Annotated in this window: 61 protein-coding genes, 1 tRNA gene and 4 pseudogenes (2 of these 66 running past the window's edge); 28 read left to right on the top strand and 38 right to left on the bottom strand. The window is 66.5% G+C overall.

Features of this window, described 5'->3' with window-relative positions:
• On the bottom strand, nucleotides 1-242 hold the 5' portion of the coding sequence (locus tag B8W69_RS16180; RefSeq protein WP_172826330.1) for a TadE family type IV pilus minor pilin. It extends 61 nt beyond the left edge of the window; only the first 242 of its 303 coding nucleotides appear in the window; its start codon is at nucleotides 240-242; its stop codon lies beyond the left edge, outside the window.
• Nucleotides 243-265: 23 nt separating this feature from the next.
• Nucleotides 266-391, bottom strand: a pseudogene (locus B8W69_RS16175) (DUF4244 domain-containing protein); the annotation flags it as partial.
• A 19-nt stretch (nucleotides 392-410) separates the two neighbouring features.
• On the opposite strand from B8W69_RS16175, the gene B8W69_RS16170 reads away from it, so the two are divergent.
• Both B8W69_RS16170 and B8W69_RS16165 read left to right on the top strand, forming a co-directional pair.
• Entirely contained in the window at nucleotides 411-1,976 is a 1,566-nt protein-coding gene (locus B8W69_RS16170; RefSeq protein ID WP_085290797.1) for a recombinase family protein, read from the top strand.
• A 3-nt stretch (nucleotides 1,977-1,979) separates the two neighbouring features.
• Nucleotides 1,980-2,228: a hypothetical protein gene (locus B8W69_RS16165; protein ID WP_085290795.1), complete on the top strand. Its 249-nt coding sequence runs from the start codon at nucleotides 1,980-1,982 to the stop codon at nucleotides 2,226-2,228.
• 584 nt (nucleotides 2,229-2,812) lie between these two features.
• Here B8W69_RS16165 and B8W69_RS30655 read toward each other — a convergent pair.
• On the bottom strand, nucleotides 2,813-2,956 hold the full coding sequence (locus B8W69_RS30655) for a hypothetical protein (protein ID WP_165762625.1): 144 nt from the start codon (nucleotides 2,954-2,956) through the stop codon (nucleotides 2,813-2,815).
• Between the two features lie 78 nt (nucleotides 2,957-3,034).
• Entirely contained in the window at nucleotides 3,035-3,493 is a 459-nt protein-coding gene (locus tag B8W69_RS16160; protein WP_085290793.1) for a hypothetical protein, read from the bottom strand.
• A 105-nt stretch (nucleotides 3,494-3,598) separates the two neighbouring features.
• On the opposite strand from B8W69_RS16160, the gene B8W69_RS16155 reads away from it, so the two are divergent.
• The 6 genes from B8W69_RS16155 to B8W69_RS16130 all read left to right on the top strand — a co-directional run bounded on the left by B8W69_RS16155 (nucleotide 3,599) and on the right by B8W69_RS16130 (nucleotide 8,401).
• The gene (locus tag B8W69_RS16155; RefSeq protein WP_085290791.1) at nucleotides 3,599-4,480 is read left to right on the top strand and encodes a restriction endonuclease; all 882 of its coding nucleotides are present in this window, start codon (nucleotides 3,599-3,601) and stop codon (nucleotides 4,478-4,480) included.
• Between the two features lie 305 nt (nucleotides 4,481-4,785).
• Nucleotides 4,786-5,202: a hypothetical protein gene (locus B8W69_RS16150; protein ID WP_133058006.1), complete on the top strand. Its 417-nt coding sequence runs from the start codon at nucleotides 4,786-4,788 to the stop codon at nucleotides 5,200-5,202.
• Nucleotides 5,203-5,990: 788 nt separating this feature from the next.
• Complete coding sequence (locus B8W69_RS30650; protein WP_165762624.1) at nucleotides 5,991-6,149, top strand: hypothetical protein; 159 nt, start codon at nucleotides 5,991-5,993, stop codon at nucleotides 6,147-6,149.
• Entirely contained in the window at nucleotides 6,142-6,882 is a 741-nt protein-coding gene (locus B8W69_RS16140; RefSeq protein ID WP_133058005.1) for a helix-turn-helix domain-containing protein, read from the top strand. Before B8W69_RS30650 ends, B8W69_RS16140 begins: the two co-directional genes overlap by 8 nt.
• A 282-nt stretch (nucleotides 6,883-7,164) precedes the next feature.
• Nucleotides 7,165-7,413, top strand: a complete 249-nt coding sequence (locus B8W69_RS31445) for a hypothetical protein (RefSeq protein ID WP_245843272.1) — start codon at nucleotides 7,165-7,167, stop codon at nucleotides 7,411-7,413.
• Between the two features lie 169 nt (nucleotides 7,414-7,582).
• The gene (locus tag B8W69_RS16130; protein ID WP_245843271.1) at nucleotides 7,583-8,401 is read left to right on the top strand and encodes a phage major capsid protein; all 819 of its coding nucleotides are present in this window, start codon (nucleotides 7,583-7,585) and stop codon (nucleotides 8,399-8,401) included.
• 71 nt (nucleotides 8,402-8,472) lie between these two features.
• Here the strand turns inward: B8W69_RS16130 and B8W69_RS16125 are convergent, their stop codons facing one another.
• A complete protein-coding gene (locus B8W69_RS16125) occupies nucleotides 8,473-9,489 on the bottom strand; it encodes a hypothetical protein (protein ID WP_133058004.1) in 1,017 nt (338 codons plus the stop codon).
• A gap of 386 nt (nucleotides 9,490-9,875) precedes the next feature.
• Between B8W69_RS16125 and B8W69_RS16120 the strand changes: the two genes are divergently transcribed.
• Nucleotides 9,876-10,229 (top strand): hypothetical protein, encoded by a 354-nt coding sequence (locus tag B8W69_RS16120; RefSeq protein ID WP_245843270.1) that lies wholly within the window; start codon nucleotides 9,876-9,878, stop codon nucleotides 10,227-10,229.
• Between the two features lie 272 nt (nucleotides 10,230-10,501).
• On the opposite strand, the gene B8W69_RS16115 is transcribed toward B8W69_RS16120, so the two are convergent.
• On the bottom strand, nucleotides 10,502-11,014 hold the full coding sequence (locus B8W69_RS16115) for a hypothetical protein (RefSeq protein WP_085290780.1): 513 nt from the start codon (nucleotides 11,012-11,014) through the stop codon (nucleotides 10,502-10,504).
• Nucleotides 11,015-11,364: 350 nt separating this feature from the next.
• Here B8W69_RS16115 and B8W69_RS30645 point away from each other — a divergent pair, with 350 nt between their 5' ends.
• The gene (locus tag B8W69_RS30645; protein WP_165762622.1) at nucleotides 11,365-11,796 is read left to right on the top strand and encodes a hypothetical protein; all 432 of its coding nucleotides are present in this window, start codon (nucleotides 11,365-11,367) and stop codon (nucleotides 11,794-11,796) included.
• A gap of 22 nt (nucleotides 11,797-11,818) precedes the next feature.
• Here the strand turns inward: B8W69_RS30645 and B8W69_RS31440 are convergent.
• From B8W69_RS31440 to ssd, 5 genes and pseudogenes are all read right to left on the bottom strand, one after another.
• Nucleotides 11,819-11,902 (bottom strand): annotated as a pseudogene (locus tag B8W69_RS31440) (DUF4244 domain-containing protein); the annotation flags it as partial.
• Nucleotides 11,903-11,920: 18 nt separating this feature from the next.
• Entirely contained in the window at nucleotides 11,921-12,514 is a 594-nt protein-coding gene (locus tag B8W69_RS16105; RefSeq protein WP_181447418.1) for a type II secretion system F family protein, read from the bottom strand.
• 112 nt (nucleotides 12,515-12,626) lie between these two features.
• Nucleotides 12,627-13,424 carry a type II secretion system F family protein gene (locus B8W69_RS16100; RefSeq protein WP_085290778.1) on the bottom strand — a complete coding sequence of 266 codons (798 nt, stop codon included), beginning with the start codon at nucleotides 13,422-13,424 and terminating at the stop codon, nucleotides 12,627-12,629.
• Complete coding sequence (locus tag B8W69_RS16095; protein ID WP_085290776.1) at nucleotides 13,421-14,584, bottom strand: TadA family conjugal transfer-associated ATPase; 1,164 nt, start codon at nucleotides 14,582-14,584, stop codon at nucleotides 13,421-13,423. Before B8W69_RS16095 ends, B8W69_RS16100 begins: the two co-directional genes overlap by 4 nt.
• Nucleotides 14,581-15,632: pseudogene (gene ssd / locus B8W69_RS16090) on the bottom strand (septum site-determining protein Ssd). Before ssd ends, B8W69_RS16095 begins: the two are co-directional and overlap by 4 nt.
• 492 nt (nucleotides 15,633-16,124) lie before the next feature.
• Between ssd and B8W69_RS16080 the strand changes: the two are divergent.
• Nucleotides 16,125-16,982 carry an HAD-IB family hydrolase gene (locus tag B8W69_RS16080; protein ID WP_085290773.1) on the top strand — a complete coding sequence of 286 codons (858 nt, stop codon included), beginning with the start codon at nucleotides 16,125-16,127 and terminating at the stop codon, nucleotides 16,980-16,982.
• A 462-nt stretch (nucleotides 16,983-17,444) separates the two neighbouring features.
• Here B8W69_RS16080 and B8W69_RS16070 read toward each other — a convergent pair whose 3' ends face one another.
• Genes B8W69_RS16070 through B8W69_RS16050 form a run of 5 tightly spaced genes read right to left on the bottom strand, consistent with a single transcriptional unit; the run spans nucleotide 17,445 to nucleotide 23,288 of the window.
• Nucleotides 17,445-18,203 carry a Fic family protein gene (locus tag B8W69_RS16070; RefSeq protein WP_085290771.1) on the bottom strand — a complete coding sequence of 253 codons (759 nt, stop codon included), beginning with the start codon at nucleotides 18,201-18,203 and terminating at the stop codon, nucleotides 17,445-17,447.
• 4 nt (nucleotides 18,204-18,207) lie between these two features.
• Nucleotides 18,208-19,827 carry a dipeptide ABC transporter ATP-binding protein gene (locus B8W69_RS16065; RefSeq protein ID WP_085290862.1) on the bottom strand — a complete coding sequence of 540 codons (1,620 nt, stop codon included), beginning with the start codon at nucleotides 19,825-19,827 and terminating at the stop codon, nucleotides 18,208-18,210.
• A gap of 47 nt (nucleotides 19,828-19,874) precedes the next feature.
• The gene (locus B8W69_RS16060; RefSeq protein WP_085290770.1) at nucleotides 19,875-20,738 is read right to left on the bottom strand and encodes an ABC transporter permease; all 864 of its coding nucleotides are present in this window, start codon (nucleotides 20,736-20,738) and stop codon (nucleotides 19,875-19,877) included.
• Nucleotides 20,731-21,657: an ABC transporter permease gene (locus B8W69_RS16055; RefSeq protein WP_085290769.1), complete on the bottom strand. Its 927-nt coding sequence runs from the start codon at nucleotides 21,655-21,657 to the stop codon at nucleotides 20,731-20,733. The genes B8W69_RS16060 and B8W69_RS16055 overlap by 8 nt, the downstream gene beginning before the upstream one ends.
• Before the next feature lie 2 nt (nucleotides 21,658-21,659).
• On the bottom strand, nucleotides 21,660-23,288 hold the full coding sequence (locus B8W69_RS16050) for a peptide ABC transporter substrate-binding protein (protein ID WP_181447416.1): 1,629 nt from the start codon (nucleotides 23,286-23,288) through the stop codon (nucleotides 21,660-21,662).
• A 293-nt stretch (nucleotides 23,289-23,581) separates the two neighbouring features.
• On the opposite strand from B8W69_RS16050, the gene acs reads away from it, so the two are divergent.
• Nucleotides 23,582-25,534 (top strand): acetate--CoA ligase, encoded by a 1,953-nt coding sequence (gene acs, locus B8W69_RS16045; protein ID WP_085290766.1) that lies wholly within the window; start codon nucleotides 23,582-23,584, stop codon nucleotides 25,532-25,534.
• A 10-nt stretch (nucleotides 25,535-25,544) separates the two neighbouring features.
• On the opposite strand, the gene B8W69_RS16040 is transcribed toward acs, so the two are convergent.
• Nucleotides 25,545-26,186: a chymotrypsin family serine protease gene (locus tag B8W69_RS16040; protein ID WP_439330619.1), complete on the bottom strand. Its 642-nt coding sequence runs from the start codon at nucleotides 26,184-26,186 to the stop codon at nucleotides 25,545-25,547.
• Between the two features lie 318 nt (nucleotides 26,187-26,504).
• On the opposite strand from B8W69_RS16040, the gene B8W69_RS16035 reads away from it, so the two are divergent.
• Both B8W69_RS16035 and B8W69_RS16030 read left to right on the top strand, forming a co-directional pair.
• Nucleotides 26,505-27,047 (top strand): phage holin family protein, encoded by a 543-nt coding sequence (locus tag B8W69_RS16035; RefSeq protein ID WP_085290861.1) that lies wholly within the window; start codon nucleotides 26,505-26,507, stop codon nucleotides 27,045-27,047.
• Nucleotides 27,048-28,007, top strand: a complete 960-nt coding sequence (locus B8W69_RS16030; protein WP_085290764.1) for an alpha/beta fold hydrolase — start codon at nucleotides 27,048-27,050, stop codon at nucleotides 28,005-28,007. It abuts the gene before it with no gap.
• Nucleotides 28,008-28,017: 10 nt separating this feature from the next.
• On the opposite strand, the gene marP is transcribed toward B8W69_RS16030, so the two are convergent.
• From marP to nth, 4 genes are read right to left on the bottom strand one after another with little or no spacing between them, the layout of a single operon-like run.
• Nucleotides 28,018-29,211 carry an acid resistance serine protease MarP gene (gene marP, locus B8W69_RS16025; RefSeq protein WP_110881962.1) on the bottom strand — a complete coding sequence of 398 codons (1,194 nt, stop codon included), beginning with the start codon at nucleotides 29,209-29,211 and terminating at the stop codon, nucleotides 28,018-28,020.
• 5 nt (nucleotides 29,212-29,216) lie between these two features.
• Nucleotides 29,217-30,032 (bottom strand): NUDIX hydrolase, encoded by an 816-nt coding sequence (locus B8W69_RS16020; protein ID WP_085290762.1) that lies wholly within the window; start codon nucleotides 30,030-30,032, stop codon nucleotides 29,217-29,219.
• 29 nt (nucleotides 30,033-30,061) lie between these two features.
• Nucleotides 30,062-30,718, bottom strand: coding sequence for a TlpA family protein disulfide reductase (locus B8W69_RS16015; protein ID WP_085290760.1), 657 nt, complete (start codon nucleotides 30,716-30,718; stop codon nucleotides 30,062-30,064).
• 31 nt (nucleotides 30,719-30,749) lie between these two features.
• A complete protein-coding gene (nth, locus tag B8W69_RS16010) occupies nucleotides 30,750-31,547 on the bottom strand; it encodes an endonuclease III (RefSeq protein ID WP_281255232.1) in 798 nt (265 codons plus the stop codon).
• 56 nt (nucleotides 31,548-31,603) lie between these two features.
• On the opposite strand from nth, the gene B8W69_RS16005 reads away from it, so the two are divergent.
• Complete coding sequence (locus B8W69_RS16005) at nucleotides 31,604-31,999, top strand: hypothetical protein (protein WP_245843269.1); 396 nt, start codon at nucleotides 31,604-31,606, stop codon at nucleotides 31,997-31,999.
• A gap of 104 nt (nucleotides 32,000-32,103) precedes the next feature.
• A complete protein-coding gene (gene crp, locus B8W69_RS16000; protein ID WP_036465140.1) occupies nucleotides 32,104-32,778 on the top strand; it encodes a cAMP-activated global transcriptional regulator CRP in 675 nt (224 codons plus the stop codon).
• A gap of 129 nt (nucleotides 32,779-32,907) precedes the next feature.
• On the opposite strand, the gene B8W69_RS15995 is transcribed toward crp, so the two are convergent.
• Genes B8W69_RS15995 through sp36 form a run of 3 tightly spaced genes read right to left on the bottom strand, consistent with a single transcriptional unit; the run spans nucleotide 32,908 to nucleotide 34,358 of the window.
• A complete protein-coding gene (locus tag B8W69_RS15995) occupies nucleotides 32,908-33,711 on the bottom strand; it encodes an MBL fold metallo-hydrolase (protein WP_085290757.1) in 804 nt (267 codons plus the stop codon).
• Nucleotides 33,712-33,715: 4 nt separating this feature from the next.
• Nucleotides 33,716-34,183 carry a RidA family protein gene (locus B8W69_RS15990; protein WP_085290756.1) on the bottom strand — a complete coding sequence of 156 codons (468 nt, stop codon included), beginning with the start codon at nucleotides 34,181-34,183 and terminating at the stop codon, nucleotides 33,716-33,718.
• Nucleotides 34,184-34,196: 13 nt separating this feature from the next.
• On the bottom strand, nucleotides 34,197-34,358 hold the full coding sequence (gene sp36, locus B8W69_RS29940) for a Sp36 family protein (RefSeq protein ID WP_007772224.1): 162 nt from the start codon (nucleotides 34,356-34,358) through the stop codon (nucleotides 34,197-34,199).
• A 70-nt stretch (nucleotides 34,359-34,428) separates the two neighbouring features.
• On the opposite strand from sp36, the gene bagA reads away from it, so the two are divergent.
• Complete coding sequence (bagA, locus tag B8W69_RS15985; RefSeq protein WP_085290755.1) at nucleotides 34,429-35,448, top strand: ATPase BagA; 1,020 nt, start codon at nucleotides 34,429-34,431, stop codon at nucleotides 35,446-35,448.
• The gene (gene bagB / locus B8W69_RS15980; RefSeq protein WP_085290754.1) at nucleotides 35,445-36,596 is read left to right on the top strand and encodes an ATPase BagB; all 1,152 of its coding nucleotides are present in this window, start codon (nucleotides 35,445-35,447) and stop codon (nucleotides 36,594-36,596) included. Before bagA ends, bagB begins: the two co-directional genes overlap by 4 nt.
• Before the next feature lie 115 nt (nucleotides 36,597-36,711).
• On the opposite strand, the gene B8W69_RS15975 is transcribed toward bagB, so the two are convergent.
• Entirely contained in the window at nucleotides 36,712-37,062 is a 351-nt protein-coding gene (locus B8W69_RS15975; protein ID WP_085290753.1) for a WhiB family transcriptional regulator, read from the bottom strand.
• Nucleotides 37,063-37,415: 353 nt separating this feature from the next.
• On the opposite strand from B8W69_RS15975, the gene ponA2 reads away from it, so the two are divergent.
• The 4 genes from ponA2 (at nucleotide 37,416) to B8W69_RS15955 (ending at nucleotide 42,330) form a co-directional block, all read left to right on the top strand.
• A complete protein-coding gene (gene ponA2 / locus B8W69_RS15970) occupies nucleotides 37,416-39,845 on the top strand; it encodes a transglycosylase/D,D-transpeptidase PonA2 (protein WP_085290752.1) in 2,430 nt (809 codons plus the stop codon).
• Nucleotides 39,846-40,132: 287 nt separating this feature from the next.
• Nucleotides 40,133-41,092, top strand: a complete 960-nt coding sequence (locus tag B8W69_RS15965) for a metallophosphoesterase (protein ID WP_085290751.1) — start codon at nucleotides 40,133-40,135, stop codon at nucleotides 41,090-41,092.
• The gene (cds1, locus tag B8W69_RS15960; RefSeq protein ID WP_085290750.1) at nucleotides 41,089-42,195 is read left to right on the top strand and encodes an L-cysteine desulfhydrase Cds1; all 1,107 of its coding nucleotides are present in this window, start codon (nucleotides 41,089-41,091) and stop codon (nucleotides 42,193-42,195) included. The genes B8W69_RS15965 and cds1 overlap by 4 nt, the downstream gene beginning before the upstream one ends.
• 61 nt (nucleotides 42,196-42,256) lie before the next feature.
• Nucleotides 42,257-42,330 (top strand) — tRNA-Pro (locus tag B8W69_RS15955).
• A gap of 34 nt (nucleotides 42,331-42,364) precedes the next feature.
• Here the strand turns inward: B8W69_RS15955 and B8W69_RS15950 are convergent.
• From B8W69_RS15950 to B8W69_RS15935, 5 genes are all read right to left on the bottom strand, one after another.
• Entirely contained in the window at nucleotides 42,365-42,670 is a 306-nt protein-coding gene (locus B8W69_RS15950) for a site-specific integrase (RefSeq protein WP_165762623.1), read from the bottom strand.
• On the bottom strand, nucleotides 42,654-42,956 hold the full coding sequence (locus tag B8W69_RS30325) for a site-specific integrase (RefSeq protein ID WP_133058003.1): 303 nt from the start codon (nucleotides 42,954-42,956) through the stop codon (nucleotides 42,654-42,656). The genes B8W69_RS15950 and B8W69_RS30325 overlap by 17 nt, the downstream gene beginning before the upstream one ends.
• The gene (locus B8W69_RS15945; RefSeq protein WP_133058002.1) at nucleotides 42,916-43,350 is read right to left on the bottom strand and encodes a hypothetical protein; all 435 of its coding nucleotides are present in this window, start codon (nucleotides 43,348-43,350) and stop codon (nucleotides 42,916-42,918) included. Before B8W69_RS15945 ends, B8W69_RS30325 begins: the two co-directional genes overlap by 41 nt.
• A 143-nt stretch (nucleotides 43,351-43,493) precedes the next feature.
• Complete coding sequence (locus tag B8W69_RS15940) at nucleotides 43,494-44,276, bottom strand: cation efflux transmembrane domain-containing protein (protein ID WP_085290860.1); 783 nt, start codon at nucleotides 44,274-44,276, stop codon at nucleotides 43,494-43,496.
• The gene (locus tag B8W69_RS15935; RefSeq protein WP_085290746.1) at nucleotides 44,276-44,602 is read right to left on the bottom strand and encodes an ArsR/SmtB family transcription factor; all 327 of its coding nucleotides are present in this window, start codon (nucleotides 44,600-44,602) and stop codon (nucleotides 44,276-44,278) included. Before B8W69_RS15935 ends, B8W69_RS15940 begins: the two co-directional genes overlap by 1 nt.
• A 375-nt stretch (nucleotides 44,603-44,977) precedes the next feature.
• On the opposite strand from B8W69_RS15935, the gene B8W69_RS30950 reads away from it, so the two are divergent.
• The 3 genes from B8W69_RS30950 to B8W69_RS31800 all read left to right on the top strand — a co-directional run bounded on the left by B8W69_RS30950 (nucleotide 44,978) and on the right by B8W69_RS31800 (nucleotide 46,428).
• Complete coding sequence (locus B8W69_RS30950; RefSeq protein ID WP_110881951.1) at nucleotides 44,978-45,439, top strand: hypothetical protein; 462 nt, start codon at nucleotides 44,978-44,980, stop codon at nucleotides 45,437-45,439.
• Between the two features lie 97 nt (nucleotides 45,440-45,536).
• Entirely contained in the window at nucleotides 45,537-46,151 is a 615-nt protein-coding gene (gene sodC, locus B8W69_RS15925) for a superoxide dismutase[Cu-Zn] (protein WP_085290744.1), read from the top strand.
• Nucleotides 46,152-46,305: 154 nt separating this feature from the next.
• Nucleotides 46,306-46,428 carry a hypothetical protein gene (locus tag B8W69_RS31800; protein WP_281255231.1) on the top strand — a complete coding sequence of 41 codons (123 nt, stop codon included), beginning with the start codon at nucleotides 46,306-46,308 and terminating at the stop codon, nucleotides 46,426-46,428.
• A 22-nt stretch (nucleotides 46,429-46,450) separates the two neighbouring features.
• On the opposite strand, the gene B8W69_RS15920 is transcribed toward B8W69_RS31800, so the two are convergent.
• Genes B8W69_RS15920 through B8W69_RS15910 form a run of 3 tightly spaced genes read right to left on the bottom strand, consistent with a single transcriptional unit; the run spans nucleotide 46,451 to nucleotide 49,376 of the window.
• On the bottom strand, nucleotides 46,451-47,464 hold the full coding sequence (locus B8W69_RS15920; RefSeq protein WP_085290743.1) for a hypothetical protein: 1,014 nt from the start codon (nucleotides 47,462-47,464) through the stop codon (nucleotides 46,451-46,453).
• A gap of 15 nt (nucleotides 47,465-47,479) precedes the next feature.
• Complete coding sequence (locus B8W69_RS15915) at nucleotides 47,480-48,796, bottom strand: Dyp-type peroxidase (protein WP_085290858.1); 1,317 nt, start codon at nucleotides 48,794-48,796, stop codon at nucleotides 47,480-47,482.
• Between the two features lie 19 nt (nucleotides 48,797-48,815).
• A complete protein-coding gene (locus tag B8W69_RS15910) occupies nucleotides 48,816-49,376 on the bottom strand; it encodes a hypothetical protein (protein ID WP_085290742.1) in 561 nt (186 codons plus the stop codon).
• A 291-nt stretch (nucleotides 49,377-49,667) separates the two neighbouring features.
• On the opposite strand from B8W69_RS15910, the gene B8W69_RS15905 reads away from it, so the two are divergent.
• Nucleotides 49,668-50,357, top strand: a complete 690-nt coding sequence (locus B8W69_RS15905) for a GAF and ANTAR domain-containing protein (RefSeq protein ID WP_085290740.1) — start codon at nucleotides 49,668-49,670, stop codon at nucleotides 50,355-50,357.
• Nucleotides 50,358-50,410: 53 nt separating this feature from the next.
• On the opposite strand, the gene B8W69_RS15900 is transcribed toward B8W69_RS15905, so the two are convergent.
• The 3 genes from B8W69_RS15900 to B8W69_RS31435 all read right to left on the bottom strand — a co-directional run bounded on the left by B8W69_RS15900 (nucleotide 50,411) and on the right by B8W69_RS31435 (nucleotide 51,833).
• Nucleotides 50,411-51,058: a restriction endonuclease gene (locus B8W69_RS15900; RefSeq protein ID WP_085290739.1), complete on the bottom strand. Its 648-nt coding sequence runs from the start codon at nucleotides 51,056-51,058 to the stop codon at nucleotides 50,411-50,413.
• A gap of 107 nt (nucleotides 51,059-51,165) precedes the next feature.
• Complete coding sequence (locus B8W69_RS15895; RefSeq protein ID WP_085290738.1) at nucleotides 51,166-51,468, bottom strand: DUF4193 domain-containing protein; 303 nt, start codon at nucleotides 51,466-51,468, stop codon at nucleotides 51,166-51,168.
• Nucleotides 51,469-51,650: 182 nt separating this feature from the next.
• Nucleotides 51,651-51,833, bottom strand: a complete 183-nt coding sequence (locus tag B8W69_RS31435; protein WP_245843268.1) for a hypothetical protein — start codon at nucleotides 51,831-51,833, stop codon at nucleotides 51,651-51,653.
• Nucleotides 51,834-52,214: 381 nt separating this feature from the next.
• On the opposite strand from B8W69_RS31435, the gene B8W69_RS15885 reads away from it, so the two are divergent.
• On the top strand, nucleotides 52,215-52,898 hold the full coding sequence (locus tag B8W69_RS15885) for an HAD family hydrolase (protein ID WP_085290737.1): 684 nt from the start codon (nucleotides 52,215-52,217) through the stop codon (nucleotides 52,896-52,898).
• Between the two features lie 15 nt (nucleotides 52,899-52,913).
• Here the strand turns inward: B8W69_RS15885 and B8W69_RS15880 are convergent, their stop codons facing one another.
• Nucleotides 52,914-53,414, bottom strand: coding sequence for a DUF6328 family protein (locus tag B8W69_RS15880; protein WP_085290736.1), 501 nt, complete (start codon nucleotides 53,412-53,414; stop codon nucleotides 52,914-52,916).
• A 270-nt stretch (nucleotides 53,415-53,684) separates the two neighbouring features.
• A complete protein-coding gene (locus B8W69_RS15875) occupies nucleotides 53,685-54,053 on the bottom strand; it encodes an STAS domain-containing protein (protein ID WP_245843267.1) in 369 nt (122 codons plus the stop codon).
• A 160-nt stretch (nucleotides 54,054-54,213) separates the two neighbouring features.
• Between B8W69_RS15875 and B8W69_RS15870 the strand changes: the two are divergent.
• Nucleotides 54,214-54,663 (top strand): annotated as a pseudogene (locus B8W69_RS15870) (STAS domain-containing protein) (it continues 451 nt past the right edge of the window).

Genomic DNA, 54,663 nt, shown 5'->3' with positions numbered 1-54,663 from the left:
TTCGAATGCGCGACGACGGTGGCCACGAGGAAGTCGCCGTCGCGGCGCAGGTCGACTCTCGCACCACCGGGAGCCAGCCGGCGCGCGGCGGCCACCGCGGAGCGTTCGTCGCCGCGGGCCGCCAGCCGGGCGGCTTCGCGGGCGGCGTCGACGCAGCGCACCTGCATCGACACCGCGCTGACACCGGCCAGGCACAGCACCAGCACCACCACGAGCGCGGCGATGCCCAGTGCCGCCTCCACGGTGGAGGCACCGGCATCGCCGGCTACACCTTGGTGTTGAGCGCACGGCCGATGATGTTGGTCAGCGCCGAGACGATGGAATCGCCGGTGACGACGGTGTAGAGCACCGCGCCGAAGGCGGCCGCCGCGATGGTGCCGATGGCGTATTCGAAAGGGTAGCTTTACACCGTGCCTCAGCGAGCTCTGATCGTCATCCGACTCTCCCGAGTTACGGACGCTACTACCTCTCCCAAGCGGCAGCTCGAAACATGCCGTGACCTGTGCCGGCGCCGTGAATACGAAGTGGTCGGCATAGCGGAAGATCTAGACGTGTCGGCGGGGAAAACCTCCCCGTTCGACCGTTCCCAGCTCGGGGACTGGATCAAGAACCGTCCCCACGAGTTCGATGTTCTGGTTTTCTTCCGAGCGGACAGGATCGTCCGTCGACTGTTCGATCTAGCGGACCTGATCCGTTGGGCTCGTGAGTATTCCGTCACGCTCGTGTCTGCCACCGAGTCCCACTTCGATCTGTCCACCGAGTGGGGCGACATAATCGCCTTGCTCGTGGCCAAGGTCGCCGAGATGGAGCTAGCAGCCATCCGCGAGCGCAACGCCTCGGCTGCCCGGTTCAACATCAGAGCGGGGAAGTATCGCGGCGGCGTGCCGCCGTGGGGGTACCTCCCGGACAACGCCACCGGAGAGTGGCGACTAGTCCAAGATCCCGAACAGGTCCGGGTGATCCACGAAGTAGTGGAGCGGGTCCTTTCCGGTGAGCCGCTCCGGTCTGTAGCCCACGATCTGACCGCCCGAAAGATCCTCACACCACGAGACCGGTTCGCACAGCACCAAGGCCGAGAGGTGAAGAACTACGAGTGGCATTCGGTGGGACTCAAACGCTCTCTAACGAGTGAAACACTCCTCGGGTATGCGGTATCAGGGGGCAAGCCAGTACGAGCCGACGACGGCTCGCCCGTGATAAGGGCCGATCCGATCCTCACCCGCGAGGTGTTCGATCGGTTGGCGGTCGAGCTGACCGAGCGAGAGAACCGCAAAGAACCGACCAAGCGAAGCACAGGGCTCCTGCTCAAAGTCATTCACTGCGGCGTCTGCGGAAGGCCCGCATACCGGCTCAAGGGTGGCCCTGGGCGCTCTCCCCGATACCGTTGTGCTTCAGCACAATACAAAGAACCGTGCGGTAATGCGTCGATACCGATGGAATATGCCGATCAGTGCGTAGAGCGAATCCTTCTCGGGATGCTCGGGAAGTCTGAACGCCTAGAGCGTGTTTGGGAGTCGGGCTCGGACCACTCGGCAGACCTGGCCGAGATTGACGCTCGGTTGGTAGACCTCACGGGTCTAATCGGCTCCGAGGACTTCCGGCAAGGCACACCGCAGCGGATCGCGCTCAACCAGCAGATCTCCCAGCTTGCGGCTCGGCAAGCTGAGCTGTCCTCCCTGGCTGTCAAGCCTGCGGGCTGGACCTGGGAGCCCACCGGGGAGTTGTTCGGCTCGTGGTGGGCACGCCAGGGCATAACAGAGCGCAACGTGTGGCTCCGTTCGATGAACATCCGGCTTGAGTTCCGGCAGGGGGATTTCTCCCTAGACCTCGGAGACCTGTTCGCACTGACCGAACACCTGAAAGCCAGCGGCCCTGTGGCCGAATGGCAGCAACTGCTAACCGCTATGCGAGACAACGACATTGCCGGTATCGAGATAGACGGCGATGACATCCAGCTCACCCCGAAGGGGGCCTGACTCATGCCCGCTGTTAATACCGCCGAATGGCTGATGGCAATTGACGCCCACCCGGACACGATCGACACCGATCTGGTGGTGGCCACAACCCTAGCCAACGGGGACGCCGAGGTCCAAGGCGTCGACCCGGCGATCGTGACGGATTCCGTGGAGGAGCTGATCGCGCTGGGCTTCCTGGAGTCGGTCCTGGCGGCCGATCACCCGAACGGTGAAGAGCACTTGCTGGCGCTGTGTTTCCCTCGCATTCACTAGTTCGCCAGACAGGCGAACGGCAGGTATTCTGACATCACCTTTCTTCGGCATCGGGAACACCGGCCACCCCGCGGGGGGCCGTCGAACCCGACAAAGAAGAAAGGAGAGGGACGATGACGACCGAGACTGACGACGAGCAGCGCCAGTCGAGGGACCGAATCGCCAAGTGGGGCCCGTTGGTTCTCACTGCGACCCGGTTGATCTTCGACCTCGTCCACCGGCTCCACGGTTAGCTACCACGGAGGCGGTCGGACAAGACCAGCAGCGGAAGTAGCTACTCCGGCCTGGTTTTCGGGGAAGGTCCCCGACCGTCTTCTGGCCAGAAGACGCGAGAACGGTGCGGTCGGTTTGCACCGAAATGTACGAAAGCCGTCCCGATGGCGGTGAAGGCAAGACCCGAACCGGGACGAAACGTTGACTGGTTCGCCGCCGGCAGCCCCGCGGAAAGTTGGGCGGGCCCGGCCACACGCGCAACACGCACACGCCCACGTACAAGCGTATTTGATTCGAATCAAGAAAGACGCCCGGCAGGTCGACACCGGGCGTCCTTTCTTTTGGCAGCCAGGGCGACACGCCCCAAGCTCTCAAAGGCGGTCGCATTGCGGCACTTCGCTGCTGGGCTGCTGCAACTCCAGCTCCCAGCGCACGAGATGCAGCGCCGTTTGCAGAGCCGGGTCGTCGGGGTCGAACCCATCGCCGCGGATCGCTTCGCGTTCGTAGTCGTCCATGCCGGGTTAGACGCCGGTTGGCCAAGTTTGGTTCCCAGCTTCAACCCAGGTTCGGCGCTGCCTTCGGGAGGATTGGCCCTAGTGGAGAGGGTGGACAAGCAACGTGACCAGAACGGTGACCGCACTGCCGAAGACGAATGTCAGCACGCTGATACCGACAGTCCACCAAATTGAACGCCTCCCCTCGGCTGAGACCTCGGCCCGCAGTACTGCCGCCACGGCGTCTTTCTGCGGTTGGGTGAGAAGTGCGAGCTGCTCGCCCCGTTCGACCTCTTCTGCGAGTTGCTTCGCCTTCGCCGCGCGAGCCTGAATCTCGGTTTGCACCAAAACCAGTAGTTCGGAAGCGCGAGCCATGCTGGCAGCCACTGTCTTTAGGCGCGACTCCAACGAAGTATCGGTGATCGCATCCCGTACCCGCCTGTAGTTTCTTGCCGCGACGACGGCGCCATACAAGCTAACGATCACAGCGACGCCCGAAACAACGGTAGCTCCCCCCGATACCCACAGCGACAGGCTATGGGTCCAAAACTGCTGCATGAGGGCATCTTAGGGCGATGACACTCGCGCACCGCCCAGTTAGACGCCCGGCGGGTCACCCGCGTTCCGCATCGGGCCAACCGTGGAATCTGACATGCTCGGACCGTGATTGCGACCGTGCCCCCACACAGAGACCTCCTGTGGCCAACCCTCCAAGCTGCCACTGCGCTCGGCGGATCGGCGTCCATCGCTGAGTTGGACGCCGCCGTTATAGACCGCGAGGGATTCTCCAGTGAGCAACAAAACGTCCTGCACGGCGATGGACCGCAGACCGAGATCCGATACCGCCTGGCCTGGGCGCGGACCTATCTCAAGGGACTGGGCCTTCTGACCAATAGCCAGCGCGGTGTCTGGACGGTGACCGAGGCTGGCCAGGGCGTTAACGGTAAGGACCAAGTCCGCAGACTCTTGGCGGAGTACGACGCCGCCTACGCCGAAAGGAAGGACAAGCGTAAGAACGGCGCACAATCCGCTGTTTCGACCGAAGTCGAACAAGTCGAGGCCGAAGCCGAGGTTGAGTGGAAAGAAGAGCTGCTTGAGACCCTTCTTGCGATGTCGCCGGCTGCCTTCGAGCGATTAGCTCAGCGCCTCCTGCGTGAATCAGGATTTTCCAGCGCTGTTGTGACGGGGCGTTCGGGTGATGGCGGCATCGACGGCTTGGGCGTCTACCAGCTCAACCTGTTGAGCTTCCCTGTGTTCTTCCAGTGCAAGAGGTATAGGGGAAGCGTCACCCCGTCCGCCGTACGTGACTTCCGGGGCGCGATGGCAGGCCGGGGCGATAAGGGTCTGCTCATCACGACAGGCACTTTCACCAGCGATGCCCGTAAGGAAGCTACCCGTGACGGTGCGCCGCCTATAGATCTTATCGACGGCGACCGCCTCTGCGACCTTCTGAAGGAGTTATCGCTGGGCGTGACCACCACCGAACGAGTGGTCGAGGACGTGAAGATTGAGGGTGACTACTTCGCGTCGCTTGAGCCCAAATAGTGCTTAGTGACGGCTACCTATGAATGGCGTATGAGAATCCGTGAAATCCACCTGTACCCCTATCGCGAGGGCCTGGTGGGCTGGTAGACATACGTCTAAGCCCCGCTTGCACCGGGGTTAGAGGCGTCTAAGGCGCCGAGGCCGCTGTCGACCTTGGCAAGGCAGAATTGGTCTAGCCCACCAGTGCGTGCTCGGAACACGACGACGGGCCAACGAACGACAACACCAGACGGACAGGTCAGACCCAAACCGGGTCTGGCCTTTTTGCGCTCCAGGTGAGCGCCTGACATCCCGGAGGGAAAAACATGAGTGATTCCGTACCAGACCGAGTCGACCAGTGGCGGCGTGAGAACCCCGCCAAGGCAGCGATGCCGGTCGTGAGGTTTTACCAGCGGGCAGACGGCAGACCCGCTATCTGGGTAGTTCACAACGGCGAGTACACGTTCTACGTGGACTGCGCCCGGTGCGGCAAGCCGTTGCCGCCCCAGGTCCGCCGTGAGAATCCGTATAGGCGTCGGATGGGCCTCGGCGATCAGCAGCGGTGGAAAGACCTGCACCCAGAGTGCCGGGTATCCGACGACGAGGCGTACTTCCGGGACATGAAAGCCAAGAAAGCCCGCAGAAAGCGAGAAGCTGATCACCGCCGCAAGCACGGCGGAATATCGGACTACCGGATGGCGAAGTACTATGCCGACGAAGCGGAGTTAGATGCGTTAGTTTAAGGCAGCTTCCAACGTCTGCCAGCTGGGCTTTTGGTCGGTGTTACGTACCAAAGGGTAGAGGGGTAGGGCACTGGCCCCTCGCCAAGACTTGGCGAGCGACCGGGCTTCGGCCTAGCGAGCGCCGTCAAGAGGCAGCCCCCACCTTCCGGCTGCCACAGAGCGGGCCTGTTGTACCCCGCTCCGAGTAGCGGCAGGCTGACACCTCTCTCCGGTCTGCCGCTCAGCTTCCCGCTGGGACTTATCTCCCCCAGCGCGGAAACGTCGGGTGATGGGGCTCCCCGACACAGATGCCCTCCGAGCCTCGACCGGCTATGGGGGAGCGTCGAGCACGCCTGTTGGGAGTGGCAGGCGATTCGGCCTCGGTGCGCTGTTTCCTAACTTCCAGCGCGCCGGGGTCTGCTTTCTTTTTGACCTAACTCAGTAGATCGGCCTGTCAGCGGCGGGCCTTCCAACGATGAGCGTCAGTGGCGCTCGGGAACCAGAGAAACGCCATGCCAGGACCCGCCAGATGCAGCAAGCACCCGCAGCACGGCCCCGACGATCGGGACCGCTGGTCCGGTTGTATCCACTGCCGACGCGAGCGGCAGCGGGAGTACGCGGCAGGCATACGCCGCGATGCCCGGAAGATGCGTCAGCTCCAAGAGCTGCTGCAGATCGCCTGAGATCCACACCATCTTGCCGTCCCAGACGGACGGAGAGGGACGAACGCAACTACCCGAAGATGGTTGTGCCCCAATAAAAATGCCGATGCCCCGGAGGCTGCCGGCGACCCTACGAAAGGAAACACCATGCAGTTCACCATCGACCTACCCGATCCCGTAGACCGTGAGATTCGCAGCCTGCGCCGAGAGTGCGCCAAGTTTCGGACGCAGCGCAACGCTGCCCGCGCCGAAGCTGATGCCCTTCGCGCCGAACTGGACGCTCTCCGGGCTCGGGCCGATGCCTGAGAAGCTCCCGATCATCGCCTGGGACCAGGCATACAACCGGAACGGTGACCCGGCGCTCCCGCGTGCGGTCGTCAACGCGATCCGCACCCACATGGACAACCGCTCCCTGACGGGATGGATCAAGCAAGAGACCCTGGCCGAGTACACGGGGCTCAGCGTCCGACAGGTTCGGCGGCACATCGCCGCCAACGTGGAGGCAGGTTGGCTCGAGGTCACGAGCCTCGGGAACTCGTCCGGTCTCGCCTCAAGCTATCGGCTCACCTTCCCAAAGGCGGACACTGATGCCCTCCTTAAAGCGGACATCCGTGACCAGAAGGCGGACATGGATGTCCTCCCTACTACTCCTGTAACTACTCCTGGCAACTACTCAAGAACTTCTCCAGAGAAGGCGGACATAGATGTCCGCATTCCCGACCCCTTCGGGGGGTCGGATATATATCTTCCAGCGAACACAACTTCTGAGTTCAAGGCGGACATGGATGTCCGCATTGCCAAGAAGGACACAGGTGTACGGTTTGGTGCCCGAGATGTCCGCATCGCACCGGACACCCCCGAGCAGAGGCTCTTGAATGCGATCCGCGCTGAAGGCGGCTCAGTCCCAGCCAAGTGCCTTGTCGTAGCGGACGCGGTAGGTCAAGACGCCAACGTGATCATCCCGCAGATGATCCGGGACGGGCTGATCATTCACGACGTATCGACCGAACCAGCCAGGCTGGCGCTAGCCCACAACTAAATGCCGTCACCACCATTCGGCCCGTCTGCACCTCAGCAGGCGGGCTTTGTCATTTCCACAGGAAGGTAACTGATGACTGACACACAGACCCCCGCTGCTGGAGCGGAGAGCACCGCTGACGGACAGACGGTACCGGGGCAGGGTATTGATACCGGAGACCCCCGGAGCGGCCCTGAGGGCCAAAAGGGTAACCGGGAGGCTCGCTACCGTGTTGAGCGGAACGAGGCCCGCGAAGCTCTTGCCCAGGCGCAGGCCAAGATCGAGCAATTCCAGCTTCGCGAGGTGGAGCGGTTCGCTGCAGACCTCGCCCAACCGTCGGATCTGTTGGAGATAGGCGGGAACTCCCTCGCTGACTTCATCGGGCAGGACGGGGAAGTAGACGCCGAGCTGGTAGCCGAGGCGGTTGCTGCTCTGGTCGAGGCCCGTCCGGGCCTGGCGAAGAATCCCCGGCAGCGTGCCGTGGACCCCTCGCAGGGTCTCGGCAGTAATCCCGGTAAGCCATCCCCGACGTGGGGAGACTTGCTCAAGTAGCAGCTTTGGTTGTGACGTTATCCGTCTGTGGCGGTAGCTGCAACCGCAGTTAAAGGGGCTGTGCCCCAACTGATCTAGGCCCGCGGCCTAGTGACTGTCAATCAATCATCTTGGCCCCAAGGTTCAATTGCCTTGGGGCTGAACTGTTTCTAAAGGAGAAACTATGTCCATGAAGCGCGCAGACCAAGCACAGTCATGGTTGCCCGAAGACTTCGGCAAGATGCTGGATCTGGTCGTTCAGGCCAAGTCCGTCGCGGCTCGGGCGTCTACCCTGTTCCCGACCACCAAGCAGAAGGTTGCCTTCCCCCTGTGGGTCGCGGACCCGGCTGTCGGTTGGTACAACGAGCTGGATGAGATCACCGCTGCTGACGGTGACACCGACGAGGTTGTCGTTACCCCGAGCAAGACCGCGGGTCTGACTCTGGTTTCCAACGAGTTGGCCGATGACTCGGACCCGGCGATTGCGAACCAGATCGCCTCGGCTCTGGGTAACCAGATCGCCCACGCGATCGACACCGCCTACTTCGGCAACACCACGGCCAAGGGGCCGAATGGCCTGCTGTCGCTGGCCTCGACTGCGGTGGACCCCGGTACCTCGGTGGCCAACCTGGACGCTTTCGTCAGCGCCCGGTATGCGGCAGAGGCCCACGGGGCCAAGCTGTCTCACTGGCTGCTGAGCCCGACCGTTGCGGAGACGCTGTCCAAGCTGAAGATTGCGAGCGGCTCGAACCAGTCGCTGATTCAGTTCGTCGAGGACGGGATCACCGTCGCGGGTCTGCCTGTCATCACATCGATTCATGTCGATGCGGACACCGTCGCTTGGGGCGTCGACAAGACCCAGCAACGCTATGTGCTCCGCAGTGGCACGACCGTGGAGCGGTTCGACTCGGTCACCAATGACGGGCTCTACATCCGTGCGATCAGCCGTATCGGTATCGGGTTCCTCAACCCGGCTGGTGTGGTCCGCATCTGGCATGACGCAGCTTGATCCCCTTACGGGACAACCAAAGTGAATAGCTAGCGCGGGAGGCCCCCGGCGTTTATGTCGAGGGCTTCCAACTACCAGGGGCGTGGTCCTGCCTTCGCGCCCCACGCGGTGCGTTTCGCTATCCACTGCGCTTGCTGCCCTCGTAGGGTCACTCTGCGCCACCGCACAGCCCACGGTCGATCAGCGGGATCCAGGAATAAGCCCGCTGGGGCCTCATTGGCGAGCTTGCGGGCTATGTCGTGCCCAAAGTGAAGGCAGCCCCGAACGAAATCAAAGTAGCTGTGGAGATGCGCCCCGATAACTATCGGTTGGGATTCCGAGTATCGCCGTATCTCGGCAAGACCAACTTTCGTCTCACGCGTTGGGTCGTAGTATGCGCCCCTGTGCGGGGGAATTTGGTCAATGAAGTCGAATCCGCAGGTATCGCCCCAGTCCTCCGCCATGAGGGCGCCTGTGACGGACCACGGCATCTGGTAGTGGCGATCTGCCTGCTGGACGAGTTTGGACACCAGGCTGAACATGGGCACCGTCAGCGGGTGCATGTTGCGGACTATGGTGTAAGGCCCGACAGTCCCTGTCGCTTCAAGCGATTGTCCTGCCGACATCCATTGCCCAAGAGTGCGGCGCAGCGCTGCCGCTAGTTTCGTGAAATCTGGTTCCTCCCAATGTGATTGACGTGCCGGCTCCGGGCCCTCGTAACCAAGCACGGCAAAGGCCGGGTCGGCGGTCTCGAACACACTACACAGCATCTCGTTGACCGCTCTTAAGAGCGGCTCGACGCTCGTTCGCGCTCTTGCGTCCTGGAGTTTCTTGACGACGATGTTCGAGAAGAACAGCGCGGGTCCGACCAGCGCCAGGGCCGCAGCGACGTTCAGCATGAACCCGTCGAATCCGGCGAACCAGCCGTAGACCCACCAACACAGGCTCATTGCACCACCGAGAATCGTCACGGTGCGCGGTATCGGATCGCCGGGATTCGCGGTTATGTAGCGCCACAACTGTTCCAGCCGTTTCCACATGGCCCGCATGGTGACATATCTCAGGCTGACGCTTGGGGAAATTGCCAGCGCGTGCTGTGGATCGAGCACGCCACCTAGACCCGCTGGACCCAATTGAGTTTGCCGTCCTGCCCCTGGGCAGGGCGTGTGGGGTGCTGCAGGGGTCGCGTGTGCTACTCCGCTCTGGCCGGGGGCTAGGCGTGGGGTGCAGGTAGCAGAGGCAGGCACCCCTGCCTAGAGGCAGGCACAGGCACGCTGCACAACAGGGCACAGCACACAAGGGCAGACCCAGGGCACAGCGTGCAGCAGGGGCAGCCAGGCTCCCGCCTGCCCCAGGGGGCTACCCCCCACCCGTACGACTTTGACCGGACGGTAATGCGCCTGGCCGATCCGCTGAGCAAAACCATTCCCCATTTTTTGGAGTCAGTAAGTTTCCACGCCCCGCGAGGGGCACTGCATGATCAAAAGGAGAAATCTTGCGTACACCAGTAGGTTTGGGCACCGCCGGCACCCGGCTGTGGAAGGCGACGGTAGAGGTCTTTGACTTCACCGACGAGCCGCACAAGGTGCAGATACTCAGGCAGGCGTGCCGCGTTGCCGATGTCATCGCAGAATTAGACGAGGCTGCCGACGAGGCCCCGCTGACCGTCAAAGGCAGCATGGGCCAACAGGTGATTAGCCCATTCATCGCAGAGGCTCGAGTCCAGCGGGGTCTACTGGCTCAGTTGCTCGGGAAGCTGGACCTTCCCGACACCGAGGAGGAGGCAGAGGCCAAGGCCGAGAAGCTCTCCCGCACACGGCGGAGAGCCGCCAGGGAAAACCGCTCGTGACCATCCGACGTAGTCGTGGCGGCCCTGGGGACCAGAGCCTCACGCTCCCAGACGAACTCAGCTCGTTTGACGACTGGTACTACCCAGGCGGTTTGAACGACTACATACGGGCTCTGAGCGCATTTCTCGTTGACGGACAACGGCTTACGCCTGTGATGAACGCAGCGGGGTTATCCGCTGCCGATTGGTTCCATCAGATGCTTTCCAAGGGCGCGCCTGAAGTGGGGGACGGCACCACCGAAGAAGATGATGCCGCCCCCCGAGCCCGGAGGTCAGGCTGAATCGCGGGGAGGCATCCGCAGCAGGAAGTACGCCGTCAGGTCGTCCAACGCCTTGGCGATCTCCTTGCGGCGGGTGACCGTCCGCGTGCCGAGCCCGAACAGCTCGCCGATCAGGGACATGACCGTCGCGAACGAGGTCGCGTTGGCCATGCGCGGGATGATGTTCCCGATCTCGGCGCGCTCATCCGTAGCCCGGATCACCACCGCGTCGACAGGATTCACGATGTTGGGATCGTCGGTCAGCGCCTTGATCTCGCGTCCCACCGAGATGATCTGCTCGAGACGCTGCGCGACCTCCGGCTGGGCACCGACCAACGCCTCACGGCAGCGTTGGATGTGCCGCTTGAACTCTTGCCAGTTCTGCATGAGATCCTGGATCGGGTTCCCGGTGTTGTGCTTCGACGGCGGATCGACGTCCCGCTTCATCGCGATGAACTCGTTCACCGCGGTGACGAACCGGGCGATCGGATCGTCCAGCGGATCTTTCGGTTGTGGTGCTGGCATGGCTTCTTCCCGCTGAGAGAGGGGAAACACGAACCCACCGAACTGGCCCCTTAATAGGCCAGAACTCGCCTGCGGTGTAACGTCGCCCTAGCACGGCCAAATGCAGAGAGGCGCTAACCCTCGACTGGTGGACTCACCCCAGTCGGGGGTTTCGTCATCTCAGCTCGCTTCGAAACACTACCCCTGGGGTATGACAAGACCGGGTAACACAAGATGTTCGGAGCGATATTCTTGAAATCCGTTGGCTACCGGGCGTGTTGATGTCGATCACCGGCGTGTCGCAGGGCCATACTGAGCGGTTCCCCAGAAAGCGGTGCCCAGGTTCGCGGCGTGTTGATAACCTCACCGCCATGGCGCTAACCGAGCAGCAGATACAAGACCTCGCCGATAACCAATTCAGTTTTCGCGGTGCTGCCGCCGGCGCCGTCTTCGTAGACCACCTTCCATGTGACACCGGCATCTATCTCGGGGAGGACCCGCGGGACATTGACGCGGCGTTGGCCCACCTCCCCGAATGTTCGAACCCGAACGGCCCAGCCGATACCTTCCATGGGCAACGTCCTTGGCCCAAAGGGACGCCTGGCCAAGAGGCGAAGAAAGAAGCCTGGCTGGCACGAATCGCTGCTCACCCCCAGACCACCGACGAAGATTACGATGCCGCTGTGTCCTTACTTGTGGACCCGACGATGCCAATTGACGAGCTGAGCGCGGCTCGGCTCGAAAGCCTGGGATTCGTCGTCGTCAACCCTGACGGAACCTGCGCGGCGGTGGACGCCTGGTAGTCGGGATGTAATTCTCGACATTCGAGTACTCGACCGTCGACATGCCCGACTCGTCGGCCATCAGCACGGCCACGCGTGCCGAGAATCCGCGAAACATCTTGACCATCAATAGTTTCCTTTCGTTTCACAGCAGGCCCGACTGCAAGACATCGCCGGCCAGACCGGCCACCACCGGGACGATGCCCAGGCAGACGAACGCCGGCAGGAAGCACAGGCCCAACGGTCCGGCGATCAGCACGCCGGCCCGCTCGGCCGCGGCGGTCGCCGCGTGCGCGGCCGCGTGGCGGGACTCCTCGGCCAGCTCGGTGACACCGCCGGCCAGCGCCGCGCCCGAGGACGCCGAACGCCTGGCCAACCGCAACAGCGCATCTATCTTCGGATCGGCCTCGTTCTGCGGACCGGGTGGAATAGACCATGCGACAGCGGGATCGGCGCCGAGCGCGAGCAGGTCGGCGGCGCGGCGCAACACCCTGGCCAGCTTTGGCGGCGCCGCCGGGGCCGCCGCCGCGGCGGCCGTCGACACGGCCATTCCCGCCCCCAGGCACACGGCCAGCACGTCCAGACAGGAGGCGACCGCCAGCGGATCCGGCCCGCGCGACGGTGCCCGGCCCCGCACCCGTCGCCCGCCACGCCTCGGCGTCCCGGCGCGGGTGCGCACCAGCCAGGGACCGGGGCCGACCCACAGCGCCACGGCCAGCAGCACCGCCACCAGGTTCATGCGCCCCTCCTCCTCATCGCTTCGCTCTGCATCGTCGCCGGCGCGGTTCATGCGCCGCCCCTCCTCATCGCTTCGGTCTGCATCGTCGCCGGCGCGGTTCATGCGCCGCCCCTCACGACGCCACCCGATCGGCGATGCGATCCGCCCACAACAGCCCGACGCAGGCCAGCGTCGAGCCGACGAGCAGCAGCCACCCGCCCGCGTGCCCACCGAGCAAGAAGCCCAGTGGCCGGGCCCCGATCAACTGGCCCAGCAGCACGCCGAGCACCGGCAGCGCGGCCAAAATCGTGGCGGTTGCCCGCGCGCCGGCCATGCTCGCCGAGACGCGGGCCGAGAACCGTTGCCGCTCAGCGATGTCGCGCTGGGCGGCGCGCATCAAGGTGGCTATTCCCAGCCCGTTGTCGCTGGCCAGCCGCCAGCACAGCGCGAGCCGCTCCCAGTGCACGGGCAGCGCCGAGCCGCGGGCCGCGGCGGCCAGGCCGGCCGCGACGTCGGCGCCCAGCCGGGCCCGCGCCGCAACCGAACGCAGCGCCGCCGCAACCGCGCCGGCCGTGTCGTCGGCGGCAATGCCGAAGGCGCGCACCGGGTGCGAACCGGCCCGCAATTCACCGACGAGCACCTCGAGCGCGGAGTGCAGCGCGTCGCCCCCAGCCGTGGCGCGCCGGATGCTCCGGCGGCGCCGATATCGCAGACCTGCGGTCGCGCCCACGACCACGAGGCAGAGGACGGTGGTCAGCGGCAGGATGACAGCGGCGAAGCAGCCGATACCCGCGGCGGCGCAGCCCGCCTCACGAAGCCCGACCCTCGGGAGCCGCCGGCGTCGTGAGGCCGACAGGCGTCGTCGCGGTGAGGGACGAACGACGATGAGCGCCAGCGACAACGGCAGCGCGCCGGCCAGCGGGCCGCTCATGCCGGCATCCGGCTGCGCAGCAGGCGTTGCAGATGCGGCGCGGTATCCGTCATTCCCCGATCCGCATGCCATACGGTGACCGCACGCACGCGGCCTTGGTGGTTTTGCAGGGCGGCGATTTCGTTTAGCCGCCGCCGGCCGGCGCGGTCGCGCTCGACGTGCAGCAGCACCTGCACGGCGGCAGCGAGTTGGCTGTGCAACGCGGCCCGGTCGAGGCCACCGAGGGCGCCCAATGCCTCCAGGCGGGCGGGCACCTCCCCGGGGCTGTTCGCGTGCACGGTGCCCGCGCCGCCGTCGTGGCCGGTGTTCAGCGCGGCCAGCAGGTCCACGACTTCGGCGCCGCTGACCTCGCCGACCACGATGCGGTCGGGCCGCATGCGCAGCGATTGCCGGACCAGTTCGCGTACCGGAACCTCGCCGACGCCTTCGACGTTGGCGCGCCGCGCGACCAGCTTCACCAGGTGCGGGTGCCGCGGCGCCAGCTCCGCGGCATCCTCGACGCAGACGATCCGTTCGCCCGGCGGCACGGCGCCCAGCATCGCGGCGAGCAGTGTCGTTTTGCCGGCGCCGGTGCCACCGCTGACCAGAAACGCCAGCCGGGCCCCGATGATGTCCCTGACCAGCGCGGCGGCCGCGGGTTCGATCGCACCAGCGACGGTCAGGGCCGCCAGGTCTTGGCTGGCGGGCCGCAGGACGCGCAGCGACAGGCAGGTGCCCGCGGCCGCGACCGGCGGCAGCACCGCGTGCAGCCGCACCGCGAACCCGCCGGCGCCGATGCCGCTCAGCTCGCCGTCCACCCAGGGCTGCGCGTCGTCCAGACGCCGGCCGGCGGCCAGCGCCAGCCGCTGCGCCAACCGCCGCACCGCCGCCTCGTCGGGGAAGCGAATTTCGGTGCGCCGCAGGGCGTTGCCGTCGTCGACCCACACCGCATCCGGTGCGGTGACCAACACGTCGGTCGTGCCGTCGGCGCAGAGAAGCGGATCGAGAATGCCGGCACCGGTGAGCTCCGTCTGCAGGACCCGCAGGTTGGCCAGCACCTCGGTGTCGCCGAGCATCCCGCCGGACTCGGCCCTGATCGCGGCGGCCACCACGGCCGGGCCCAGCGGGCCGGTCTCGCCGGCCAACCGCTCGCGGACCCGTTCGATCAACGAACCGCTCACGCCGCCTTGCCGTTCCGCCGCGCCCCAGCGGACGGGAGCACGCCGAGCACTCGTTGGGCCGCCAGCGCGAGTGTCGAGCGCCGCCCCAACCGCAGGCCGCCGCGATCGACCTGCTCGGCGAGTTGCGGCTGCGCCTTGATCGAGGCCAACAGCGGCAGGCCGGCGATATCGGCGATCTCGGACGGCCGCAATCCGGCGGGCGACGGCCCCGCACCACCAGCCCGATGTTGGGATTGAGGGACGCCAGGACCGGCGCCAGCGCCCCGGTCGCCGCGCAGGCCCGCACGTCACAGCGGCTGACGACGACGACCAGATCGGCCGCGCTCAGCGCGGCCTGAGTGGCGTCGGTGAGACGACGGGGAAGGTCGCAGATGACGCTGACCGCGCCGCGCCTGCCGGCGTCGATGATGGCGTGCACCGGCCCGGCGTCCAGCTCGTAACCGCGCCGGGTGCCGGACAGCACGCTGACCCCGCGGTGCCGTGGCAGCGCATCGCGGACGGCCGACCAGTTCAGCCGCCCGCCCTGCAACGCCAGATCCGGCCAGCGCAGCCCCGCCTCGCTTTCACCGCCCAGCAACAAGTCGAGGCCGCCACCCCAGGGGTCGAGGTCCACCAACAACGCATCCGTGGCGGCCTGGGCCAGGGCAACCGCGAGCAGGGACGCACCCGCCCCGCCGCAGCCCCCGATGACGGCGACCGCGTGGCCGCGCGCCCCGTCATCACGCGACGACTCGGCGGCCTCGGCCAGTGCGCGGACCAAATCCGCTTCCTGCCCGGGCAGCCGCAACACATGCGCGGCGCCGACCCCGACGGCGGCCGCCCACGTCGTCGTCTCCGGTTCGGCAACCGACAGCACGGTCACGTGATCGCGGCGCGGCAGCGCCCATCGCCCGCAGCGCGCCGCCGCCCGCGCGTCCAGCACGACGGCCGCGGCCGCCGCCCAACTCTTGCGGCTGACCGGAGAGCCGTCACCGGCATGCACCACTCGGACACCGGCGGCGGCCGCCACCCGGTCCAACTCGGCGCGCATCTCGGGCTCCGCCAGCATCGCGAACACACCCGCGGAACCCGTCGCGTCAACTCCGGAGCTGCTACCCACCCGACCACTGTGGGGGGCCGTGACCGCGGCACAACAGTCCCAAATGCGAATTTGTGGATAGAGACGCGAGTGTGCACAACGCGTCGCATTGGCACGCCGCCAGCGACGGCGGACACGCTTTCCCGCAACGCACTCAGGGCCGAGCCCGGCGCCATGCAGCGAGAAAAAACTGACCCTAGAAAAGGGACGACCCCCGCCAGGGGGGGAGGAGGCGAGGGTCGTCGTGTATCAGCCCCGGGGGGTCGGGCTGATACACCCTCGGCTCAGGCCGAGTAATGCTTACTATACACATGCCAAGCCGGAGTAACGCAAGACATCATTTTCTGAAAAAACAGCTTGAGCCGCGTAAACACTGCTCCGTCCGCCCCCCGAACCCCCCCTGAGCGGCCATTTCCGGTGCGGGATCGCGGCGACGCGGGACCGTCGACCTATGCTGGGTCGGTGACCGCCTTCGACCCCACCGCGGAGCAGTCAGCCTCGGAGCAATCAGCGGCAAGCACCGCTTCCCACGCCCGAACGGCGGCCTTCTTCGACCTGGACAAGACGATCATCGCCAAGTCCAGCACCCTGGCGTTCAGCAAACCGTTTTTCAACCAGGGCCTGCTCAACCGCCGCGCGGTGCTCAAGTCCAGCTATGCGCAGTTCATCTATCTGCTGTCCGGTGCCGATCATGACCAGATGGATCGGATGCGCGCGCACATGACCAATATGTGCACCGGCTGGGACGTCGAACAGGTCAAGTCGATCGTCAACGAGACGCTGCACGACATCGTGACTCCGCTGGTGTTCGCGGAGGCGGCCGACCTGATCGCCGCCCACAAGTTGTGCGGGCGCGACGTCGTGCTGGTGTCGGCCTCCGGCGAGGAAATCGTCGCCCCCATCGCGCGGGCGCTCGGTGCCACCCACGCGATGGCGACCCGGATGGTCGTCGAGGACGGTCGGTACACCGGCGAGATCGCGTTCTATTGCTATGGCGAGGGCAAGGTGCAGGCGATCCGCGAGCTGGCCGCGCGCGAGGGCTACCCGCTGGAACACTGCTACGCCTACTCCGACTCGATCACCGATCTGCCGATGCTCGAATCCGTCGGCCACCCCAACGTGGTGAATCCGGACCGCGGGTTGCGCCGCGAAGCCGTCGAACGCGGTTGGCCCGTGATGTCGTTCTCCCGTCCGGTATCCCTGCGTGACCGCATCCCGGCGCCCTCCGGTGCGGCGATCGCCACGACGGCCGCGGTAGGCATCAGCGCCCTGGCCGCCGGCGCGGTCACGTATTCGTTGTTGCGCCGCTACGCGTTCTGAGCGCCGCGGCACGCGACAGCAAACTCGTTAAACGCGCAATCCAAAATGGACTGGGTGCCATTTCGCGAATTGGCCTTGCTGTGCTAGGGGTCTAGTAGTACAAAGGAACCACGGAAGCCCGGTGAGGCCTAGGTCGATCCGGAAGAGAAGGTTCGTTCTCCCGACCCGGGCGCCCAGCACGGTGCTCGGCACCCACGCGGAGCCATAGCCGCGAAAATGGCAAAAGTGTTGCGGGCCTGCGAGATTGCGAAGATGCGGAAGGTATCGACGACCCTTTGGGTGGGGTTGCAACCACAAGCGTCGTGAGATCGCCGAGGCCAACCCACGCAACCTTGAGATGCACGCTTGGTAACCGAGCCCCGTGCTAGCGGGCGGCGGACCGAACATTCGGAACGTCGCCCGCTCTACATTTTTCCGGCCGTTTTTGCGGTGACGTCTCCCGGCCTCCGGGCACCGCTTCAGCTACCGGTTCGACATCGAGTCGGCAATCGACACGGCCTCTTGCGCACCGGCTTTCATCGCCCGGCAGCACAGCACCAACCAGGCCCCCACGCCCTCCGGTGTGCCGTCGGCGAACCCCTGCGCGGCATCGCGATACGCGGCGGGTTGACGCATCCAGCTGACCTCGGGCACGCCCAGCCCGTGTGGGTCCAGCCCGTTCGCGATGGTCACCAACCTCGACACCGCCCGGGCCACCACACCGTCGGAGCTGCCGAACGGCTTCAGCGTCAGCAGTTCGCCGTGGGCGACGGCGGCAAGCACGGGCGCCGGCACCCGGGTTCGTCCGTTCACCAAGTCCGCCAACAACTCCAGTCGCGGGCCAACGCCTGCGTCCGCACGCGGGCGACCCAACCGCTCGTCGTCGACCTGCTCCGCCGCGGCCAGCACGTGCAGGCGGGCCAGCGCCTGCAGCGGTGCCCGTCGCCAGATGGCGACGACCGGGCCTTCGCCGCCCTCCAGCGCCTGGGCCACCCGAAGCGCCCCGGCGAACACCGGATCACTGATCTGTCCGGCGTCGGCCAGATCCTCCAGCCGGACGGGGCCACCGTCCAGCACGGACGACGCGCGCGCTGCCCGCAGCGCCGCCTCGGCGGCGGTCACGGGCCAGCCGCGCAGGTTGGCGCGATGGCGGTGGGCACGACCCAGCGCGTCGCGGGCGCGGTCACTGGCCTCGGCGACGCCGGGCAGCTCCATCAGGGGGGCCAGCGGATCAGCTGTCACAACTTCACAACCTATCCCCGTCGTAATTCGGCCCACGCGGGATGGCGTCCAGCAACTGCCGGGTGTATTCGTGCCCGGGGTTGGTGAACAGCTGTTCGGTGGGCGCGTGTTCCACGACGCGGCCCGCCCGCATCACCAGAACGTCGTCGGCGATCTGCCGGATCACCGCCAGGTCGTGGCTGATGAACAGGTAGGCCAGGCCCAGTTCGGCCTGCAACTCGGCCAGCAAATCGAGTATCTGTGCCTGCACCAGCACGTCGAGCGCCGACACCGCCTCGTCGCAGACCAGCACCTCGGGCCGCAGCGCCAAGGCCCGCGCGATCGCGACGCGCTGACGTTGTCCGCCCGACAGCTCGCGCGGCAACCTGCTCAGCACTGACGACGGCAGCGCCACCTGGTCGACGAGTTCGCGCACCGTTTTCCCGCGGTGCCGGCGGTCGCCCACGCGGTGGATCCGCAGCGGTTCCTCGATGGCGCGGAACACCGAGTACATGGGGTCCAGGCTGCTGTACGGATTCTGGAAGACCGGTTGCACGCGCCGGCGAAAGACCATCATCGTGTCCCGGTCGGCCGCGTCGGAGATCTGCGTGCCGTCGAAAAAGACTGTGCCCGAGGTGGGTTGGAGCAGGCCGAGCGCCATGCGGGCCACCGTCGACTTTCCCGAGCCCGATTCGCCGACGATGGCCAGGGTGCGAGCCCGCTGTAGCCGGAATGACACCGCGTCGACCGCGCGAAACTCGCCACGCCGCCACGGTGCGCCGTGCGAATCCCGGTACACCTTGGTGAGCTCCGAGGCGACCAGGATGTCGTCGCCTCGGGTGGGCGTCCGCCGGCTCGCGCGCGTCAGCGACGGAGCCGCGGCCACCAACCGCTGGGTGTACTCGTGTTGAGGATCCCGCAGAATGGCCTGTGCGGCACCGGTTTCCACCACGACACCGCGGTGGACGACGACGACGCGCTCCGCCCGTTCGGCGGCCAGCGCCAGATCGTGCGTGATCAGCAGTAGCGCCGTGCCCAGTTCGTCGGTGAGCCGCTGCAGATGGTCGAGGACCTGACGCTGCACCGTGACGTCGAGCGCGGACGTCGGCTCGTCGGCGATCAGCAGCTGCGGACGACCCGCCAGCCCGATGGCGATCAGCGCGCGCTGGCACATACCGCCCGATAATTGGTGCGGGTACTTGCCCGCCTGATTGGCCGGATACGGCATGCCGGCCTGGGCGAGCAGTTCCACCGCCCGCCGCCGCGCCCGACGGCCATCGGTGTTGGCCCGCAACGCCTCTCGTATCTGAAAGCCGACCTTCCACACGGGGTTGAGGTTGGTCATCGGGTCTTGCGGCACGTAGCCGATGCGGCTCCCCCTGATCGAGCGCAGCAGCCGACGATCCGCCGACGTGATGTCGATTCCGTCAAACGTGATGCGGCCGGCCGTGATTCGCCCGCCCGGGGGGAGCAACCCGAGGATCGCGGCGGCCGTGGTGGACTTCCCGGATCCCGACTCGCCGACCACGGCGACGGTCTGGCCGCGCAGGACGCTCAGATCCACTCCGGCCGCCGCGGGGGCGTGGTCGCCGAACCTGACCTCCAGGCCCTCGACCGTCAACAGCGGCGCATCCCCGACGGTCATTTTGCGCCGCTCCTCCTCATCGCTGCGCTCTGCATCGTCGCCGGCGGTCATGCGCGTCTGGCCCGCGAGCCCGGATCCAGGGCGTCGCGCAGCGCGTCGCCCATCATCATGAACGCGAGCACCGTCATCGCCAGCGCGCCGGCGGGATAGAACAGGATCGGCGATCCGGCCCGCAGCCGCGTCTGGGCGAGGTTGATGTCACCGCCCCACGACACCACCGAACTCGGCAGGCCGACGCCGAGGTAGGACAACGTGGCCTCGGTGACGATGAAGGCACCGAGTGCGATCGTGGACATCGCGATCACCGGACCCACCGCGTTGGGCAGGGCGTGCCGGAGCAGCGTTTGAAACCTGCTCATCCCCAGCGCTTTAGCCGCGAGCACGTAGTCGCTGCCCCGCACCTCCAGCACCGCGCCGCGGGCGATCCTGGCTATCTGCGGCCAGCCGAACAGGGCCAGGATCGCGATCACCGTCCACACCGTGCGATGGTGCAGCACCTGCATCAGCACGATCGCTGCCAGCAGCAGCGGCAGCCCGAAGAAGATGTCGGTGACGCGGGAGATGACGGCGTCGAGCCATCCCCCGTAGAAGCCGGCGAACGCGCCCAACGCCCCGCCGACGACGAAGACCAGCAGCGTGGCGCCCAACCCGACCGTCACCGACGCGCGGGCCCCGTAGATGGTCCGCGCGTAGATGTCGTGGCCCTGCAGGTCGGTGCCGAACCAGTGCGCCGCCGAAGGGCTGCGCAGGCTTTGGCTGGGATCGGCATACCCGGGGTCAGCATGGGTGAACAACGCGGGAAACAGTGCGACGAGAAGGATGAGGAGGATCAGCACGGCGGCGATGACGAACTTCGGACGGCGGTGCAGCTTTCGCCAGGTTTCCCCCCAAAAGCCAGAGTGCTCAGCCATAGCGGATCCTCGGGTCCAGGGCGGCGTAGAGCAGGTCCACCATCAGGTTGGTGATCAGATAGATCAGCACCAGCACGGTCACGATGGAGACCACCGTGGGCGCTTCTTGCCGGGTGACGGCCTGATAGAGCACGCCGCCCACGCCGTGAATGTTGAAAATGCCTTCGGTCACGATGGCCCCGCCCATCAGCGCCCCGAGGTCGGCGCCCAGGAACGTCACCACCGGGATCAGCGAGTTGCGCAGAATGTGCACCGTCACCACCCGTGGCCGTGACAGTCCCTTGGCGGTGGCGGTGCGGACATAGTCGGCGTGCGCATTGGCGGCCACCGCCGATCGGGTCAACCGGACGATGTAGGCGAATGAGATGGAACCCAAGACGATTCCGGGGAGCAGCAGGCGCGCGAAAGTCGCGCGTTCGCCGACGGTGACCGGCACGATGCCCAACTTGACCCCGAACAGGAATTGGGCCAGGAAGCCCAGCACAAAGATCGGGATCGCGATGATGATCAGTCCGGCGATCAGCACCGTGGCGTCGAAGAATCCCCCCTGGCGCAGCCCGGAAATCACGCCGAACCCCACGCCCAGCACCGCCTCGACGACCAAGGCGATCAAGGCGAGCCGGAGCGTGACCGGAAACGCATGTGCGAGAACGGCACTGACCGGCAAGCCGGAATAGGCGCGGCCTAGGTCGCCGTGCACAACGCCGCCCAGGTAGCGCAGGTACTGCACGATGAAGGGATCGTCGAGGTGATAGCGAGCGCGCAGCGCGGCGGCCACGGCCGGCGTCAGCGGGCGATCCCCGGCGATGGCGGCCAGCGGGTCGCCGGGCAGCAGGAAGACCATGCCGTAGATGAGCAGGGTGGCGCCCAGGAATACGGGTACCATGACGGCGATTCGGCGTGCGATGTACCAACCCATGTTCACGCCTTGACGATGTTCTCGTAGTCGGGCAGCCCGTTCCAGGTGACCTTGACGGCGCTGACCTCCGGCGACCATCCGACCACGGCGATGTAGTACCACAGTGGCACGGCGGGCATGTCGTGCAACAGGATTCGCTGCGCGACGTTGACGAGCGCGGCGGCCTGCCGGAGGTCGGGAGCCGCCTCGGCGGCGGCCAGGCCGGCGTCGAAGTCGCGGCTGGAATATCCGACGTCGTTGGATCCCGCACCGGTGGCGTAGAGCGGGGCGAGGAATTCGATCATCGACGGGTAGTCGCCCATCCAGCCGGCCCGGAACGCGGTGTCGATGGTGCGGTTGGTGATCTGGGTGCGGAACCCGGCGAAGGTGGGCTGCGGCGCACCGACGGCATCGATCCCCAGTACGTTCTTGATGCTGTTGGCCACCGCGTCCACCCACTCCTGATGGCCGCTGTCGGCGTTGTAGGCGATGGCGTACCGCCCGCTCCACGGCGAGATCGCGTTGGCCTGGGCCCAGAGTTGTTGTGCCCGTGCGGGGTTGAAGTCCAGTGCGGCACTGCCCGGAATGTTTGGATCGAATCCAGGCAACGAGCTGGCGGTGAAGTCGCGGGCCGGGCTGCGGGTGTTGTTGAAGATCTGCTGACAGATTTGCGGACGGTTGATGGCCGCCGACAACGCCAGCCGGCGCAGTCGGCCTTCCTCACCCCCGAAGTGCGGGAGTCGTAGCGGCGTGTCGACGGATTGGCTGACGGCGACGGGCCCGTGGGCGGCGTTGCCGCCCAGGTCGCGCTGGTAGATCGTCAACGCGCTGGACGGGATCGTGTCCAGCACATCGAGGTTGCCGGACAGCAGGTCGGCGTAGGCGGTGTCCAGGTTGGAGTAGAACTCGAACCTCAGCCCCTTGTTGCGTGGCTTACGGTTGCCGCGGTAATTGGGGTTGGGCCGCAGGTCGATTCGGACGTTGTGCTCCCACGCGGGCCCGTCGGGACCGTCGGCGAGTTGGTACGGACCGTCGCCGATCGGGTGCTGGCCGAAGGCGCTCATGTCGCGAAAAGCCGCCTGCGGCAGCGGATAGAACGCGCTGTGCCCCAGTCGCAGTTTGAAGTCGATGGTGGGTGCCTTCAGCCGGACGGTGAACTCCCGGTCGTTGATCAGCCGTAGTCCGGACATGGTGGTGGCCGTCGGCTTGCCGTCGCCGGCCAGGCCGGCGACGGCGTCGTACCCGTCGATGGGACTGAAAAAGCTCTGCTGCAGCTGGGCATTGGTGCTCAGCGCCCCATAGTTCCATGCGTCGACGAAGGAATGGGCGGTCACCGGCGAGCCGTCGGTGAACGTCCAGCCGGGTTTGAGGACGATTCGGTAATTGATGTTGTCGGTGGTGTCGACCGACTGGGCGACCTCCGGCGACGGATTGCCGGCGGCGTCGTAGGACATCAGCCCGGCGAAGAGCCGATCGAGGATCCGGCCGCCCTGGCTGTCGTTAGTGCCCGTGGGAATCAGGGGGTTCGGCGGTTCCCCGCCGTTGACCACCACCAGATCCGGGCTCAGCGCGCCGCCGCCGCAACCGGCCAGCAAGGCGACCGTCAGCATCGCGGCGGCAATCCGGGCCAGCAAGGCCACCGGGGTCCGCATCCGACACATGACACCCGACCCTAGGCGGCCCGCAGGCCGCCCAGGTATCCGCGCAGCGTGGGCTGGGCGTGAATCTACGGTCCGCCCGCACCCGAGTCGACCCCGGCACATCCAATGAGCGTGCACGGGTCGGCGGATGCCCCGCCCATGACCCGGCACACGGGTGATTATCCGGCATCAGGGCAGATTTTGACCCCGGATTCGCGCGCAGCCACCACTCGCACGGCTACACCTCACACGGTTAGGCTCGCAGTCGGCCACCGAACGGCGCAGTCTCGACACAGGAGAATCCAGTGACCGCCACCAATACCGCAGGCCCGTCGTCGTACCCGCCGGCGGCGCAATTCGCCGAGCAGGCCAATGCCGGCGAGGAGCTGTACCGCGAAGCCGAGCAGGACCGGTTGGCCTTCTGGGCCAAGCAGGCCAACCGGCTGTCGTGGGCGACGCCGTTCACCGAGGTGCTGGACTGGTCCGAGGCACCGTTCGCCAAGTGGTTCGCCGACGGCAAGCTCAACGTCGCCTACAACTGTGTGGACCGCCACGTGGAGGCCGGGCACGGGGATCGGGTCGCCATCCACTGGGAGGGCGAACCCGTCGGCGACCACCGCAGCCTGACCTATTCCGATCTCCAGGCCGAGGTGTGCAAGGCCGCCAACGCGCTGACCGATCTCGGTCTGGTCGCCGGCGACCGGGTCGCGATCTATCTGCCGCTCATCCCGGAGGCGGTGATCGCGATGCTGGCCTGCGCACGCCTGGGCCTGATGCACAGCGTGGTGTTCGCCGGCTTCACCGCCAAGGCGTTGCAGGCCCGGATCGCCGACGCGCAGGCCAAGCTGCTCATCACCAGCGACGGCCAGTTCCGCCGCGGCAAGCCTGCGCCGTTGAAGGACGCGGCCGACGAGGCCGTCAAGAGCGCCGACAGCACCGTCGAGCACGTTCTTGTGGTGCGGCGCACCGGAATTGACGTGTCCTGGAATGACGACCGCGACCTGTGGTGGCACGACGTCGTCGACGCCGCCTCCCCCGAACACACCCCGGAATCCTTCGAGGCGGAGCAGCCGCTGTTCCTGCTGTACACCTCGGGAACCACCGGCAAGCCCAAGGGCATCGTGCACACCAGCGGCGGCTATCTGACCCACGCCGCCTACACGCACTACTACGTCTTCGACATCAAGGCCGAAACCGATGTGTTCTGGTGCACCGCCGACATCGGCTGGGTCACCGGACACACCTATGGCGTGTACGGTCCGCTGGCCAACGGCGTCACCGAGGTCCTCTACGAGGGCACGCCCGACTCACCCAGCCAGCACCGCCATTTCGAGATCATCGAAAAGTACGGTGTGACAATCTATTACACCGCACCCACGTTGATTCGCACGTTCATGAAGTGGGGACGCGAGATACCGGACGCACACGACCTGTCCAGCCTGAGGCTGCTGGGTTCGGTGGGCGAACCGATCAACCCCGAGGCCTGGCGCTGGTACCGCAAGGTGATCGGCGCCGACAGCCTGCCCATCGTCGACACCTGGTGGCAGACCGAGACGGGCGCCGCGATGATCTCCCCGCTGCCGGGAGTCGCTGCGGCAAAACCGGGTTCGGCGATGAGGGCGCTGCCCGGCATCTCGGCCAAGATCGTCGACGACCACGGTGATCAACTGGTGCCGGGCATCCACAAGGGCGAGCACATCACCGGCTACCTGGTGTTGGACCAGCCGTGGCCGTCCATGCTGCGCGGCATCTGGGGTGATCCCGAGCGTTACGTCGAAACCTACTGGTCCCGGTTCGCCGAGCGGGGCTGGTATTTCGCCGGTGACAGCGCCTATTACGACCGCGACGGCGCCATCTGGGTGGTGGGCCGCATCGACGACGTAATGAACGTGTCGGGACACCGGCTGTCCACCGCCGAGGTGGAGTCGGCGCTGGTCGGCCACGTCGCGGTGGCCGAGGCGGCGGTGGTCGGGGCGACTGATTCGACCACCGGCCAGGCCATCTGCGCGTTCGTCGTCTTGCGCGCGGATTACCACGTGCACGACGGGATCGTCGACGAGTTGCGCGTCGAGGTGGCCCGGGAGATCTCACCCATCGCCCGCCCGCGCGAGGTGCACGTGGTGCCCGAACTACCCAAGACCCGCAGCGGCAAGATCATGCGCCGGCTGTTGCGCGACATCGCCGAAAACCGCGAATTGGGCGACACGTCGACGCTGCTGGATCCCGGCGTCTTCGACGCGATCAGGGCGGCGAATTAGTCGCTGCCGGTCAGCCCGGCAGCGGGCTGAACCCCGCACCCGGCCGATGTTTTGCGTTGATGTCGGCGAGGGCGGCGCTGAACGACATCACCACGGCCGGGGTATGCAGCGGGATGTACTTGATGATGCAAGTCGGCAGGTTGTCACTGAATGCGCCGTGAATCATGCCGACCAGCAAATTGTTGACGGTGACCGGTGCCCCGGAGTCACCCGGCTGGCCGCACACCTGCATGACAATCGTGCCCGGGTCCTGCCCCGGTCCCCAGGTGACGCCGCACGAATTACCCGTCGTTCTGCCCTGTTTGCAGGCGATCTGGCCGAAGGCCGGGTCCGGTCCGATGCCGTTGATCACAAAACCGTTGTAGTTGGCCACCGGTGTCACCTTGGCCGGGTCGAACTTGATCACCGCGTAGTCCAGATTGTCGTTGCCCGAAACCATGGTGCCCAATACGCCCGCGTTCTCGGCACCCTCGGCCGCCACCTGCGCTCCCGGGCCGCCGCAGTGCGCGGAGGTGAAGCCGATCAGCTCACCTGCGGCATCGCCGCCGATGGTGGTCAGCGTGCACATCGTGTCGCCGTTGATGACGATGCCCGCCCCACCGCCCAACGGGATCCGGACGTCAGCGGCGGCGGCGCGGGCAAACGAACCCATCGCGGCCACGAGCAGGGCAGCAATCGCCACTAAGAAGCATCGGTGCGGCCTCCGCACAGCCCCACTCCTATCGGTAGGCCGGACATCGCGACCGGCTTGGCCGAGTGTAATCGGCCGGGATGTGATGTTCGCGCTCTGAAAGCGCCACGGCCCCGCGTCGTCGCCGACCACCTTCTGGCCGAACCGAACTGGCCGTCGGGCGCTCAAACCCGCGGCGCAGTGCTCGACTGGCCTCGTCTGGCTTCTCCTGTCCAGGCGCCGCATGGCAACATGAACCGCGACGACAGCGAGCCGGGTGACGACGAAAGAGGACCGTCTGTGAGCAAAGCCGATGGCAAGAACGGTGTGCCCAGCACCCTGACCACGATTCCGTTGACCGACCCGTATGCCAAACCTGCCGAGCCGTCGATCGGTGATCTGATCAAAGACGCGACTACCCAAGTCTCCACGCTGGTGCGCGCCGAAGTCGAACTGGCCCGCGCCGAAATTACCCGGGACGTCAAAAAGGGTCTCACCGGCAGCGTCTTCTTCGTCGCCGCGCTGGTGGTGCTGTTCTACTCCACCTTCTTTTTCTTCTTCTTCCTCGCCGAGCTGCTGGACACCTGGCTGTGGCGCTGGGTGTCGTTCCTGATCGTTTTCGGGATCATGGTGGTGGTCGGCGCCGTGCTGGCCCTGTTCGGGTTCCTCAAGGTGCGCCGGATCCGCGGACCGCGCGAGACGATCGAATCGGTCAAGGAGACGCGCAGCGCGCTGACGCCGGGCCACGACAAGGCCCCCGGCGGCGCCAAGGCGCTCCCCGAGCCCCACGGCAAGCACGCGAAGCCCGGTCAGGGCGCTGCCGGCGATCCATCGGGTTGGTAGATGGCGCCGCCGGATCCGTCGGTAACCCGCATCGAGGGGCCGTGGAGCCATCTCGATGTGCACGCCAATGGCATCCGCTTCCACGTCGTCGAGGCGCTGAGCGAGGCCGACGGCCCGCCGGCGACGGCCCGGCCCCTGGTGATGCTGCTACACGGTTTCGGATCGTTCTGGTGGTCCTGGCGCCACCAGTTGCGCGGACTGCGTGGCGCGCGAGTGGTCGCCGTCGACCTGCGCGGCTACGGCGGCAGCGATAAGCCGCCCCGCGGCTACGACGGCTGGACGATGGCCGGCGATACCGCCGGACTCATTCGGGCGCTGGGGCATTCCTCGGCCACCTTGGTGGGCCACGCCGACGGCGGGCTGGCGTGCTGGGCCACCGCCTTGCTGCATCCGCGGCTGGTGTCGGCGATCGCGCTGATCAGTTCACCCCACCCAGCAGCGTTGCGGCGATCCACGTTGACGCGACGCGACCAGGGTTACGCACTGTTGCCCACACTGCTGCAATACCAACTACCGTTATGGCCCGAGCGCGTGTTGACCCGGGACGACGGCGCCGAGATCGAGCGCCTGGTCCGCAGTCGCAGCTGCGGCAAATGGCTTGCCTCCGAAGACTTCTCCGAAACCATCGGCCACCTGCGGACGGCGATTCAGATCCCGGCGGCCGCGCACAGCGCACTGGAATACCAGCGCTGGGCGGCGCGCAGCCAGCTGCGCGACGAAGGCCGGCGCTTCATGAGGTCGATGAGCCGGCAGCTCAGCGTGCCGCTGTTACACCTGCGCGGCGATGCGGATCCGTACGTGCTGGCCGATCCGGTCGACCGTACCCGGCGCTACGCGCCGCAGGGCCGCTACGTATCCATCGCGGGCGCAGGACATTTCAGCCATGAAGAGGCGCCCGAGGAAATCAATCGGCACCTGACGAAATTCCTCGAACAGGTGCACCTGACCCGAGCGGGATAAGCGCGCCGGTTCAGCCGACGCAGGAGCCGGTGCCCACCGGCTGGGTATCACCGATCCTGGAGAGCTGACTGGCCACCTCGTCGGCGGTCAACACGAACCCGGTGTCGGGATCATCGACCGCCGCGCCGAACACCACACCGAGCACGTGACCGTCGAGGTCGATCAACGGCCCACCCGAATTACCTTGCTCCACACTGGCTCTGATGGTGTAGACGTCGCGGGTGACCGGGGCCGGATCCCGGTAGATGTCGGGCCCGCTCAGCTTGATCAGCTCGCGAATCCTGGCCGGGGTTGCGGTGAAGTTACCGCCACCTGGATAACCCAGGACGACCACGCTGGCACCGGTTTTCGCGTCGCCTTGCGCGAAAGCCAGTGGGGGAGGCGGCAAATTGGGCACGGCCAGGATCGCGATGTCGACCGCTGGATCGTACGACACCACGGTGGCGTCCAGTGGACTTCCGCTGGCGTAGATCTGCACGCTGTTGGATCCGGCCACCACGTGCGCGTTGGTCATCACCCGGTCGGGCGCGATCACGAATCCGCTGCCCTCCAACACTTTCTGGCAGCTGGGGGCCAGGCTGCGCACCTTGACCACGCTGGGCGCGGTGGCCTGCACCACCGGGTTGCCGGCCAGCTCGGGATCGGGTGAGGCGACGGGAATGACCGGGGTGCGGCTGAACGGCTCCAGTACCGCGGGCAGGCCGGAGGTGTTCAGCAGCGCGGACAGCCGCTTGGGCACCGTCTTGAGCCAGGGCGGCGCTACGTCGTTGACCTGAGCCAACACTCGCGAACCGCGAACCGCGGCGGCCAGTTCCGGCTGGTCCTTGGACTGGGTCAGCGGCGTCGCCAACAACCAGGCCGCGGTCAGCACCACGACCAGCTGGACCGCCACCCCGATGACCGAGTCGACCGTTCGGATCGAACGGCTGCGGATCGCGCCGCGCACGGCGCGTCCCAGCACCACACCGGCGACCTCGCCGATGACGACCAGAGCGAGGATCAAGAACAGTGCGGCAAACAATTTCGCCCGCGGCGCCGCGATGTGGCTGACCAGGTGGGGCGCCAGCAGCACGCCCGCGATCGCGCCGAGTAACACGCCGACGAACGAGAGCAACGAGCCCAGCGCGCCCGACCGCCAGCCCGAGATCGCCGCGATGAAGGCGACCGCCAGGACGGCGACGTCCAGCCACTGCGACGGGCTCATGGAATTCATCGAGATCCGCCCCCGTCGCCGACCAGCGCCATCGCCGCGTCCAACTCCCGCTCGTCGGTGGTGTCCCACGGCTCGGCCCAGCCGGCGACGTCCAGCAACGCGGAAATCACCTGGCCAGTGAATCCCCAGACCAGCATCTCGTTGAGCAGAAACGCCGGGCCGGCCCATCGGCGGCCGAGATCGCCGCGGTACACCATCAGCCGGTTGTCCGGGTTGATGAAGGCGCGCAACGGAACTCGCGCGACGATCGCCGTTTCGGCCTCGTTGACGACGGCCACCGGGCCGGGATCCGGCGAGTAGGCGAGCACCGGGACGACGTGAAACTGCGACGGCGCGATGAACATCTTTTCCATCGTCGCCAGGGGGGACAGCCTGCTGACGTCGATGCCGGTTTCCTCGCGGGCCTCGCGCAGCGCGGTATCGATCGGGCCGTCGTCGGTGGGATCGGCGGCACCGCCGGGAAACGCCGCCTGGCCGGCGTGGTGGCGCAGGGTCGACGCCCGCACGGTGACCAGCAGGTCGGCGTCGTCGGGGAAACCGCCGTCGGGTGCGCCGGATTCCGGCCCGGAGAACAACACCAGCACGGCGGCTTCGCGGCTCGCGCCGCGCAAGGTCGCCACCGCCGACGCGGCCTTGCTGGTGATCATCGCGAGAACGTCGGCCGGCAGGCGGCGCCGGGCCGCGTCGGGAACGTCATCGACGTGGTCTACCAGCGGACGCAGCCAGGACGGGCAGGCGTCAGGCCTCACCGGAACGGACCCGCGCGGGGGGGCGGGGTCCCCACTCCGCAGGGGAGAACCCCCAGCACTCACGGCCCCTCCAGTCGGTTCAATTTTTCCGCTTATCCCCTGTCGTTGCCGATCGCGGCCGCGATCTCATCGGCAGTGGTGAAAGCTCGTGGCAGCGTTTGGGCAACGCTACCGTCCGGCCGCAGGACCACCGTCGCGGGCATCACATTTACCACCCGCAGCGCGGCGGCGACCCGGCGACGACCGTCCTGCAGGGTCGGCAGCCGCACCCCGAGCTCGGCCAGCCGCAGCAGCGCCGCGGTCTCGTTTTCGTCTTGATGAACCGTCACCACCGTCACGTCCCCACCGGCCCGACGTTGATACTCGGCCATCGCGGGCAGTTCGGCCGCGCACGGCGCGCACCAATATGCCCACAGGTTGAGGACCACCCGGCGCCCGGCCAGCGCGCGGGCGACGTCGACCAGGGAGCCGTCGGCGGCGCAGACGGCCGTCACCCCGCGCAGCGCGGCGGGACCGTCGCCAGCTCCGGCGCCGGGGCACGGCGCCAGGTTGGCGCGCTGTCGCGGACCCGCCAGCGCGGCGGCCGTGTCGGCGTCGCGGTGTTCCCGGTCGGCTGCCGGCTGATCGCTCGCGGGCGGCGGCGTCGAGGCGGAGTCGTCGCGCAGCTGGGCGACCAGCGCCACAATCAGCGCCGCCACCACAGCCAGAATCGCGATGTGCCAGCGAGCCTTCCGGGTCAGCGTCGGCATTGGGGTCCCTGCGAGTCGGTCGCGGGCCGGCTTACAGCCCGGCCAGCGCGAGCAGGTGCTCGGTTTCCGGGCCCTTCACCAGGGGCGCGGCCAACGCCGGTTCGGTGGGGCCAAGGCCGAAGGAGGGGCAGTCTTTGGCGATCAGGCAGACGCCGCACGCCGGTTTGCGCGCGTGGCAGACCCGGCGGCCGTGGAAGATCACCCGGTGGCTCAGCATGGTCCACTCACCGCGTTCGATCAGCTCACCGACGGAGTGCTCGATCTTGACGGCATCCTTGTCCTCGGTCCAGCGCCACCGGTGCACCAGCCGGGTGAAATGGGTGTCGACCGTGATGCCGGGGACGCCGAAGGCGTTTCCCAGGATGACGTTGGCCGTCTTGCGTCCGACACCGGGCAGGGTGACCAATTCGGCCATGGTCGACGGCACGTCGCCGTCGAAGCGTTCGACCAGGGCCTGCCCCAGGCCGATCAGCGAGGACGCCTTGTTGCGGAAGAATCCGGTCGGCCGGATCAGGTTTTCCAGCTCGGCGCGGTCCGCCTGGGCGTAATCGAGCGCCGACGGGTACCGCTTGAACAGTGCCGGCGTCGTCAGATTGACCCGCTTATCGGTGCTCTGCGCCGAAAGGATTGTGGCGACCGTCAATTCGAGCGGCGTGGTGAAGTCCAGCTCGCAGTGAGCGTCCGGAAATGCTTGTGCCAGGGCACGATTCATGCGCCGCGCCCGCCGCACCAGGCCGACTCGAGTTTCCTCGGACCAGCGTCGGGCATCACCGCCGCCGGACGGGGCCGGAGTCGATTTCGAACGCCCGGACGACTTAGCCGCTGTCACCTACGACAGAGTACTGATTTCGTAATCTCGCCGAGACCCCGAGTTGATTCCAGGCGATGTTTACTCTTCGTGTGTCGTGGTTGCTGGTGGCCGGTATTCCGGCGCTGCTGATGCTGGCGGCGCTGGGCCTTGGGCGGCTCGAGTCCGAGCTCGCCCCCGGCGCACTGGCGGTGGCCGACGTCGACGAATTCCTGGAGCGTGCCGGCGGTGTGGACATGCACACGCTGGCCGCCGAGGGCATGCCCGAGGCGTTGGAATACCTGCATCGGCGCGAGCTTGCGCAGCTGTCCGAGGCCCCGGCGAACGGGCGGAGCGGCGGACCGCGACACGCCGCGCCGTCGTTTGCCGTCAGCTTCGTCGACCACGAAGAGATGACCTTGCCGACCCGGATCCACGGCCATTCGCACGTTAATCCGCAGTTTAGGGCACCTCGACACGCCAATCGTGTGTAGCGTTGGCACGTTGGAAACAACGGCGTTCCTCTAGACTCGTCACGCGAGCAAGGGGTTAGCCTGCCCGTATCACATTAATTTTTTGGGAAAGTTGAAGAGGCAACGTGGACGAGATCCTGGCAAGGGCAGGAATCTTCCAAGGGGTTGAACCCGGCGCAGTCACAGCGCTGACCAAGCAGCTGCAACCCGTCGACTTCCCCCGCGGACACACGGTCTTCGCCGAGGGGGAACCCGGCGACCGGCTGTACATCATCGTCTCGGGGAAGGTGAAGATCGGTCGCCGCTCGCCCGACGGACGCGAGAACCTGCTGACGATCATGGGCCCCTCGGACATGTTCGGCGAGCTGTCGATCTTCGACCCGGGTCCGCGGACGTCCAGCGCCACCACCATCACTGAGGTGCGCGCGGTGTCGATGGACCGCGACGCACTGCGCGCCTGGATCGCCGATCGTCCCGAGATCGCCGAGCAGTTGTTGCGGGTGCTGGCCCGACGGCTGCGCCGCACCAACAACAACCTGGCCGACCTCATCTTCACCGACGTGCCCGGCCGGGTGGCCAAGCAGCTGCTGCAGCTCGCCCAGCGGTTCGGCACCCAGGAGGGCGGCGCCATGCGGGTCACCCACGACCTGACGCAGGAAGAGATCGCGCAGTTGGTCGGGGCGTCCCGGGAGACGGTGAACAAGGCGCTGGCCGACTTCGCCCACCGGGGCTGGATCCGGCTGGAGGGCAAGAGTGTGTTGATCTCGGACTCCGAGCGGCTGGCGCGCCGAGCGAGGTAAGCGCGCGCGGAGCGCGGGCGCAACCGAGCGAGGAATCAAACAGCGAGCGAGGTAAGCGCGCGCGAACCCGCCGGGCCGTTCGGCCGGTCTTGGCCACACCAGTCACATCCGTGACTTATGCGGACGCAGTTACGCCGACGGCTCCGAACGCAGGTGATTCAGCTGCACCTGCACCGACCACTCGGCGGCGTCCCACAGCTTCTCGTCGACATCGACATAGACGTGTTCGACGATCCGGCGGGCGCTGGCGTCCTCCCCCAGCTCCCGCACCGCCGATCGCACCTGATCCAGTCGCTCCCGCCGGTGTTCGAGGTAGCCCTGCGCGACGCTTTCCAGATCGGTCAGGTCCGGCCCGTGCCCGGGCAGCACCGTCCGCCGGCCCAGGCCGCGCAGTCGCCGCAGCGATTCCAGGTAGTCCGTCAGACTGCCGTCCTCCTTGTCGAGGACGGCCGTGCCGCGACCCAGGACGGTGTCGGCGGTCAACACGGCGTCGTCCAGCAGGAAGGACAGCGAATCGGCGGTGTGTCCGGGGGTCGCCATGACCTTGATCTTGAGGCCGGCGGCATCGATCACCTCGCCGTCGGTCAGCTCACCGCCGAGGCCACGCAGAAAACCGCTGCCCGCCGAGCGCACGGTCGCGCCGGTGCGCTCGACCAGCTTGTCGATGGCGTCGGTGTGATCGCTGTGCCGGTGGCTGATCAGGACCAGGGCGATACGGCCGAGCGCGGCCACCCGTGCGATGTGTTCGTCGTCGTCGGGTCCGGGGTCCACGATGACCAGCTCGTCACTGCGCGTGCCGCGCAGCACCCAGGTGTTGGTGCCCTCGAGCGTGAGCAGCCCGGGGTTATCGGCCAGCAGAACAGACGCGGTTTCGGTGACCGGCCGCAACTTGGCGTACGCGGGATGGGTCAGCGACTCGGCGGCCTGGGTCACGGCGTCAGCCGACCTCGACGATCAGCTCCACTTCCACCGGCGCATCCAGTGGCAGCTCGGAGACGCCGACCGCCGAGCGCGCGTGCGCGCCGCGCTCGCCGAACACCTCGGCGAGCAGCTCGGAGGCTCCATTGATGACGCTGGGCTGACCGTTGAATCCCGGGGCCGAGGCGACGAATCCGACCACCTTCACCACCCGGGCCACCTCGTCGATACCCACCAGCGAATTGACGGCCGCCAGCGCGTTGAGCGCACAGATCCGCGCCATCGCTTGTCCCTCATCCGGGCTGATGCCGGCGCCGACCTTGCCGGTGGCCAACAGCTTGCCGTCCTGCATCGGGAGCTGGCCCGCGGTGTAGACCAGGTTTCCGGTGCGCACCGCTGGTACGTAGGAGGCCAGCGGCGCAACCACCTCCGGCAGCGCAAGGCCGAGCTGCCCGAGCCGGGCCTTCCAGGAAGGTGGAGCACTCATTGGACGCGACCCTTTACTTGGGGCGCTTCAGATACGCGACGTGCTGTTCGCCGGTCGGCCCTTGCAACACCGACACCAACTCCCAGCCGTCGGCACCCCACTGGTCGAGGATCTGTTTGGTGGCATGCGTCAGCAGCGGAACCGTGACGTACTCCCATGCGGTCGGTTGGCTCATGCCGCGAGCTTATCGGTCGCAGGTGAACCGCTCCGACCAGCCCAAGGGCCCATCGGGCTAGCATGCGAAGGTGGCAACCACATCGGGCGGCGGAGCTGCCGTCGGCTGGCCTGCGCGCTTGACGAAGGCCCGTTTACATTTCGTGACCGGCAAGGGCGGCACGGGCAAGTCGACCATCGCGGCCGCGCTGGCGCTGACCCTGGCCGCCGGGGGCCGCAAGGTACTGCTCGTGGAAGTCGAGGGCCGCCAAGGGATTGCGCAACTCTTCGACGTCCCTCCCCTGCCGTATCAGGAGGTGAAGATCGCGACCGCCGAACAAGGCGGTCAGGTCAACGCCCTGGCGATCGACATCGAGGCCGCCTTCCTGGAATACCTCGACATGTTCTACAACCTGGGCATTGCGGGCCGCGCGATGCGCCGCATCGGCGCGATCGAGTTCGCGACGACGATCGCGCCGGGTCTGCGTGACGTGCTGTTGACCGGCAAGATCAAGGAGACGGTGATCCGGGTCGACAAGAATCGGCTCCCGGTTTATGACGCGATCGTCGTCGACGCCCCGCCGACCGGACGGATCGCGCGCTTCCTGGATGTCACCAAGGCGGTGTCCGATCTGGCCAAGGGCGGGCCGGTGCATTCGCAGGCCGAAGGCGTGGTGAAGCTCCTGCACTCCGAGCAGACGGCCATTCACTTGGTCACCCTGCTGGAGGCGTTGCCGGTACAGGAGACACTGGAAGCCATCGAGGAGCTTGCCGAGATGCAGCTGCCGATCGGCAGCGTCATCGTCAACCGCAACATCCCCACTTACTTGCAGCCGGCCGATCTGGCGAAGGCCGCCGAGGGAGACGTCGATGCGGACTCAGTGCGGGCCGGATTGGAAAAATCCGGAATCAGCTTGACCGACAAAGACTTCGCGGGCCTGCTGACGGAGACCATCGAGCATGCCACTGTCATCGCTACGCGCGCCGAGATCGCGCAGCAGCTCGATGCGTTGCAAGTAGCGCGACTGGAATTACCGGCCATTTCCGATGGGGTCGACCTAGGTAGCCTCTACGAGCTGTCGGAATCGCTTGCACAGCAGGGGGTTCGATGAGCGTCACACCCAAACGGCTTGATATGGCCGCCATTCTGGCCGACACCACCAACCGCGTAGTGGTGTGCTGCGGCGCGGGTGGGGTGGGCAAGACCACCACCGCGGCCGCGATCGCGCTGCGCGCCGCCGAGTACGGCCGCAACGTCTGCGTTTTGACGATCGATCCGGCCAGACGGCTGGCCCAGGCACTGGGGGTCAGCGATCTCGGCAACACGCCCCAGCGGGTCCCGCTGGCGGCGGAGGTTCCCGGCGAGCTGCACGCGATGATGCTCGACATGCGTCGCACCTTCGACGAGATGGTGATCCAGTACTCCGGACCCGGTCGGGCACAAGCGATTCTGGATAACCAGTTCTATCAAACGGTCGCCAGTTCACTCGCCGGCACGCAGGAGTACATGGCGATGGAGAAGCTGGGCCAGCTGCTGGCCGAGGATCGCTGGGACCTGGTGGTGGTCGATACCCCGCCGTCGCGCAACGCGCTGGACTTCCTGGATGCGCCCAAACGGCTGGGCAGCTTCATGGACAGCCGGCTGTGGCGGCTGCTGCTCGCGCCGGGCCGGGGAATCGGGCGGTTGGTTACCGGCGCAATGGGTTTGGCGATGAAGGCGATGTCGACAATCCTGGGTTCACAGATGCTCGGCGACGCCGCAGCGTTTGTGCAGTCGCTCGACGCCACCTTCGGCGGCTTCCGCGAGAAGGCCGATCGCACCTATGCGCTGCTGAAAAGGCGTGGGACGCAGTTCATTGTGGTGTCGGCGGCCGAGCCGGACGCGCTGCGCGAGGCGGCATTCTTCGTCGACCGGCTGTCGCAGGAAGGGATGCCGCTCGCCGGGCTGGTCCTCAACCGCACCCATCCGCCGCTGTGCTCGCTGCCAGCCGAGCGGGCGATCGACGGCAGCGAAATGCTGGACCACGACGCCGACTCCGAGGTGGCGTCGCTGGCCTCGGCGGTGCTGAAGATCCACGCCGACCGGGCGCAGACCGCCAAGCGGGAAATCAGATTGCTTTCCCGGTTCACCGGCGCCAATCCGCACGTGCCGGTCATCGGCGTTCCGTCGCTGCCGTTTGATGTCTCGGATCTCGAGGCCCTGCGCGCGCTGGCCGATCAGATCACTTCGGTCGATGACGGCCGCGCAGCGGCCCGGTGAACCACTTTCCACTCCGCGGCCCCGGGCCTGCCGTAACAGAAACGTAATCACGAGCGGCAGGCCGGTCAGGCCTACGGTCCACCAATTGGACGGGTACCCGTCCACGGGCAAAGGGTCAGCCGACGCTGCGGGTCCGCCTCTTGTCGAAGAAGTCCGCCCAGGAAACTACCTCGGGGTGCTGCTTGAGCAGGGCGCGGCGCTGCCGCTCAGTCATGCCGCCCCAGACCCCGAACTCGACCTTGTTGTCCAGCGCGTCTGCCCCGCACTCCTGCATCACCGGGCAATGCCGGCAGATCACTGCCGCCTTGCGCTGGGCCGCGCCGCGGACAAACAGTTCGTCGGGATCAGTGGTCCGGCATAGCGCCTTCGAGACCCACGCGATCCTTTCTTCGGCATCGACACTGTGGAGTACCCCTTGTGCGGCTGCAATGTTTGTCCTACGCGCCGCCGGCCGTATTGGTGACACGAACTGTTCCCTTTCCCTACCGGCCGCCCGTCACGGCCGCCCTCCTTGGGGTGCAGATCCAGTCTCGCGATCTACGCCACACTGTGTACTTCGGTGTTACCTGAATCTCACCGTGTGTCTAAGTTAGGTGGTCAGGTGCCAATTGCGCAACAGTCCGATAACGCTTTTTTTGGGACGAGCGTCCAGCCTCGTACCACACGATGGGCGACGAAGTGATCTTGGACACGCCGTTGCCCGTCTGACCTGTGACGCAATTCCGAATTCGCGCCCGTCGCCGCCGGTCTTGAGATGACGAAATTTTCTGGAGAACGCGCAGCGTGGCGGCGTGACTGGGGGCCGCTAATGTAGTACCCATGTCAGACCGCCCCCCGGCCGCGCTCACGATCCTCAAGCTTGCGGGGCTCTGTTTGTTGGCCAGCGTCGTCGCCACGGCTCTCCTGTTCCCCTTCGCCGGCGGAATAGGACTGGTGTCCAATCGGGCGTCGGAAGTGGTCGCCAACGGCTCGGCTCAGCTTCTCGAGGGCGAAGTGCCCGCCGTGTCGACGATGGTCGACACCAAGGGCAACACCATCGCCTGGCTGTATTCGCAGCGCCGGTTCGAGGTGCCCAGCGACAAGATCGCCAACACGATGAAGCTGGCGATCGTCTCCATCGAGGACAAGCGGTTCGCCGAACACAACGGGGTGGACTGGAAAGGCACCCTGACCGGTCTGGCCGGCTATGCCCGCGGCGACGTCGACACCCGCGGCGGTTCGACCATCGAGCAGCAGTACATCAAGAACTACCAACTACTGGTCACCGCGAAGACCGACGCCGAGAAGCGCGCGGCGGTCGAAACCACCCCGGCCCGCAAGCTGCGCGAGATCCGCATGGCGCTGACGCTGGACAAGACCTTCACCAAGCCCGAGATCCTGACCCGGTATCTGAACCTGGTCTCATTCGGCAACGGCTCGTTCGGCGTGCAGGACGCCGCCCAGACGTACTTCGGCATCAACGCGTCCGACCTGAACTGGCAGCAGGCGGCGCTGCTGGCGGGCATGGTGCAGTCGACCAGTGCGCTCAACCCGTACATCAACCCCGACGGCGCGCTGGCACGGCGAAACTTGGTGCTGGACACCATGATCGAGAACATCCCGCAGGAGGAGGAGGCGCTGCGCGCCGCCAAGGCGGCGCCGCTGGGCATCCTGCCGCAGCCCAACGAGCTGCCCCGCGGTTGCATCGCGGCGGGCGACCGCGCGTTCTTCTGCGACTACGTCCAGGAGTACCTGTCCCGGGCCGGCATCAGCAAGGAACAGGTGGCCCGGGGTGGCTACCTGATCAAGACGACGCTGGACCCGGACGTGCAGATCCCGGTCAAGACGGCCATCGACAAGTTCGCCAGCCCGACCCTGCCGGGCATTTCGAGCGTGATGAGCGTGATCCAGCCTGGCAAGACGTCGCACAAGGTGATGGCCATGGCCAGCAACCGCACCTACGGGCTCGACGTCGACGCCGGTCAAACCATGCGCCCGCAACCCTTCTCGCTGGTCGGCGACGGTGCGGGATCCGTCTTCAAGATCTTCACCACGGCCGCGGCCCTGGACATGGGCATGGGCACCAACGCCACCCTCGAGGTGCCGGGCCGCTTCCAGGCCAAGGGTATGGGTAGCGGTGGGGCCAAGGGCTGCCCCAAGGACAACTGGTGCGTGGTCAACGCCGGCAACTATCGCGGGTCGATGAACGTCACCGACGCGCTGGCCACCTCGCCCAATACCGCGTTCGCCAAGCTGATCCAGCAGGTCGGCGTGACGCGCACGGTGGACATGGCGATCAAACTCGGGCTGCGGTCCTACGCCGACCCGGGCACGGCCCGCGACTACAACCCCGACAGCAACGAGAGCCTGGCCGACTTCGTCAAACGGCAGAACATCGGCTCGTTCACCCTGGGCCCGATCGAGGTGAACGCGCTGGAGCTGTCCAACGTCGCGGCCACCCTCGCCTCGGGCGGCACCTGGTGCCCGCCCAACCCGATCGACAAGCTGGTCGACCGCAAGGGCAACGAGGTCGCGGTGACCACCGAGACCTGCGATCAGGTGGTGCCCGAGGGCCTGGCGAATACCCTGGCCAACGCGATGAGCAAGGATGCGCTGGGGGGCGGGACGGCGGCCGGCTCGGCCAGCGCCGCGGGTTGGGACCTACCGGTCTCCGGTAAGACCGGCACCACCGAGGCCCACCGCTCGTCGGGCTTCGTGGGCTTCACCAACCACTACGCGGCGGCCAACTACATCTACGACGACTCCACCAACCCCACCGATCTGTGCTCCGCCCCCCTACGGCACTGCGGCGAGGGCGATCTATACGGCGGTAACGAGCCGGCGCGAACGTGGTTCACCGCGATGAAGCCGATCGCCACCAATTTCGGACCGGTGCAGATGCCGCCCACCGACCCTCGCTACGTCGACGGGGCACCGGGCTCCCGGGTACCCAGCGTCGCCGGCCTGGATATCGACGCGGCGCGCCAGCGCATCAAGGAGGCGGGCTTCCAGGTCGCCGACCAGAACAACTTCGTCAACAGCAGCGCCAAGCAGGGCGAGGTGGTCGGCACGACACCCAGCGGCGCAACCATTCCGGGGTCGATCATCACCATCCAGGTCAGCAACGGCATCCCGCCGGCGCCGCCGCCGCCACCGGAAGGCGCGCCGCCGCCGGTCGGCTCGCAGGTCGTCGAGATTCCGGGTCTGCCGCCGATCACGATCCCGCTGCTGGCGCCACCGCCGCCGCCACCCGGTCAGCCGCCCCCGTAGGCGTGATTGCCGCACTCCTCCTCACCCCGCTTCGCGGGCCGCATCGTCGTACGGCTAGGCGTGATTGCCGCACTCCTCCTCACCCCGCTTCGCGGGCCGCATCGTCGTACGGCTAGGCGTGATTGCCGCACTCCTCCTCACCCCGCTTCGCGGGCCGCATCGTCGTACGGCTAGGCGTGATTGCCGCACTCCTCCTCACCCCGCTTCGCGGGCCGCATCGTCGTACGGCTAGGCGTCGTGACCCAAGAGATACGCTGCCAGTCCCCGCCCGGCAGTAGGCTGCCAGCATGGCTGATGTTTTGCCCGTCCTGATACGTGCCGGCGCCGCCACCGTAGCTTCGAGCGTCGCCGGCCTCGGCTATGCCGCGGTCATCGAGCGCAACGCGTTCGTCCTGCGCGAGATCACGATGCCCGTGCTGACCCCGGGCTCGACCCCGCTGCGGGTGCTGCATGTCAGCGACCTCCACATGACGCCCGGCCAGCGCCGCAAACAGGCGTGGCTGCGCGAACTGGCGGGCTGGGAACCAGATCTGGTGGTCAACACCGGCGACAACCTGGCCCACCCCAAGGCGGTCCCGGCGGTCATCCAGGCCCTGGGCGATCTGCTGTCGCGGCCGGGTGTCTTCGTGTTCGGCAGCAACGACTACTTCGGCCCGCGCCTGAAGAACCCGCTGAATTACGTGACCAACCCGTCGCACCGGGTTCGCGGTGAACCGCTGCCCTGGCAGGACCTGCGGGCGGCGTTCACCGAGCGCGGTTGGCTCGACCTCACCCACACGCGGCGCGAGTTCGAGGTGGCGGGTCTGCACATCGCCGCCGCGGGCGTGGACGACCCGCACATCGACCGCGACCGCTACGAAACCATCGCGGGCCCGGCCAGTCCGGCCGCGAATCTGCGACTGGGACTGACCCATTCGCCCGAGCCGCGGGTGCTGGACCGCTACGCGGCCGACGGCTATCAGCTGGTAATGGCCGGACACACCCACGGCGGTCAGGTGTGCCTGCCGTTCTACGGCGCGCTGGTGACCAACTGCGGTCTGGACCGCTCGCGCGCGAAGGGGCCGTCCCGCTGGGGCGCCAACATGCAGTTGCACGTGTCCGCCGGGATGGGCACCTCGCCTTTCGCGCCGGTGCGATTCTGCTGCCGGCCGGAGGCGACCCTGTTGACGTTGATCGCCACCCCGACGGGCGACCGCGACGCGGCCAGTGACCTGAGCCGTTCGCAGCCAACAGCATCGGTGCGTTGACCGACCAGACCCGGATCGCGGTTCGCAGCCGCTCACGCTGCTGGACGGACAACGCCATCCGGCTGATCCAGGCCGACGCCCGGCGCAGCGCCGACACCCACCTGCTGGGCTACCCGCTTCCCTCGGCATGGAGCGCGGGCGCCGACGTCGCGCTGTACCTCAAAGACGAGACGACGCACATCACCGGCAGCCTCAAGCACCGGTTGGCCCGCTCGTTGTTCCTCTACGCGCTGTGCAACGGCTGGATCGACGAGGGCACCACCGTGGTCGAGGCATCGTCGGGTTCCACGGCGGTGTCCGAGGCCTATTTCGCGGCGCTGCTGGGTCTGCCGTTCGTCGCCGTGATGCCCGCGGCGACGAGCACGTCGAAGGTGGCGTTGATCGAATCTCATGGCGGCCGTTGCCATTTGGTGCAGAGCGCCAGCGAGGTCTACGCCGAGGCGGAGCGGATCGCGCGGGAGACGGGCGGGCACTACCTGGACCAGTTCACCAACGCCGAGCGCGCCACCGACTGGCGGGGCAACAACAACATCGCCGAGTCGATCTTCGAGCAGATGCGCGAGGAGCGCTACCCCGTGCCGGACTGGATCGTGGTCGGGGCGGGCACCGGCGGAACCAGCGCCACGATCGGCCGCTACATCCGCTACCGGCGGCACGCCACCCGGCTGTGCGTCGTCGACCCGGAGAACTCCGCGTTCTTTCCCGCCTACGCCGAGGACCGCGAGGACGTCGTGATGCCCACCTCGTCGCGCATCGAGGGCATCGGCCGGCCACGGGTGGAGCCGTCGTTTCTGCCCGGCGTGGTCGACCGGATGGTGTCCGTCCCGGACGCGGCGTCGATCGCGGCCGCGCGGCACGTCAGCGCCGTGCTGGGCCGCCGCGTCGGGCCGTCGACGGGCACCAACCTGTGGGGTGCGTTCGGCCTGCTCGCCGAGATGGTCGCCGAGGGTCGCAGCGGCTCGGTGGTCACGCTGCTCGCCGACAGCGGCGACCGCTACCGCGACACCTATTTCAGCGACGAATGGGTGACGGCGCAGGGGCTGGACCCGGCGGGACCCTCCGAGGCGCTGGTGGAGTTCGAGCGATCGTGCTCCTGGAAGTGACCTGCCCCACCGCGGTTTGGCCTCCCGACGGGCTGGTGCGATAGGCTGTCGAAGCTTCAAGCGGGGTGTGGCGCAGCTTGGTAGCGCGCTTCGTTCGGGACGAAGAGGCCGTGGGTTCGAATCCCGCCACCCCGACTTAAAGGGCCTGGTAGCAGGCTCACCGAGAATGCTAGGCAGTTTGCGGCAGCGTACTCGGTACGTTTTTCCCGTCAGGTTTCACTGTTGTTGTGACAGTTGATGGTTGCAGCGCCGCCTTGCGGTGCTGATCCAACACGTCCGCCAGGGCATCCAGGTCGGAGTCAAACAGGTCAGCGTATGTCGGCAGTGTGAGGCTCGGGTCTTCGTGACCGAGCATCCTCGCGAGCGCAAGAACGTTGCCACCGGCCGACACCGCCAAGCTGGCGGCTGTGTGTCTCAGGTCGTTCGGCGTCACCTTCGGGAAGTCGTTCAGAGAGTCCCTAGCCACATTGAACACACGCGGCTCCAGTGAGACACCCGGAGCGGGCCACCGTTTGACGCCGAGAGATCAGATCGTCGCGGCCCTTGCCAAGCATCCGCTGGTCCAATTCGTCCACCAAGAACGCGGGAAAAGGTACCGAGCGGCGCTCGTGGTCCTTGGGTGACTTCCAGTCCAGGCGGCCACCGGCCTCGGCCACTGCTTGGGTGATCTGCAGGCGGCCGCGAATCATGTCTACCGACCCCACCGGGAGCGCCGCCAGTTCACCCCACCGCAGCCCGGTATAGGCCAAAAGGCGGATCACCAGTCCGTGATCCCCAGCCGAGCGCGTTCTCGATGGTCGGCACGCCCGTCTTTGCGTCGACCAAGTCAGCAACCCATGCCTTGATGTCCGGAGGCAAAACCTTTGTCACCTGCAAGTCGCCCCACTTCTCGGCGACGTGCGCCCGCCAGATGTGCTGGCGGGTAGCTCTGGTGGTCTCCGCAATGTCCGCCTTACGTATCCACAGTGAGAACTGTTGCGCCACCGTCCATTCGCCCGTCACGGGGGGCGCGATGTCCACCCCAGAACGGGTGATCTGTTTTAGCCATTCATAGCCGTCGGCCTTATACCTGCATCGTCGAGTGCGTTCCTTGCCGCTGCTGTCGACATAGCGTGCTCGCCATTGATTCCCCTTCCATGCGTCTAGTTGGTGCACGACGCACTACCGCCGCTGGCGTTCGGGACAGCACATGAACGCGCCGATCAGACGGTATGGGAGAAGGGTTAAGTGGAAGCGGGAGAAGCCATTCGCGGCCGAGTACGCACTTCTGGCCGAGTTGGGGCTGCGTCGGAACTGAGCTATCTGACGCCGTGCGACTGTTCACCGTGTACTGGCTGAGCAAGCCGACGACGCCGAGTGATGACGGTTACGCCCTCGCGCCCTAGTCCGCAGCAGTCGCAGCCGCCGCTATTGGTGCGACGTACATCGCTGACAATCGGAGTGGCGCAGCATGAATCGCCCCTCCACGCTTCTATGCCCTCACGGACAGCTACAGCGGCGATCACCAGCGCGGCGACGGGATCAGCCCACGCCCAACCGAATAGCGAGTTGAGCAGCAAGCCGACCAACAAGACCGCCGACAGGTAGGTGCATAGCAGCGTCTGCTTGGAGTCTGCTACCGCCGACAGAGAGCCGACTTCTCTACCGGCCCGACGCTGTGCCCAAGACAACACTGGCATCACGGCAAGGCTGACCGCTGCAAGAGCGATCCCAATCGTTGAATGCTCAGCCTCTCCAAACCCAAACAGCGACCGCACCGAGTCCACGGTCACAAACGCCGCTAAACCGAAGAACGAGAACGCAATTACGTGGAGTGCGACCTTCTCGCGGGGTTCGGGATTGCGACCGGCGAATTGCCACGCCACCGCCGCTGCTGACGAGACTTCGATCACCGAGTCCAGGCCGAACCCAATCAAAGCCGTTGATGACACCCGCGTTCCCTCGGCCAGCGCGATGGCGGCCTCAATGACGTTGTAGGTGATCGTGGCAGCCACGAAGAGCCGGACTCGACGGAACAGCACGCGGCGGCGGAGTTCCGGCAAAGCGGGCCGTGGCGAGGGCAGGCCCACGTCGTGCGCCATCAGCAACACCCGTCGTCACTAGACGAGCAACACACCGGATCGACGGCGAGCACCAGTCCCACAAGATCGTTTAGCGCGTGGGCAATGCGCACATCGGCAAGCTCGTAGCGGCTGCGTCGCCCCTCTGGAACTGCAACGACCAGCCCGCACCCGCGCAAGCACGCCAAATGATTCGATACGATCTGACGAGACACCTCCATCTCGTCGGCAAGATCGGATGGGTAGCGTCCGCCATCTCGAAGCCTCAGCAGGATCAGGGCGCGGGTCGCATCCGAGAGCGCGTACCCGAAGCGAGCCAAAGCGTCGCGCTGCATCAAAGTCTGCATTCAGCGACGATACATCGGAAGCTGTATTCAGGAAACTCTGTACCGGAGGCTTGGGGGCGGCCCTTGCGTCGCGTCGGTTTGCACCTCGTACCGCCAGCGTCCCGCCCACCACTCTCCTTCAATGCGTCCATTTGGGGCACAACTACAAGACCGCCTGACGTCCCTTTGTAGATTTCATGACGCGGGTCGGCCTGCGCATTATTGTCACCTCGCCACGCGCGCACTCGCCGCGATTGGCATATGAAATCTGCGCTACCCCAGGCGGGCGGATAGGAGATCATTGAGGTCGGTCGGCCCAGTAACCCACCGCCCTATCTCCCGGCGAGTGCCCCGGCTCTCCGCTGGCTCGTCATCGATCAGGGAGGTTTAACCGTCATGCCCCAGCCTCATCGCTCGCTCACCGCGCTGCCCGCCGTCGCCGCGACTGCTGTCGCGTTGGCCTCCGGCTGCTCCGGCTCCGGCCCGATACCTCACGGGCAGCCGTCGATCACCTTCGGTTCACAAGCCAGCACCACACCCGGAATGGCGGGGCAGGGGCCGCCGGCGCCCCCCGCTCCCGGCACGAGTCACACCGAATCGTCGACCCCGCCGCCTGTGCCACTACCAGGCGCAGGCGAGCCGGTCGTGTTCGACCGCAACATCAAACCGCTGTTCCGGCAAGACGACCGTGAGTCGATGACGTGGGCGTTCGACCTTTGGTCCTACACCGACGTCAAGTCCCACGCAGCGGCCATCGTCCAACGCCTTCGCGATGGGTCGATGCCGTGTGACGGAGCCTGGAGCGCCGAAAAGATAAACGTCTTCCAACGCTGGATCGACTCCGGCATGGCCCCATAGCCCTTGGTCCTCGACCGCAACTTCATCGCACGTACTGACGCCGTCAGGCGAGTCCTTAGCGGTGTTTTTCGCTGGAATCCGGGATTAGGCTCCCGTCATGACCAAACTCGCCGCCGTTGCCACCCTCTTGCTGGCGCTTCCCGTAGTGGCCATGAGCGCATGCAGTTCACCTCAGCATCCGAGCACGCAGCCGGGCACCACCCCGCCTGTCAACAGTGGTTCACCAGGATCGTCGGCGACGACTAGCCCGGCGCCCGGTGCCGGATCGCTCACCGCGCACCTGAAAACGGCTGACGGCCGGGACGTGGCCACGGCCACCTTCGATTTCACCAACGGCTATGCCACCGTCACCGTCAAGACGGTTGCCGCCGGAATCCTGGCGCCCGGTTTCCACCCCATGCACGTCCACGAGATCGGCAAGTGTGAGCCGAACTCGGTTGCTCCCACCGGCGGTCCGCCCGGCGACTTCTTGTCCGCAGGCGGTCACTACCAGGCGCCCGGACACACCTCGAAGCCCGAAAGCGGCGACCTAACTTCGCTTGAGGTACGTTCAGACGGCTCCGCTTACCTGGTAACCACCACCGATGCCTTTACCAGGGACGAGCTGCTGGCAGGGAACAAGACCGCTTTGATGCTCCACGGCCCCGAAGATGGCAGCATGGGCGGCATGGCAACGGGGCGGGTTGCCTGCGGCGTCATCGGAACCGACTAGCTGACGCCAAGGTAGATGCCGCTGGGGACGGCTGGTGGACCTCTGCGATCCGTCCATGCGTCCATGTGGGGTATGGCCGTCAATGACACCTCGCAGTCGGTGAGTCCGGCGCGGTGGGACGATCTGCTCGTCACCTTAGCCTTGAAGGCGAGACGTGCTCGTTCGCCAGCGCGTGGACGTGCTTGCACAGATTCGCACGCTTTCCGGGCAACTAGAATCGATCGACCGCCAACTTGAACACATCGCGCACATCGAGGCCGCGCACGTCGTGCACTGATCAAAGCTCTGCTGTCTCAGTATCACTTCATCGTCGCCAGGTTGTGCCAGAAGTTCTTGAGGCTGTCCGTTCCGCCGAACAGCGTCGTGAAATTCGTGGAGTCGACGAGCACGATGTCACCGGCCCGGTCGCCGGCTGGCGGCATCCAGATCAAAGCATTGAATTCGCTGTTACCCGCCGCCGTAAAGGGATGGGGCCGTTGCGGGTCCACGCGTTGCCTGCCGAGGACGCGCAGCAGGTCGCTTTCCGGGGCGGTGAGTTCGTAGTGCGGCAGGTGCGGGTGAAAGTTCAGCGTCGTGACGTTGTTCAGCAGGCCCGGCGCGTCCAGATCCCGGAAGCCGGTCAGCGGCGCGATCTCGCCGGTCCCCTCGACCAGGGCGGGACGCAACCCCCACGTGTTGTGCACGGGAACGTCGAGCGCCTTCATCAGTGAGCGCGTGTAGGCGGTGAACCGCTGCTGTCGTGGCACCAGCGGATCCCCGTGGTGCAGGTATTCGACCTGACGCTGCGCCGGGTCGTCGGTGAAGCCGACGTCGTGGTGCGGCGCCAGCAGCAGGCAGGTGCCATCGCGTTTCAGCCACTCGCGCAGGGCGGCGATCTCGTCGGGCCGCGCGTCCTCTTGGCCGACGAGATGGTCGAGCCCGAACACCATCAGGGTGTCGGCGTCGGCCAATATCCGTTCGTCGACCAGTTGCTGGTAGCCCGCCTGGTCGATGCGCTGGAACACCGCGACCGGATGGCTGGTGGCGTAGCCCGCCAGCTCCTGGAACGCCAGCGTCGAGCGGTGGAACAGCTCAAGGGTGCCGGCGATGCCCTGCAGGAAGTGCGCCTCATCCCAGTCGGGTCCCTCGTAGTGCGGCCAGGCCGCTCTGCGCACTTCGGTCATCGTCGAAAACCGGTTGTCCAGCGCTTCGACGTCGCGCTGGGATTCCCATGGATAGCTCCACGTCCAGTAGATGCTGATGCGCCGTCCGGCCGTGCGCGGTCGCGGCACGTGGGTCTGGTTGTACGTGCGTGCGGCGGGCAAATTGCTCATGATGATTCCCGGTTGTCACTCGAGCGCCGCGAGGTAGCGCATGGCGGTGATGCCCGGCAGGAAGAAATACGCCCCACCGGTCAGCGTCGTGAACGCTGGAAGGCCCTTGAGAACTCGGCGGATCGGCCGCTTCGGTATCTTGAATTCCATTGTGCCGTCTTGTGTTCCGCAGATCGGGTCGTGCTCGTTACCGAGTTCGTGGAATGTGCGGTCGTTGATCCAGACGTTCTGCGCGAATTCGAACTGCCGGATCAGGCTGGCGCAGATGATGAATGCGGCGATGCCGCGGTCCACTCCGTCGTCGGGCGCCCCGTCGGGAAGCGCCGGCCCGTAGGTGGCCCCGCGGCGGATCATCCGTCGCCGGTTCATGTTGGGCGCGGTGTCTCGCGGGTTGAGCCGCCGGGCGTGCGCACCCAGGGGACACGCGTAGCCGAGCGGGTCCATCTCCTTGTAATTGAAGTCGTTGTTGCGCATCGGGTCTGCGCCCAGCTCGGGGTCATCGGCGTCCGGCGTCAGCACCAAGGGGGCGCCGCTGCGCCAGCGGCCCATGAATTTCGCGGCCAACAGTTCCTCGTCGTCGGGCGTGCGGGCCTGCGAACGGATGTAGTCGCGGAACAACGCCACGTGCTCGCGCAGTCGCCGGTACGCGGCGTAGGTCCCGTTGCGCGAGAGCACATCCGGTTGGGGCGACTTGGCCACCGGGCCGACCTCGTCGGGATAGCCGAGGATGAACTCGCCGGCCTTCAGCGGCGCGCCCGAGCCGGGCGTGGGTTCCTCACCCGATCCCTCGATCACCGGCTGCGACAACCGATCCCGAAAGCCGAAATGGTCGTGGGCATAGTTGAACGGGGGTGTCGCATTCAAATCCAGATACGACAACCGGCGCACGCCGCCGCACCTTTGCACCAGGTCGTCGTGGGCCCGGGTGGCGCGGGCGTGTTCGGCGTCGTCTCGCGCGAACAGGATCGCGATCGCGTGCAGGTCGTCGCCCGCCAGTCCCCCCACCCAGTTGTCGGGGTGGTTTCGTCCGGTGTCGCCGAGGATCTCGGCCCGGGCGGCCATGCCCTGACGGAACTCTTCCGGGAAGGTCGCGAGCGCGTCCTCCGGCACACCGAGCGCCCGAAGACCGCTCCAGGTGAAACCCAGGGTGACCCAGCGCCTGGTGTCGTCCATGGTGTCTCGCACCGACGCGGCGGACTCCACGACATCCACCAGTTCGGACAACCAGGCCCGGCCGGCCGCCGGATCGTCGAACGAAAGAAACTCGTAACGACCGGTCAGGGCCGGGGTACGGGTCAGCAGGATGTGCTGGATGTCGTCGAGCTCAAGCATCTGCACGCTCCGATGTGCGTCACTGCATCTGATCCAGCATGGCCTGGAACGCGGCTTTGAGCCGGAGCCCCTTCTTGATCTCGTCGGCCGTGACATAGGGGTACTCCCCGTATTCCAGGAAGCTCGGGCACTGGTGCTCGCGAACGAACTTGACGAAGGCCTCCGGGTTCTCTCGCCAGTCCTCGGGGAAGCCCTCGAGGTTGGTGAAGACGGTGGTGATCCCGGTCTGGCTGAACAGCTGCACCGCGTCCTCGGTGTATTTGTCGAAGTCGGTGTCGAAGATGCCCTGGTACTGGAAGTGCAGCCCCGACCCGACGTCGAAGAGCTGCCAGCGCAGGTAGTGCAGCCGCAGCGGTCCCAGCACTTCCGGGTTTGCCTTGACGGCTTCTTCGATCTGTTTGCCGTAGGCGCGAACGGCTTCCTCGCGGCCTTCCTTGACCTTGGCGATGATGGAAAAGCCGTAGCAGGCCGGGGTGCGCGGATACAGCGGCCCGTACCGACCGCGTTCCAGCTCGAAATAGCCTTCCTTGGGGATGGCCAGGGCCGCGGGTTTGCTCCACTCGTCTTCGGTTGCCGCCATCGTCGCTCCAAAGTCAGGCCGGTGCGCCGGACGCTACCACCTGACCCCGCCCGCGCAACCCGGATCGACCGATGGCGGCCGCCCCGGCCGCCCGGCACGCATTTACCGGACCGGTATCGGGCGCGATACCCCGAAACCAGGCCGATATAATCGATCTCACCGTAATGCTGAGCAAACAGCATTGACATTCGTCGCCGTCAAAACTCCAAGTGATCGCCTCGCGAGACCGCAGGCTCCTGAACGGTACGGGTTATGCCTGCCACCGGTCTCGAAGCATGAGGGCGACACTCAGTGACCAATCTTGACGATCTCAGCCTGCTCACCGACGTTTTGCGGGCCATCTATTCGGCGGACACCGGCGACTTCCCCCAGGTGCTGGACGACCTGACCAGGGCGGCCGCGCGCTGGGTGCCGGGCGCCCAGGAAGCGGGGATCACCGTCACCAGCCGGCAGAACGAGGTCAGCACCCCGTCGGTCACGCACGACTGCGCCCGGCTGCTCGACGAGTTCCAGCAACGCCACCTCGAGGGACCCTGCGTCCACGCCGCGTGGACGCGCAAGGTCGTCGTCATCGACGACCTCGAAGCCGATGAGCGCTGGCCGAAGTATCGGGCCGACGCGCTCGAACACACGCCGATTCGCAGCGTGCTGTCGTTGCCCATGTTCGCCGACGAGCTGAGCATGGGCGCGCTGAACTTCTACGCCGAGCGCCCCCAGTCCTTCTCCGAGGACTCGCGCCGGATTGCCGCCATCTTCGCGACGCTGGGCGCCCTGGCGTGGAGCAATGTCGTGCGCACCCAGCAGTTCCGCGAAGCCCTGAGCACCCGCGACATGATCGGACAGGCCAAAGGCATCCTCATCGAGCGCTACGACCTCGACGACCAGACCGCCTTCAACACCCTGATCAAACTGTCACAGAGCATGAACACCCCGCTGCGCGACATCGCGCGCCGGGTGATCGAGGACGCAACCGGGCGCTGACGCCACGGGGGCTGGCGGGCCCGGCCGAACATGCTGTGGCCCAGGGCATCTCGCTAGCTCTCCCACTCCGGTTCCAGCCGTTGCGGTCTGGCCTGCGGTGCGACCCCATGGGTGCGCCGCGGACCCCGCACGCCGACGGGCTGAATTCGCGTCCAGCTCTGCACCTGGGAGCGGCCCACCAGGCGGCAATGGTGGGTACCGGCCAACTGGCGGGCCGCCTTGGTGAAGGTCTGGTTGGTCACGACGACCGTCCGGTTACAGCCGTGGTGCAGCGCCCCGGCCACGACCTGCTGGACCGCGGCCACTCCGACGGCCTTCGCCAGCCTCTTGCATTGGACGGCCATGCGGGCGCCGTCTTTCCTGGCGATCAGATCCACGCCGTAGTCACCGGTGCTGGCGGTCGGGGTGACGCTGTAGCCCGCGACGCGAAGCTGCGCCGCAACGAATTCCTCGAACTCGGTGCCCGACATCCGGTCGATCGCCCGCAGCCCGGATTTCGACAGTTTGAGGTCGCGTCGCCGGTGCGCGTCGGCCTGATAGCGGTCCCGCTGTACCGACAGCCACCACAAGATCGCCACGGCGACGGCGAGCCCGCCGAGTCCGGCGAGGCATCCCGCCGGCAGACTGCCGGTGGCCTTCTGTGCGAAATACCAAGGGAGCGCCAAACCAAGCAGCAGGAGCGACCCGAGTACCTTCTCCATTTGTCCGGTGAACCTAGTCGATGCCACAGACAATTCAGGGCAATCCAGCGCAGGTTCACGGTCACGGCAGGCCCGCGAGGCGCCTCGCCCGGCCGAGAGGGTGGGTGTCAAGCGCAGTCGGCGCACACCGGCAGGCCGGCGCCGGAGACCCGCATCCGGCTGCGGTGCTGCACCAGAAAGCAGCTCGAGCAGGTGAACTCGTCGGCCCGCTGGGGAATCACCGTCACCGACAGCTCTTCTCCGGACAGGTCGGCGCCCGGCAGCTCGAAGAAGTTCACATCGTTGGGGTCCTCGTCGACCACGGCGATGGCAGACCCGTGCAGGGTCGGCGCCAGTTCGGGCAGCGAGGATTTCTCCTGGCTGTCGGCGTCGGATACACGGCGTGCGTCATAGTCAGTGGTGGTCGCCATTGGTGTTCCTTCCTGCGATGGAACGGGTTGACGCACTTTCCTGTACTCACCCGTGGCGCAGGCAGTACCCCGTTCGGGGGTGCGTTACACCGTCGCGGCCCGAAAAGTTGCGGCAGCCGGGAAATGGCCGACAGTGGTGAGCTCGCGCGCGGTGTGCCGCACCGACGGCAAAGCCTCCGTCCTCAGCTGCTGTGCGGTGGCGCTGGCTGATCGGAATGCGCGGCTAGCCAGCGCAGTTCGGCGTCGCGGACTTTGCGGTGGGCGCGCAGCAGCCACGCCGCACTGTGCCCGCCCAGCACCACCGCCACGAGCAGGGCGATGGCGCCGACCACCAGATGTCCGGCCGCCACGGCGAACAGGCCCACGGTCAGGACGATGACCGTGACGGCCGCACCGGCGAGACTTGGGGCGTTGGCACCGTTCTTGAAGATTCGCCGGCGTGCTGACGAGTGGCACGGGCATGGTTTGGTCGACCGCGGGGCTCGTGGGGTAATCCCATGTCATTCCTCGTCGGGAATTACTGTGTACCAGCATCATTCGTACGCGTACGGTCGGGATCGATCCGACGGCGGGCGCGGCGAAGACGCCCCGATGTCGCGGATCACCACGCACGTGTACCCGTCGCGCCGGTGACCAAACGAGACCTCGCACTGTGTCAGCCGCACCCGGCCTGGGTATGCCGCACACATGACTTCACGACCGCAGGCGGGCACGCTTCTCGACTCCGACGCCTGGAGCCTGCCCTGATGGCGCGTGGCGGCACACCGGCCGTCCTGTTCGACGTCGACGGCACGCTGGTGGATTCCAACTATCTGCACGTGCACGCCTGGCAGCGCGCGTTCGACGCCGAAGGCATGCAGGTGGCGTCCTGGCAAATTCATCGCTGCATCGGCATGGACGGGGCCCGACTGGTCCGAGCGCTTTCCAATGACGCCCCGGACGACGTGCAGGAGCGGCTCAGCGACAAACACAGCCAGTACTACCGGGAGATCACGCCGCTGCTGCAACCTTTGCCCGGGGCCCGCGACCTGCTGCGCCGCGTCGCCGACCTGGGCTTACAGGTCGTGCTGGCCAGCTCGGCGCCCGAAGACGAGCTGAAGATTCTGCGCAAGGCGCTCGACTGCGACGACGTGATCTCCGAGACGACATCCTCGCGCGACGTCGACACCGCCAAGCCCGAACCCGGCATCGTGCGGGTGGCGCTGGACCGCGCCGGCGTGGACGCCCAGCACGCCGTTTTCGTCGGGGACGCCGTGTGGGACGCGCACGCCGCGGGCGGCGCGGAATTGCCGTGCATCGGGCTGCTGAGCGGCGGTATCTCCCGCGCCGAGCTGCAGGAGGCGGGCGCCGAACCCGTCTTCGCCGATCCACGCGACCTTCTCGAACACCTGGACTCCACCCGAATAGCGGCACTCGCGCGGGACCGCTGACCGACGAGTTTCGCGTCAGTCGCCGCACGTCCGCAGCATCAGCGGCAGCACCCACCAGAAGAAGGTGAACAGCGGCAACGCGCACGCTCCGGCTATGAGGCCGACATTTCGCCCGGCCACCGCGGCGAAAATGATCGTGGTGAGACCGATCAGCGCCAGACCGAGCAGGCCGAGCCCGGCGAAGGCGCACCGGTGCGCCGCCGATACGAGGACCTGAAGCCGATGACGCCGGAAGAGTATGCGATGCATGGCGACCGGGGCGATCAATAAGACGGTCGCGCACACCGCGCACACCACGGTGGCCAGATAGACGACGCGCATGTGCGGGCCCAACACGTCGAAGCGCTGCTGGAAAGGCAGGGTCAACAGAAAGCCGGTCAGCAGCTGCACCCCGGTCTGGACCACCCGCAGCTCCTGCAGCAGGCTGTTCCAATTGCGGTCCAGCCGTTGAACTTCGGTCTCGCCTCGCTCGCGGCGATCCCACCGCTGGTCGTCTTGCGGATGGTCGACGTCCATAGTCCTGATCATCGCACCTGGGCTGCGCAGGGACACCGGTTCGAGCCGACCGGCCGCCGATAAAGGTCTTCGCCGATTTTGTTCGGGTGAATTCCGGCCGCCGCCGGCGTTTCCGGGAAAAATTCGGAATGAGCCCCGAAATCGATGCAATGGGGGGTCAACCTCACCGCATTTGAGCCAAACATGTTGTCAGGCAACTAAACCTGTCAGAATTCAGCTCACCGGGACCGGGCCATGGGGACGGCGCCGCCAGGCCGGCGGGGTGGGCGACTAGCCGTTCAGCTTGCCGTCCCGCACCCCGGTCAACGCGTCGTCGAGCGTCGGATACAGCGAGAAGGTCTTGTCCAGGCCGGTCAGATGGATCGGCCTGCGGGTGGCGGGACCGCGCGCGACCACGCCGAACCCGGTCTCCCGGCCCAGCTTCTCGTAGGTCGCCGCCAGGATCTTCAGGCCGACCGAGCCCAGAAACTCCACCGCGGAGAGATCGATGATCAGTGCTGTGGGGCTGTCCGCGACGACCGCGCTGATGGCTTGTTCCAGGGCTGGAGCCGTGACCAAATCGATTTCGCCGCTGACACTGACCACGGACACGCCGTCATGGTCCTCAACCAACGTGGTAATCGAATCAGGAGCTGACAATGCAAATCCTTTGTCCTGGGCCGTGGCGTGGTTCAACCCTAGCCTGCGTTACCGAACTGCGAGAAGAATATGCCCTCTACACGTGCCCCGCGACAACCCACGCTAGTCTCGCAAAAGGAACTGCAGACCGCAGGGCGCGACGTGGCACTCGGGAGGCCAGATGTCAGATTCGCCGTCGGATTTCAACAGTACCGGCACCGCAGCACAGACCGTCGGTATCTCCAGTGAGGGTCTGCTTCCCCAGCTAGTCCAGCATCTGCGCCAGAATCGAACCGTCCTGCGGGAGGAATGGGCCCGCCGCATTACCGAGGCCGAGCTGCTCACCGCGATGACGCCGGAGGAGCTCTTCTCCGAAGCCACGGCCGTCTACGACAACTACGTCGAGGTGCTCGAGACCGGTAGCGTCGAGGCTGCAGGCCTACGCGCGTGACCTGTCCGAACGCATCATTCCGCGGGGCGTGGAGACCGACGAGGTGCTCGGCATCGTCCTGCTGCTGCGTGACGTGCTCGCCCGCTCGCTGTTCGAGAAGTATCAGACCGAGTTCGAGATGCTCAACCGTGTCCTCGACGCCTACGAGCCGGCGGCCAACCGCATCGCCAACACCGTGGG

Source organism: Mycolicibacterium vulneris (genome assembly GCF_002104765.1).
Lineage (GTDB): Bacteria > Actinomycetota > Actinomycetes > Mycobacteriales > Mycobacteriaceae > Mycobacterium > Mycobacterium vulneris.
The sequence above is the reverse complement of the archived record's forward strand: the minus strand, read 5'-3'. Positions and strand labels throughout refer to the sequence as shown.

Excerpts from the sequence above, each read along its gene's own strand:
- marP (WP_110881962.1), bottom strand. The coding sequence starts at position 29,211 with ATGAGCCCGTCGCAGTGGCTGGACGTCGCCGTCCTGGCGGTCGCCTTC.
- B8W69_RS15965 (WP_085290751.1), top strand. The coding sequence starts at position 40,133 with ATGGCTGATGTTTTGCCCGTCCTGATACGTGCCGGCGCCGCCACCGTA.
- B8W69_RS16060 (WP_085290770.1), bottom strand. The coding sequence starts at position 20,738 with ATGGCTGAGCACTCTGGCTTTTGGGGGGAAACCTGGCGAAAGCTGCAC.
- B8W69_RS16140 (WP_133058005.1), top strand. The coding sequence starts at position 6,142 with ATGCCTGAGAAGCTCCCGATCATCGCCTGGGACCAGGCATACAACCGG.
- ponA2 (WP_085290752.1), top strand. The coding sequence starts at position 37,416 with ATGTCAGACCGCCCCCCGGCCGCGCTCACGATCCTCAAGCTTGCGGGG.
- sodC (WP_085290744.1), top strand. The coding sequence starts at position 45,537 with ATGACCAAACTCGCCGCCGTTGCCACCCTCTTGCTGGCGCTTCCCGTA.
- B8W69_RS15895 (WP_085290738.1), bottom strand. The coding sequence starts at position 51,468 with ATGGCGACCACCACTGACTATGACGCACGCCGTGTATCCGACGCCGAC.
- B8W69_RS15940 (WP_085290860.1), bottom strand. The coding sequence starts at position 44,276 with ATGGCGCACGACGTGGGCCTGCCCTCGCCACGGCCCGCTTTGCCGGAA.
- B8W69_RS15880 (WP_085290736.1), bottom strand. The coding sequence starts at position 53,414 with ATGGACGTCGACCATCCGCAAGACGACCAGCGGTGGGATCGCCGCGAG.
- B8W69_RS30655 (WP_165762625.1), bottom strand. The coding sequence starts at position 2,956 with ATGGACGACTACGAACGCGAAGCGATCCGCGGCGATGGGTTCGACCCC.
- B8W69_RS16065 (WP_085290862.1), bottom strand. The coding sequence starts at position 19,827 with ATGACCGTCGGGGATGCGCCGCTGTTGACGGTCGAGGGCCTGGAGGTC.
- B8W69_RS16150 (WP_133058006.1), top strand. The coding sequence starts at position 4,786 with ATGAGTGATTCCGTACCAGACCGAGTCGACCAGTGGCGGCGTGAGAAC.
- B8W69_RS16115 (WP_085290780.1), bottom strand. The coding sequence starts at position 11,014 with ATGCCAGCACCACAACCGAAAGATCCGCTGGACGATCCGATCGCCCGG.
- B8W69_RS15915 (WP_085290858.1), bottom strand. The coding sequence starts at position 48,796 with ATGCTTGAGCTCGACGACATCCAGCACATCCTGCTGACCCGTACCCCG.
- bagB (WP_085290754.1), top strand. The coding sequence starts at position 35,445 with ATGAGCGTCACACCCAAACGGCTTGATATGGCCGCCATTCTGGCCGAC.
- B8W69_RS16040 (WP_439330619.1), bottom strand. The coding sequence starts at position 26,186 with ATGGGTTCGTTTGCCCGCGCCGCCGCCGCTGACGTCCGGATCCCGTTG.
- B8W69_RS16130 (WP_245843271.1), top strand. The coding sequence starts at position 7,583 with ATGAAGCGCGCAGACCAAGCACAGTCATGGTTGCCCGAAGACTTCGGC.
- B8W69_RS15900 (WP_085290739.1), bottom strand. The coding sequence starts at position 51,058 with ATGGAGAAGGTACTCGGGTCGCTCCTGCTGCTTGGTTTGGCGCTCCCT.
- B8W69_RS30650 (WP_165762624.1), top strand. The coding sequence starts at position 5,991 with ATGCAGTTCACCATCGACCTACCCGATCCCGTAGACCGTGAGATTCGC.
- B8W69_RS16160 (WP_085290793.1), bottom strand. The coding sequence starts at position 3,493 with ATGCAGCAGTTTTGGACCCATAGCCTGTCGCTGTGGGTATCGGGGGGA.
- B8W69_RS16050 (WP_181447416.1), bottom strand. The coding sequence starts at position 23,288 with ATGCGGACCCCGGTGGCCTTGCTGGCCCGGATTGCCGCCGCGATGCTG.
- B8W69_RS16165 (WP_085290795.1), top strand. The coding sequence starts at position 1,980 with ATGCCCGCTGTTAATACCGCCGAATGGCTGATGGCAATTGACGCCCAC.
- B8W69_RS16100 (WP_085290778.1), bottom strand. The coding sequence starts at position 13,424 with ATGAGCGGCCCGCTGGCCGGCGCGCTGCCGTTGTCGCTGGCGCTCATC.
- B8W69_RS30950 (WP_110881951.1), top strand. The coding sequence starts at position 44,978 with ATGCCCCAGCCTCATCGCTCGCTCACCGCGCTGCCCGCCGTCGCCGCG.
- B8W69_RS16005 (WP_245843269.1), top strand. The coding sequence starts at position 31,604 with ATGTTTACTCTTCGTGTGTCGTGGTTGCTGGTGGCCGGTATTCCGGCG.
- B8W69_RS16030 (WP_085290764.1), top strand. The coding sequence starts at position 27,048 with ATGGCGCCGCCGGATCCGTCGGTAACCCGCATCGAGGGGCCGTGGAGC.
- B8W69_RS15910 (WP_085290742.1), bottom strand. The coding sequence starts at position 49,376 with ATGGCGGCAACCGAAGACGAGTGGAGCAAACCCGCGGCCCTGGCCATC.
- B8W69_RS30645 (WP_165762622.1), top strand. The coding sequence starts at position 11,365 with ATGGCGCTAACCGAGCAGCAGATACAAGACCTCGCCGATAACCAATTC.
- B8W69_RS15920 (WP_085290743.1), bottom strand. The coding sequence starts at position 47,464 with ATGAGCAATTTGCCCGCCGCACGCACGTACAACCAGACCCACGTGCCG.
- B8W69_RS16055 (WP_085290769.1), bottom strand. The coding sequence starts at position 21,657 with ATGGGTTGGTACATCGCACGCCGAATCGCCGTCATGGTACCCGTATTC.
- B8W69_RS16105 (WP_181447418.1), bottom strand. The coding sequence starts at position 12,514 with ATGAACCTGGTGGCGGTGCTGCTGGCCGTGGCGCTGTGGGTCGGCCCC.
- B8W69_RS16015 (WP_085290760.1), bottom strand. The coding sequence starts at position 30,718 with ATGCCGACGCTGACCCGGAAGGCTCGCTGGCACATCGCGATTCTGGCT.
- sp36 (WP_007772224.1), bottom strand. The coding sequence starts at position 34,358 with ATGAGCCAACCGACCGCATGGGAGTACGTCACGGTTCCGCTGCTGACG.
- B8W69_RS15990 (WP_085290756.1), bottom strand. The coding sequence starts at position 34,183 with ATGAGTGCTCCACCTTCCTGGAAGGCCCGGCTCGGGCAGCTCGGCCTT.
- B8W69_RS15935 (WP_085290746.1), bottom strand. The coding sequence starts at position 44,602 with ATGCAGACTTTGATGCAGCGCGACGCTTTGGCTCGCTTCGGGTACGCG.
- B8W69_RS15885 (WP_085290737.1), top strand. The coding sequence starts at position 52,215 with ATGGCGCGTGGCGGCACACCGGCCGTCCTGTTCGACGTCGACGGCACG.